Source organism: Synechococcus sp. (assembly GCF_982614295.1).
Map to the genome: position 1 here is coordinate 1 of NZ_CEXBMR010000008.1, position 44,720 is coordinate 44,720.

Here is a 44,720-nt window from a genome sequence, read left to right on the forward strand (position 1 = left end):
TTAGTGAAGGTGGATTACGCAGTTTGATTAGCGCCACCTATCAACTGCTTGGCCTCCGCACTTATTTCACAACAGGTGAAAAGGAAACCCGCGCTTGGACCATTAAATCAGGCATGACAGCACCGCAAGCAGCTGGGGTGATCCACACAGATTTTGAACGGGGTTTTATCCGTGCTCAAACAATTGGCTATGGCCAATTACTAGAAGCAGGTTCCCTTGCAGAAGCCAAGGCCAAGGGTTGGCTGCGAAGTGAAGGTAAAGAATATGTGGTGGCAGAAGGTGATGTAATGGAGTTTTTATTTAATGTTTAATGATTAATGATTAACGCCAAATAAATGGCCGGCCGCTGAGGTGAGCCCCATGGCAACGGCGCCCCAGATCACCATCCGCAGGGCTCCTCTACGCACAGATGCCCCACCTGCCGCTGCGGCCATGCCACCAAATATCAAAAGGCTGCCAAGGGAAAGCAACACCGTGAAGGGCACCACCTTGCTAGCTGGAGCTAGCAATATCGCCAGCAATGGCACCAGTGCACCCAAGCCAAAGGCCAAAGCTGATGCAAAAGCTGCCTGCAAAGGCCTTGCCCTAAGGGTTTCGCTGATGCCTAATTCATCGCGGGCATGGGCTTCTAAGGCCCCTTGAAGGCTTAGTTGTTCAGCTACAGCCCTGGCGAGGCTGGCCTCCAAACCCCGGGATCTGTAAATCGAGCTGAGTTCTTCTAATTCACCCTCTGGATCAGATATCAATTCCGCCGCTTCCTTAGCCAGATCTGCTTTTTCTGTATCTGCCTGGCTTTGCACCGACACATATTCACCAGCTGCCATGGATGCAGCTCCAGCCACCAATCCAGCTAAGGCGGTAATTAGCAGCGTTTCTGGTTTGCTGCTTGCACTGGCAACCCCAACCACCAGGCTGGCCACTGAAATGGTGCCATCATTTGCCCCTAACACCGCCGCCCGCAACCAGCCGGCCCGATGGCTTTTATGGGCTTCCCGGTGGCGGCGTTGCAATTGCATAGGCCATAATCTTATTCAAATATCAGTTTTTTAAAGATATTCTCATGGCCAATACCCCAAACGAAAAGCCATCTGAAACCACTGGCCAGCACGATTTTGAGGTGCAGAAGGAATTGCATCAAAAAATTCGCAACGATCCCGATTACGACGATTGGGAATACGGAACGGAACCTTTACCCCATGAAGGTTGGAGTAACCCCAATGCTGCTAAGCAAAGCCCAGACATCACAAGCCAAAGCCCTAAGCCATGACCTTGAAACTCCATCAGCAAACCAGCTAAAGGTGGCAAGCTGATCCCGCTGATTGCCCAGGTTTGTGAATAGATACCCAAAGCTAGGCCTTGATTTTCGCTGCTAACAGATTCCACCACTGCTTCAGTGATGGTGGGTAAAAAAGCAGCTGTGCCTAATGCCAATAAGGGTTGAGCCAGCAACAGCAACACCAAACCTTTTGGATGCAAAGCTGAAAGGGCCAAAAGAAAGCAGCCGCCGCTAAAGCAGAGCAAGCTCAACCGCAATCCTTTTGCAACCGGTTTGCTGCCGAGCCAATGACCCACCGGCCATTGCAATATCAGCACCAGCAATAGTTGCAACACAATTAATAATCCACCGCCCGCTTCTGGTAAGCCCGCCCGAGCTAAACCGCCATTAGCAAGATCCAATGGCAACGCACTTTGTTGCAGTGTTAACAGCCCGGTTCCTAATAACGACACCGCCAATAACGGCAGTAATGATTGCCCCCACCAGCTTCTTTTTTGGCCTGGCGCTAATTTTGCTGGCGCTGGAGGTAATCCCCGTTTTGGTAATTCCCTGATCAGCCATAACAAAACCAGCATTCCCACTAGATCCACTCCGTAGATCAAACGCAATGCCTGGGCCCCTAGCCCCCAAGCGATGCAACTGCCAATTAGCGCACCTGCAGCTATTCCAAGGGCATCGGCTGTGCGGGCAAGCGCAAATCCTTCACTAGAAGGCAGTGGCGCACTGAATTGGGCGCTGGCCAATTCGGCAGCAGGCCAATAAAGCCCCATCGCTAAACCAAGCAATAGTTCACCCAGCACAAAGGCATGAAAACTATGAGCTCGAAACAGCAGCAGATCTGCGCCGATTGAGCAAATCGCCCCCAGCCGTAGAGGTGTTCCTAACGCAACGCCCCGATCGAGCAGCAGGCCACTGCTTGCCCTTGCCACAAGGCCAACGGCGCTGGAAAGTGCTAACGCCAGCCCTATTTGGCTGCTGCTAAGCCCCAAACGGTTGAATACAAGCGGGCCAAGGAACAAAATTCCCCCAGCCCCTAACGCTGCTACACCTCGAATCTGCGCCACTCGGCGTAAGGTGCGCGGAAATTGCAGCCACCACCTGGCAAGTTGCACCATTGTTTCTGCTTCGTTCGCCAACTCTGATCCATAAACCTTTAGCCAAGGTTGTCTTGGCAGTAGCAGTGTTTTGTTTATGGCATCCACCCCTGTTAGCAGCTGAACGCTTAACCGTGAAGGCAGCTGGTTTGGAGATTCCCTTAGATCTTCAACAATTGGAAGCTTGGGCCCTTCAGCCAAAAGACAACAAGGAGCTGGGCCCCTGGTTAAATCTGTTGGATCCAAATACCCAGCGCAGTATTCGTGAGTTGTTACTGCAACCGCTGCAATTAAAGGGAAGTTCAGTGGCGCCGATAATTAACAGCTGGGCTGGGCAACAGTTGGTGCAACAACTGGGCAGACTTTTGCGTTCTCCCAAAGGAGATGGGGGTGATCTGCTACTCAATTTGTTGCAACAATCAAATTTTGCCAATGTGCTCGCCTTACTTAGGGGCGCCCCTGTAACTGAACTAAGCCTTGATCTCGATGCTCTAACGGAGTTAGCAGAACGGCTCCGGCTTCAATTGCAACAGCAGATAAGCCTGCAAAAACAACTAAGAAGCCTTGCACTAACTCCCCGCACTTTTGCTGCCTTGCCTGTTGAGCCCCTGAATGCAGAAAATTCAATACAAACAACCCTCCCTGTTGCGCACCGGCTTGCTCCCATCCCATTGCAGCTGTGGTGGCCAAAGGGGAAAAGCTCTGCAAGCCATTGGCTTTTGCTTAGCCATGGCTTAGGTGGCTCGATTGATCAGTTGGCCTGGCTGGGGCGGGGCCTTGCAGCCCAGGGTTGGCCAGTGGTTTCAGTGCAGCATCAAGGCAGTGACGCTGAGGCGGTGCGAGGCCTGCTGGAGGGGAGAGCTGCCCTGCCAGGCATTGAAAGCCTGCCTAATCGAATTCAAGATTTTGAGGCAATTAGTGCAGCAATTGCCAGCCAGCAGTTGCGGTTTGGCCCCCATCCCACCCCGCCACGGCTGATGCTGCTTGGACATTCCTTAGGTGGAGTAGCTGGACTGCTATGGGCTGGCGCTGAATTGCAAGCTGGCCTTGAGCAACGTTGCGCAAAAGCAATGTTGAGCATTCCTGTATTAGATAGCTCTTACCTATTGCAATGCCAACTCACAGCATTAAATTTGCCGAAAATAAATACTCCAAGCAATCTTGCAGCAGTGGTAGCAATAAATGGTTTTGGCAGTTTGCTTTGGGGTGATGCAGGTTTACGTTCTTTGGAATTACCTGTATTGATGTTGGGGGGCAGCCTCGATCTTGTTACATCTCCATTGCGGGAGCAGTTGCTGCCTTTTCAGCAATTACCAAATCCCCGCAGCCGATTAGCAGTAATTGAAGGTGCTAGCCATTTTTCTGCAGTGGGCCTTGAAAAAGAACAAGCGTTAATGCATTTGGGTACAGATTTTGTTGGTAAGGATCCGCAACAGGTGCAAACGATGTTGCTGGAAATCCAAATCAGCTTTTTGCGCAGTATCGAGGAGGGGCAGTCAGCGCCGCTGGGTGTATTTAATGAGGGTGAAGTGCAGGCCTATGTGATCGATCGCAAGCTGCTCAAGCAATTGCGGCCTCTGCAGCAGTTTTCAGAAGTTGAGGCGGGGATCCAATAGGGCTACCAACACATCAACCACCAAACTCACCATCACCACTAAAGCTGCCACCACAACCACAATTCCTTGCACTAAGGGGTAATCACGCCGGTTGATTGCTTCTTGTAATTGATTTGCAATACCTGGCCAGGAAAAGATCACCTCTATTAATAGAGCCCCTCCCACTAAAGAAGCCACCGTGATACCAGCAATCGTGAGCATCGGCAGCAGAGCATTGGGAAGGCCATGGCGCAACACAACTTGTGTTTCGCTGATGCCACGGCTGCGGGCCGCTTCCACATAATCGGAACGCAATACACGGCGCAGATTTAGCCGCAAGGCATTATCGAAAATGCCACTTAATAACAGCCCCAGGGTGAAAGCTGGTAAAGCGAGGTGGCGTAATGCGCCACTTACCACCTGCCAATTGCCTTGCAGCACCCCATCAAGTAGATAGAAGCCAGTGCCACTCGGTGGCACCAGTGTTGGCGGGAATCGCCCCCCCACGGGGAACCAACCCAGGCCCACCGCAAATATCAGTTGCAACACCATCGCTGCCCAAAAACTTGGTAACGCATAGGTGCTGATTCCATATAACCGGCCCGCTAAATCAATTTTTCCCTCTGGTTTTGCAATACCGCTAAAGCCAGCGATTAAGCCCAATACAATTGCTATTACTAGGGCTACAAATCCCAATTCAATGCTGGCGGGCAAGGCATCCCGCACAATTGCCCCCACAGACTTTGCACTCACCATTGAGGTGCCGAGATCACCCTTAAGCAGATCACCTAAAAAATCTAAATATTGCATTGGTAGTGGTTGATCTAAGCCCAATTGCTGTCGTAACTGTTCTCTGGCAGCAGCGCTGGCGCGGCTGCCAAGTAGGGCATCTACCGGATCACCCGGTGCCACTCGCAGCAATAGAAATACCAAGCTTGAGATCAGCCAAAGCATCACTGGTGCTAGCAGCAGCCTGCTAGCGAGATAACGCAAGAGCTTTTTGCTGCGATCCATTCCTATCGAGCCCCCTTTTCTATCTGTAATTGGGCAAGGATTAAGCGGCCGCTGCCATCAAAACGTGGTGTACTTACGGGTGGCCGCGCCCAGGCCCTTGAACGCACAAGCCAAATTGGTAAGTAAGGAACTCCAAGGGCTGCGCGCTGCTGCACGGTTTTGAGCATTTCTAAGCGGGCGGGGCCAGTGATTTGCTCAGTTTCTAAAAGTTGTTTCTGCAAACCTGGCGCGGCCCAAAAACTACCGCTTGCGGCGCTTTCACCTTCTAAACACACATAACCCTGGGGGCGTTTGCAGGCCAGTAATGGCACGAGGTAGTTATCAGGATCGGGGTAATCTCCCGACCAATCCAGCATTATCAACTGAAATGCACCATCTCCAAGTTGCCGATAGGCGGTGGTGGATTCCATTCCCGTGATTTTTAGCTGCAAGCAATCACCGAGCTTTGCATTCAACATCTCCTGCCAGGTAAGGGCAAAGAGACGATCGGTTGGCACATTTGAACGATAGGTGAGATTTAAGGCCAAGGTTTTGCCTGCGCAGTATCCCTCTTGCTCAAATAATTTTCGGGCGGCAGCAAGGTTTTGCTCCGGCCAGCCCGCTTTTGCCCCGGCCAAGCTCGGCGGCACAAGGCCATAAAGCGGTGTACGGATGTTGTCGCTCACCCTGGCGCTGATCTGGGGGCGATTGAGGCTGTAGGCCAAGGCTTTTCGTAAGCCAAGCCGATTTAAGGGGGGGCGATCGCTCAACACGCTGAGATAACCGATTTCTAGTGCTGGCCCCACCCCTTCTCGCAATACGCCCCGCTGGGCCTCTTTGCGTAATGTTTTTTGCTGATCCGGTTCGACGCTGCTCGATAGCAATACATCCACATCCCTACCCATCAATGCGCCAAACAGGGTGGTGGAAGTGCCCATGCTCACCATCGCAATTCCGTTGTTGCTTGGTTTTTGCCCCCAATATTTTTTAAACGGCGTCAGCCTTTGCAATTGCGGGCTGGTGAAGCTGAGTTGATAAGGGCCTGTACCAACAAAATTGCCTGTTAAAAAACTGCGTTGATGTTTTTTATAAGCAGTTGGTGAAACAGGGGTGAGGCTGGTGGAACTGAGCAGTGCCGCAAGGGGGCTGAAGGGTCTGCGCAGGGTGAGTTCTAATTCATAGGGGCCGAGCACTTTTACCGCTGTGATGCGATCTCCCACCACATAACTAAGTTTTGCAATCGCTATAAACCGCCGCAAACTAAAAGCCATTGCTTCGGCATTAAATGCGGTGCCGTCATGAAAAATAACCCCCTTGCGCAGCTGGATCACCGCCCTAAGCCCTTGGTTGCTGATCTGCGGTAAGGCAATTGCCAGCCTCGGTTCTATCTGGCCATCAGCGCTAATTCCGTAAAGGGGATCCCCCAATGACGACAGCAGTTGGATGGCAGCAGTAGTAGTGGCTTGGGCTGGATCGATCGTGTCGATAGAGCCAAAGCTGGCCACCACAATTGGGGCCTGTTTCTGCTGCAGTTGCAAATTGCTGCAACCACTCAGCCCAAGCCACAAGCCAAGCAGGGGGAAAATCCAGCTTTTTTTGGAATTAGGCAAGAGTTTCTTTTATGCAACTCCAACTTATTGCCTTGCCTAGAGGGTGCGTAAACAGCTCACAACAGCTTCTACCTCCGAGCGCAAAAGAATCATCTCTAAGGCGTGGCGAAAGTTGCTTTCTTGCACCTCATGGGTGATCACCACAATCTCAGCACCGCTTCCTTGGGATTGGAATTGCACGATAGATTGCAAACTAACTCCAGCGGCACCAAAACAACTGCCGATATGACCAATCACCCCAGGAAGATCCGCCGCCTGGAAACGCACATAGTTGCGATGTTTTGTAATTGCGCTATCTACTAAACAACAACTGCGCCAACTCGTGGCAGCAAGCAATGGATCCAACTTTGCAGCAGGGCCTCCCACTTGTTGGATCGCTGCAATATTGAGAATGTCTGCTACCACAGCACTAGCGGTGGGGCCTGCCCCAGCTCCTGGCCCGTAGAACATCACTTGCCCCACTGGATCTCCCTCCACCAATATGGCGTTATTTACTCCGTTTACCCCAGCCAGCGGATGGGTTTTGGGCACCAAGGTGGGATGCACCCTCACATCAAGCACTTCACTTGTATCAGTAATAGTTTTAACCCGTTCAGCTACCGCTAATAACTTCACTACATAACCCAATTCTCGAGCGTAGTTAATATCTCGCAACTGCAAATTAGCAATCCCTTCTGTGGGGATTTGGCTTCTATCAACAAGGCCGCCGTAGGCAAGGCCCACAATAATGGCGATTTTATCTGCAGCATCCCCGCCTTCTACGTCGGCGGCGGGATCGGCTTCTGCATAACCAAGAGCCTGGGCGTCAGCTAGCACTGCTGCGTAGCTAGCCCCTTCATCGGCCATGCGGCTGAGAATGTAATTTGTGGTGCCATTGATGATGCCGCTTACCCGCTCAATGCGGTTTGCCCCAAGCGACTGTTTCAACGGCTCAAGTATTGGGATGCCGCCACCCACCGCTGCTTCCATCAATACATAAACACCTTTTGCCGCTGCTGCTGCTGCAATTTCAGCTCCGTGGCGGGCGATCACTGCTTTATTGGCAGTTACCACAGGTTTACCTGCTTCGATAGCAGCCAGGATCAAACTGCGAGCCGGTTCAATCCCCCCCATAACTTCCACCACTAAATCCACCGCAGGATTTGCCACCACAGCAGCGGCATCGGTGCAGAGCAATTCTTGGCTAAATCCTTGGGGAAGGGTTCGCGCCAGGCTGCGCACCGCCACTTGGCGCAATTCGAGCTCTGCAACTAAAGGATGACGGCCACTGGGATTAAGCAGGATTTCAGCCACCCCTGCCCCCACCGTGCCAAGCCCCAGCAAACCAATACCAATTGCCATTCAAACGTTTCGGTATGAGTTGATCCTATAAATGCGCTGCCTGAGCCTGCATATGGCGCAGGATATTGAGAAATCCATTAGCCCTTGATGGGGTAAGGCTGCCTTGCAGGCCGGTTTCTGCAATAAAGCAAGGATCAATTGCTTGCACCTCGCTGGCGCTGAGGCCATTAAGCCCTGCAATTAAAAGTGCTAATAAACCTTTTGTGATTTGTGCATCAGCCTCCCCCTGCCATTGCAAGCCGTTAACGCCTGCAGTGGGGGCGACAAAAACCTGGGATACACAACCTTTCACCCGATTGCTTTCGCATTGCAATTCAGCAGGGGCTGGCGGTAATTTTTTTGCTAACCACAACACATATTCATAACGGCGTTTGGGATCACTGCTGCCTTTTAACTTGGCAACAATTTGATCAAGGGCGGCGCTGCCGCTTGCCATGGCGGATGAATCCAATGAATGCAAATGAGCCTAGGGCGCTGATGCCAAGTAGCGGGCGGCTTAATTCCAAATAATCGCGGTGGCCCGGGCCGCCATCTACCACCACCTCCCATTCGCGGTTGGCTTGGGCGGGCACTTTTGCTTTAAAGCTGCCATCACTGCCGGTGCGGCCCAGCTTCAGGCTTTCACTGCCATCGGGGGATTGCAGCCGCACTTCAGCGTTAACTAAAGGCTCACCAGTGGAAAAATAAGTACGAAATTGCAATAAACCAGAGGCTCCTAAGCCACTAAAGTTTGTTTCCACTCCATGGGCTTTCACTGAAGGCTGCAGTGCTGCTCCAATCAATAAACAGGAAATCCCTGTTATAGCTGCAATATTTGCTTTGCTCTTTGCTAGCCCTTTGAACATCGCTCAGAAACCAGGAAAACCGCCAGCTTGATCTAAGCGCCCAACTTGCACCATGCCAACCATTGAGCCGATCATTAGTTCAAGGGCCCGATTAGAGCGTTGCTGCTTGCTTGCAACCGCTGCAGGCTTGTTAGGTAAGGATTTACCGGATTCAAGATTTGGAACAGAATCTGAAGTTGAAATGGGAATAGCCACCAACACCTGCTTCGCGTTGCTTACTTACTCATCCTGGCAAGGGTATGGCGCTTGCTAGGGAAATTGAAACGCTTATTTAAATTTGTAGCCAATGCAACCCCAATTCACTAATCCAGCCAGCAAACGGAATATCCCATGGATCACAAGGTAGTTCTGCTTTTATGCATGCATGGGGTAACACCACCAAGGCGGGCACCTCCCTCCAACAGGCGGCTGCCCGTAGGCGGTCGTACCAGCCACCGCCAGAACCAAGCCGAATGCCCAGTTGATCGATTCCTAAGGCGGGCACCAGCATCAACGCCACTTGCTTTGCAGAAAGTGGATTTTTCCCTGTAGGGGCGGAAATACCACAGCTGTCTTTCGTAAGAGGGGTGCTGCTGCTCCAACTAAAAAACTGCAATCCCCCAACTTCCGCTCGAGGTAAAGCCAGCTCAATATTATTTTCAGCAAGTGCTAAGAGATTTACCTCACCAGCTAAAGGCCAATAGATCGCTACAGCGCCAGGGCGGTTATTGATAAGTTTCGGCACTATTAGTTTGGTTTGTTGAGCTACATCAGCAAATGTTTTGGCGCTGATTTGTGAGCGCAGCAGCCTTAACTCATGGCGTAGGGTTGATTTCACCGTTGAAACCAGGCTGTTAAGGCCACAGCTAATGCGTCAGCGGCATCATCTGGTTTGGGCCGTTCAGTTAGTTCTAATTCACGCATCACGGCATCTTGCACATCACTTTTATCGGCGTGACCGTGGCCGGCTAGGGCAAGTTTTATTTGCATCGGCGGATATTCAACAATCGGTATGCGAAAACGAGCCAGGGTCATAATTAATACCCCGCGCGCTTGCACTACCGCAATTGTGTTGCTGGAGCGGTAGAAGAAAAACTTTTCCACCGAGGCTAAATCCGGCTGCCAGCGGCGGATTAATTGGCGTAGATCATTAGCGATTTCCACCATTCGCTGGCCTTCACTTCTGCCCGCTTCTGTGCTGATAACGCCGCAATCAAGCATTGCCATTGGCGGCCCAGTTTCTACTACGCCGTAGCCCACCCGAGCTAAACCTGGATCTATACCGAGGATGCGCATAGGGCTAATTCAAATTCACTTAAATCTTTTGGCACTGGCCTTGAAAACACCTGGCAAAACATCTTTATTACCCGTTCGCCGGAATCCACCGCTTCAAGTGGATCTTTACGCAAGCGATGCCTTAAACAACAAGCCACCACTCGAGCTACATCTTCATCACTCACTTCAAGTCGCTGTTCATAGGCTGCTAGGGCTCGAGCTGCCCTATTTGTAACAATGTCGCCCCGCAGCCCATCTACATTCAACTGGCCGCAAACCTCGGAGATCTTTAGACGTAGATCAGGATCTAACTGAACTTTTGATAACCGTTGCTGGGCTGCCACCACCAGGCTTTGTAATTGCTGTTGAGCTGCTTCCACCTGCTGAAGATAGGCATCCGGATCGCTATCAAAACTGCTGCGTTGTTCCACCACCTGCACCCGCTGCTGGGCATTGCGCACGGTGCGCACCTCAACGCTCATGCCAAAACGATCAAGCAATTGCGGCCTTAATTCACCTTCTTCTGGATTCCCCGAACCTATTAATACAAAACGGGCCGGATGCCGCACAGAAATACCTTCCCGCTCCACTGTGTTCCAGCCAGATGCTGCTGAATCCAATAAAACATCAACCAAATGATCATCAAGCAGATTTACTTCATCCACATAAAGCAAACCCCTATTTGCCTTTGCCAGTAAGCCAGGTTCAAAGGCCCTGATCCCTTCACTAAGGGCTTTTTCGATATCAATAGTGCCGCAAAGGCGATCTTCCGTAGCGCCAAGCGGTAGATCCACCATTGGCACTTGGCGCGGTTCCACCTGCAGTGTTTCCCCGGCTTCGGCGCGGTTGCGCACTTCAACGCTTTGGAGATCTGGATCGGTGGGGGAGCTGTTGTATGGATCGCCAGCCACCACATCAATTTCCGGCAACAAATCAGCTAGAGCGCGAATTGTTGTGCTTTTGCCCGTGCCCCGATCACCCATGATCATCACGCCACCGATGCGTGGATCGATCACATTGAGCAGTAAAGCCAGCTTCATCTCAGCCTGGCCAACGATGGCGGTGAAGGGATACACCCTGCGCTTGCGAACCTGGCTCACCACTAATTAACGGGCACTGGTTCGGATTGTTTCACAGCTGGGGCTGGCGCCAACGGTGTAACCGTAAGCACCTGCACTGGGGTGATGTCTGCTGGCACGATCAATCGCACCCGCACATTGCGTTGTTCCCCAGGTGCCAGGGTTATGAGGCCAAGGGGTTTGCCCATATCACCCGAACGCAATACCAAATGTTGGTACCTGCGGCCGGGGTTGCCATCTAATCCGCGCAGCTCCACGGTGCCGCGAAAAAAAACTGCAGGGCCGGCTGGATTTTTAAAAAGAAGCCCCCCCTCTTTTCGATCGCGTTTTAGCGGTGATTCCAAACTCAAGGCCAATTGTTGATTTTGTTTGCTGTTGTTGCGAAGGGGGAGATCAAGGTCGTATTCCACTCCGTAGTTACCGTGGGCTTCCCATGCGGTATTGGGGTAGAAAGCCATCAATGGTGCTGATTGCACCTGGCCGGTGCCAAAGGTTCCTTTTTGCAGGCTGGCAATTGGCCAACTCACCGGCTGCTCGCCAATCTGCAACACCTTGCTACCTGGATCGCTCAACAAACCCCTCCAGCGTCGCCCTTGTTGAACTCCGCTTACGCGCGAATAAATCATTGCCCCCGGTGCCCCCTTTGGGGTTGGGGCATGTTCTTTTTCGCTTAAACCGCCATCTAAAAGCTCAAGAAATTGCTCTGGGCTGGGGGGGGTATCACTTATTAAGGCAAGGCTTGCAAGTGCGATAGGGCCATCCGTTTCAAAACGCACCTGCAAATTGCGGCCGTTTAGCAATGGATCCAAACCTTTTACAGGTATAGGCAAGCTAAACAGCATTTGGCTGATGTTTGGCCCCAGGCTGATGCTGGCGGGTAGCCAGGCTGGTCTGGGGGCGTTTCCAGCAACAAGATCTCCCGCCACCCTGGAGCCAGGCCCTGCATATACGCTCAAACCATCGTGTTCCATTTGGCCCGGTAGGGGCAAAAAGGGGGCATCGGGTTGAGATAACCAGCTAGCGCCAGTTGGCATCCTTACGGTTACTGCTTTATTGCTGCGGTTCCCAACCACGATGCCCTGCCAAAGGGTGCTATTTGCTTGCGGCCCTGAACCGGCAAAAATGTGGTGGCTAAATAATTCAAAATTGCCCTCTAGGGGCACATTTAAGTGGGCATTTGGCACCCCACGGCTTTTGCCATCAAAGGTGGAAAGCAGAATCCCAGGGCCCTTAATCACCTCTGGATTGTTGTCGTTAACCATCAAGCTGCGGTCTAATTGACCGGGTAGCGCCCGCACTTGGCCAGGGCGAAACTGTTCCGTTTGGCTTTGGGCCAGCACCGGAAGCAGAAGAGTTTCAAAGAAAAAACTGCTTAAAACCGCCGGCAGTAAAGCAAATCTCATTTCGCCCCCAGAGCAACTGCAGTGGCTGCTGCCATAGCGCGGATTAGATCAGTGCTGCGGGGGTCGTTGAAAGGACCCTTCACCATGAAAGAAGCCACAGCGCGCCGGCCATCGGGTAATTCAATTAGGGCTGAATCCACGTAAGCGATCCCGATATCTCCGGTTTTATTGAAAATCCTCACCCCTTTTGATAGCAAAGCAGTGTTTACGTCGTCGTTGCCGCCCCCTAGGCCCTGCAACCAGCCGCTGGGGATCAAGGTGTCTGTTCTTGAGCTGCCAAGGGTTGAACGAAATAAATCTCGGCTGCGAGGTGATAACTCCTTACCGGTTTCTACTAGGGCAATGGCGCGGGCTTGATCCTTTGCGCTGCTGGTATTTGTGCCATCAAGGTCTGGCAACCAGTTTTTGATGCTGGTATCTAGTAAACCAAGCTCTAAAAATCTTGCATTTAATGCAGTTTTACCGCCCAATCTTTGGATTAATAAATTTGTGGCAGTGTTATCACTAACGCGAATCATTTCAGTTGCTACTTCATTGAAGCTGAAGCGGCTGCCCATCGGTTGGCTGCCCATCCAACCTGAGCCGCCACCAACTACAACTTTGCTAAGGCTTAGTTTTTCGTTTAATTTCGCCTTGCCTTGATCAATTGCTTCAAACGCAACAAGAAGTATTGGTGTTTTGATCGCGCTAGCGGCTGGTAGCGGGGTATCTGGATTTAGCTGCGCGTAATTCCCGTTATCTAGCACCAGTGCAAAGGCACTAACTTTGAGATCCGGATGGCGGGCCGCCAATTTTGCATAGGTTTGGCTCAAAGCACTTAATTCAAGTTTTGGCTTGAATTCCCCCATGCTGCCTCGGGTAATAACCGGGATTGCACTGTTAACGCCAGCGCCGGCATCGCTAAAGCGTGGCGCCAACAGCTTCAAAACGGTGCCTGTAAGCACGCCAAGGCCCACCCCAAGGATTAGCAACCTCAGAAGTAATAAAGCTGGTTGGCTTGCGGAAAAACGTTGGCTCAAAACTTGGCCTATGCGCAGGCCAACTTACCCAGAATCGCGGCCGATAGCCCAGCGCAGTTGCCGCACCATGCCACGCAATAAAGCAACTTCTTCAGCATTTGGTTCAGCCCGCAGCAAGATCTGCCGCAATTTCCCCATTCGTGCCCGAGCGGTGTGGGGATAAAGAAAGCCCACATTCAGTAGTAATGCCTCAGCATCCTGGATGGCTTGCTCCAGCTGTTCATGGCTTGCTAACGGGCTATCGAGTGCTTGAAGGGGCGCACAAGCATCCTTTTGCTGTTCCAATTGTTGCTGAATTTCAGCAAAGCAAATGGCAACCGCATGGGAAAGATTTAAAGATCCGTAGCCAGGGCCAGTGGGGATTCGCAGCAATCTTCCAGCTAAAAGCAACTCCTCCTTACTTAAACCGTGGTCTTCGCGGCCAAATACCAAACCCACCTGGGCTGGACCTGCTTGGGGCTCCAGCAACCAGCCAATTGCTTCTTTGGGATTGTGATGTTGGCGTTCTTGGGCCTCGATGCGGCCAGAACAGGCCACAACCCTGCGGCAATCGGCTAATGCAGCGCTGAGGCTGCTGTGAAATTCCACCTTTTCAAGCCATTCCCCCCCGCGCACTGCCATCAAGCTGGCCAGGGGATCGCCGGGTTCGCAACGGGGATTTACCAGCCGTAATCTGCTTGGTTTGTAATTTGCACATAATCTTGCAACGCTGCCCAGATTTAGGGGCCCTGCGGTTTCCACCAACACCACCACTAAATTTGCAGATATCACTGCAGCGTGTGCAGATGGGCGAGGAGGTCGGCCATTGATTGGGGATCGGGTTGAAACTTAGGCATCGGTGGAGTGTTTCCACTAATTACTTGTTGAATTAATGCCTGATCACGTTTGCGATGGCTTACGCCGTGCAGATTTGGCCCAACTACGCCCTGGCCGGCAATGCCATGGCAACCGGCACAGTTAATTAAAAACAATTTTGAACCCCGATCCTGATCCCCCTGCAAGGCCAAACTGCTTTGCGTATATGGATCTTGGCGGCTGTTGCCATATAAAAAAAATGCCAAAAATACAGCTGCAACCAAAGCAATTGCCACTAACGCCGTGATCAAACCGCGGCGTTGGGGCGCTTCTGAAGCGTTTGCAACCTCATTTACTTGTGTTTGCGTCAATGCAGTTCACTTCATTAGTTGTTGTGGAAGCACAGGTGAGGGTGCTGCAGGTCTTAAATTGAATGAACAAATCCTATCTACAGAAGCTGGTCGATGATTGAACCACTCCTTTGCGGCATCGTTTTAGGCCTGATCCCCGTAACCCTGGTGGGTCTTTTCGTTGCTGCCTGGAATCAATACCGCAGAGGTAGCGCTCTCGGCGGTTGAAAGCTGCCATTGCAACACCAAGGTGCGGCCGTAACGGCGACGGTGTAGCTGCTGCCATGGCTCGATGCATTGTGGGGCCTCATCCCTTGAGCATTCCAGTAATAAAGATGCTTCTGGGGTAAGAAATTGCCCTTGCTTTATGCCGTTGCAAATCACCCCGTATAAGTTTGATTTGTAGGGCGGATCGGCATAAATAAATGAAAACGGTTCTACCGATGCTTTGTTTTGGTGGCGATCAAGCCACCAACTCACCTCAGCTACCGCCAGCTGCCATTTGGCTCGATATTCATCCCCCAACGCCAGCAGATTGCTGCGGGCAACAGCTGCAATACGGCGATTTTCCTCCACCAACTGCACAAAGCTTGCTCCGTGCAGCAAGGCTTCACAGGCCATAGCGCCACTGCCACTACAAAGATCAAGCCAACGGCTTTCCTCTAACTGGGCTCCCAAGGAATTCATCACCGCCTCCCGCACTAGGGCAAGGGTGGGACGCGCCACTATCCCGGGGGGGCTTTGTAATTTTTGACCATTGCTAAGCCTCATGGCAGGGTTTGCAGCCAACGCCGCAGCATCAGTAAGCCTGCATTACCTGATTTTTCAGGATGAAATTGAGTTGCCTGCAGCGCTCCTCTCCCAACTGAAGCCACCACCTTGCTTGTGCCATAAGGGGCATAGGCAGTAATGCAGCTGGGATCAACTGGAATAGCGGCATATGAATGCACGAAATACATCCAATCTGGAGTGCTGCCTGGCACAAATAATGAATTGCTAGCTGTTAATTCCAGCGGTGCCCAACCCATGTGTGGTATTGGCTCCCCCGGTATTTGCGGTAGAGGCGCTACTTTTCCTGCCAATAGTTGCAAGCCTGGCAAGCAACCTTCATCACTACTTTCAAATAACAATTGCAAGCCAAGGCAGATGCCGAGCAGAGGCTTTTGCTGCCCCACCCACTGCTGTAATGGCAACACCCAGCCCCCTTCTGAGAGCCTTTGCATCGCTGGATCAAATGCTCCCACCCCGGGTAAAACCAGTGCCGATAGCTCAGCTAGTTGTGCTGGTTTTTGTATAATTAGGGTTTGGGCATTTAATTTAACTAATGCCTTTTCTACAGAATGCAGATTACCCATTCCGTAATCGATTATGCCAATCATTGCGGGTAATGGCTCAGATCAAGGCCATTTAAATAATCGATCAGTGCGTATAAACCACCTATCTGGCGTTGATCAAAAGAAAGCTCTAAATTGGAGCCGCGTCCAATATTATTTGTGCTGTAAATCTCTCCTTCAAGCAATATGTGGCTAAATTGTTTATTTATTAACTTTAGTTCATTTTCCGGTAGGTAATAGTTCAGGTTTAATTGCAACTTGTTTGCGTTGTAATGGCTGGCCTTGAAAACTTTATAAAACCCATTAATCAAATGCAAAGCTTGCTTGGCTGAATTTGCGCTGCGGTAAATGCAACTGTCTTGAGTTGAAACAAAGCCGCGCTCTAGCAGGCTTGTATCTATGTAATCTTGCCAACTATCCCAATAGTTATCCCCCAATGGAGCAAGTAATACCACTGGCACTGGTGGATTCTTTGCGGTTTGGATCAGGGTAAGGGCTTCAAATAATTCATCTAAAGTGCCAAAGCCACCCGGTAGCACTACAACTGCATCGGTTTCACGCAAAAAAAATAATTTTCTGGTGTGAAAATAACTAAAGCTCAGCAGCCTTGTCGGGCTGTCGATATATTTATTTGTCAAATGTTCAAATGGCAGTTGCACATCTAAACCAAAAGATTTGTCAGTGCCTGCACCGCGATTTGCCGCTTCCATTACACCGCCGCCGGCGCCGGTCATCACTTCAAAGCCGCAATTCACAGCCCCCTCTGCCAACTCCATGGCAAGGAGATAAGCAGGATCGCTTACCTTGCTGCGGGCGGAACCGAAAACCGCCAATTTGCGGATATTGCGATGGGGATGAAACAGAGCAAAAGCTGCTGCAATATCCGCCAATGTGGCTTCGACTAATTGCCAATCGTTTGTATTGGCTGCTGATCTACTGATCTCCAGCAAAGTTTCCAACACCCTTGAAGCAGCTGCTCCATGGGGATGATCTATCAGCGCATCTGCTAATGAGCTGAGCGGCTTGCTGATGGCTAACTCCCTTAAAGATATTTAGAAATCGTGCTGGCCAAGGTGTTTTTGGGTACGGCACCAACCACGGTGTCTACTTTTTGACCACCTTTAAAAACCATCAAGGTAGGAATACTGCGGATCCCGTATTGACTAGCAACATTTGGATTCTCATCGGTATTCAGCTTCATCACCTTGATCCGGCCTTCAAATTCCTTGGCAATTTCATCAACGATTGGGGCCACCATGCGGCATGGCCCGCACCAAGGGGCCCAGAAATCAACCAACACAGGAACATCGCTCTGCAGCACGTCTTGGTCGAAAGAGGCATCAGTAACGGCAGCGGCGCTCGACATTGCTAGTTAGGAAACGATATTCCAATCTAGCAACGCAGTTAGCAAGCGCCACTTGCTGAAGCGTTGTGTAAGAACAAAGCCCGGACGCGCCGGGCGGGTGGTGTGAGGAGTGTGAGGCCGAAGCCACACTCTTCCATGTTACGGCCTCTGTTATCAAACTTTTTCTACTTGCCCATTCCCAATTGCTGCGCTTTTTGATAAACCTTGCCTTCAGTTAGTAAAGAAGGGGCCACCACCACCTCCACCTGCTGCATTTCTTTAATGGTGCGGGCTCCAAGGGTGCCCATTGAAGTGCGGATGCAGCCCAATAAATTCTGGGTGCCATCGTCGAGATTGGCCGGACCTCGCAAAATTCGCTCAAGGCTGCCGGTGGTGCCCACCTTGATGCGGGTCCCCCTTGGTAAAACGGGGCTTGGCGTGGCCATTCCCCAGTGAAACCCCCTACCTGGGGCTTCAGCTGCCCGGGCAATCGGTGAACCGATCATCACGGCATCAGCGCCGCAAGCCAGGCATTTGCAAATATCCCCTCCGGTAATAATTCCGCCATCGGCAACGATTGGAACATAGCGACCACTTTCTTTTTCATAGTCGTTGCGGGCAGCAGCGCAGTCGGCAACGGCAGTGGCTTGGGGAATACCGATCCCGAGCACACCGCGGGAGGTGCAGGCAGCTCCAGGCCCTATTCCCACCATTACTGCTGCAGCACCGGCCCTCATCAGTTGCAGCGTTACCTCATAAGTAACGCAATTGCCGATGATTACAGGGAGCCCCATGGTGCGACACAGGTTTTCCAGATCAAGGGTTTCCTGCCCTTCAGGGCCCTGGTGATCTGTGCTCACAACGGTGGCTTGCACAAAAAATAAATCCGCCCCTGCTTCTGCTACGGCCTTGCCAAATTTCAATGCAGCCATTGGGGTTGCACTCACAGCCGCGATTCCGCCGGCTTGTTTGATTTCAGTAATCCGTTGGCGGATCAGTTCTTCTTGCACCGGTTGGCTGTAGAGCTCCTGCATCAAGGTCACAAAATCCTCCTTACCCACCGCTGCAATGCGATCGAGCACTGGATTCGGATCGCTGTAACGGCATTGAACCCCTTCCAGATTGAGCACTCCGAGGGCGCCTAAGCGGCTTAATTCCGCCACCATCGCCGCATCAACCACTCCATCCATGGCGCTAGCGATTATCGGAATCTCTCGCTTAAAACCGCCTACCTGCCAGCTGCTGTCAACAACCGCTGGATCAACGGTGCGGCCGCCTGGCACCAGAGCAATTTCATCGATCCCATAGGCGCGACGCACGGTGCGGGAACGGCCTAGTTGAATATCCACCGAGTGGCCTCTGCTTAAGTAAGGCTCAAGTTATCAATCAGCCGTCGTTTGGGCTGGTATTCAACGTTATTGGCGCCCTGAAAATGAACTCCAAGCGCTGCTTATGCGGCCAATAAAGAGCTTGCGCTCATCGCTTTTCACTAATTTTGGGCCGGCAAATAGGCCAAGCCAAATCAAACCCACTAGTTCTAAAAGCCTTGGCAGCATCGGTATTGCATCGAGTGTGCCCAGTACTGCGCCCAGCAAACGCAGAAAAATAATCAGCACAATCGCTATGCCCACAGCTTTAAGGGGGCGTTGGCTTTGTTCCCAAATTTGTTTGGCCTTGCCATCACCAAGCCAGGTGTTCAAAAGCCCAAGCAATTCCTGCCACTCGCCACCTTCTGCAGCGCCCTCAGCCGCGCTGCTAGTGGCAGGGGCTGAAATGGTGCTGGCTATTGGGTTAGGCGTTTCAGTTTTGAAATCGCTCAAAGAATCTGGAATTTCCATCAAACTTAAGTTTGCAGGGAGCTGACTTTACCGCTGTAAATCGAATATTTGATCGGGGATGTTTAGCTATCTAAAGGATGCAAGCTGCCTTCTGGCTCTAAGGGGGCATCCCAGGCCCGAATTGGGAAGCTGCCATCTTTTAATTTTTGGCTTAACAACTCGGTGTGGCTATCGCCAAAGTTAAGGCTGCATGCCGGCGCTGCCCGCACTAAACGACCATCCACCTGAATTTTGCCCTTCAGCAGAGCGCCGTAGCTCACAGTGCCAAAACTAGGTTTAATTCGGCGCGGTATTGAGAAATCTAAAACTGGCGCCTCGAGGCTTTCATCGGGCACAGCGGCTTGGCGGGCCTGCTTTTCATTTAGCAGTAGTACCGGCGCTGAAATAGCGATAAGTAGGGCTGCCCCGTGGCCCTCAAACCAGCAGGGTTTGAGCCATTGGCGTTGCAGCCCTTGCAGATTTACAGCTGCGGCCACCGTTGCCCCCGGCGCCCTTGCATGGCCGCTTAATTGGCGCCGGCAGCTGGGTTGATGGCCACTGCCAGGCCCAAGCACCTGGCCAATGGCGCCCGCTATCAGTAGTGGTTGGCCTGGCCCTAACTGGCTCAAGCCGGGCATGCTGAGGCCAATGCTGCGGGCTCCGCTGCAACTGAAAAGAGCATTGCCAAAGGGGCCCAGTAGCCCCCCGATAGGGCCTGGCAGCAACCCCTCTGCGCTACTTACCGCCACCACACCGTTTTCACTGATTGCCCTGCTTAAAAACAGGCGTGCAGTGCCGAGTTGTTTGAGTTGCAAGCGGCTTTGGAATTCGCGGCGGGGGTGCAGCGTGGTGGCTTCCCCCAGTAATTCCAGGGGCAACTCCTCCCCCATTAACAATTTATCCAATATTTGGGCACCGGCGCGGCGACGGGTGCTATCCAAACCACCACCAATCGGCAGGCATAGCTCCCCTGGCCCAAACCCACCGCTTGCTTCCACCCCTCCCAATTTGGCTTGTTTTAAACGCAGCGGGGGATCGCAGGGGCCAAGGCTGAGCCAAATTTGCCCTTGATCGGTGAATTCACAGCTGCCGGCAGCCACCACATGGGTTTTGCTGTAGGCGGCCTCTAGGCCTTGGCTTGCTGCCAGCTCGCGAAATTGCAAGGCCGTGCACACCTGCAGCTTTCCTGCCCGCTGCAGTTGACGCAATTCTTCTGGGATTCGTGGCCGGCAGGCCATAGGGGGCATCTGGGTAGCTAATATTGGCTGTTCGTCTGGCTTAGCGCAGTAGGTAGTTCCATGGCGGATCCCACCGGATCAACGGAAGGTTCCCCAGAAGGTTCCACCGAAAGAATCATCCAAACCGATCTGCGCATTGAAATGTCGCGCTCCTATCTGGAGTACGCGATGAGCGTGATTGTGGGAAGGGCTTTGCCCGATGCCCGAGATGGCCTCAAGCCAGTGCACAGGCGCATTCTTTACGCGATGTATGAGCTGGGTTTAACCAGCGATAGGCCTTATCGCAAATGCGCTCGTGTTGTTGGTGAAGTACTTGGTAAATATCATCCCCACGGCGATACAGCCGTCTACGACGCCCTCGTGCGTATGGCCCAAAATTTCTCAATGCGGGCACCATTAATTGATGGCCACGGCAATTTCGGTTCGGTAGACAACGATCCGCCTGCTGCAATGCGATATACGGAATCTCGTTTGCAGGCACTTACAACAGATAGTTTGCTGGAGGACATAGAGAGCGAAACCGTCGATTTCATCGACAACTTTGACGGTTCGCAACAGGAGCCAACAGTGATGCCGGCCCGGGTGCCCCATCTATTACTTAATGGCTCCAGCGGTATTGCCGTTGGTATGGCAACTAATATTCCCCCCCATAATTTAGGTGAATTAATTGATGGAGTATTAGCACTTATTGCTAATCCAGATCTGGATGATCGTTCATTGATGATGATAATTCCAGGGCCTGATTTCCCAACTGGTGGGCAAATTCTTGGCCGCATGGGCATTCGTGAAACTTATACAACCGGCCGCGGCTCCATAACAATGAGAGGTGTTGCTGCAATCGAAACCCTTGAAGTTAAAGGGCGCCCAGATCGCGATGCAGTTATTATCACTGAACTTCCTTATCAAACTAATAAAGCAGCTTTAATTGAAAGAATTGCTGAATTAGTAAATGATAAAAAGCTAGATGGTATTTCAGACATTCGCGACGAGAGTGACCGCGATGGTATGCGTATCGTAATTGAATTACGCAGAGATGCTTACCCGCAGGTCGTTTTAAATAACTTATACAAAATTACACCGCTCCAAAATAACTTCAGCGCCTATATGCTCGCTTTGGTGAAAGCTGAGCCTTTGGTGTTAACGCTGCGGCGAATGCTTGAGGTATTTATTGAATTCAGAATAGAAACAATCGAGCGCCGCACTCGTTATTTACTGCGTAAAGCTCAAGAAAGAGATCATATTTTACTCGGTTTATTAGTGGCATTAAATGATCTTGATGCGATCATTAAGCTCATTAGGCAGGCGGCAGATGCTGCTACTGCAAGGCAAGAATTAACACTTCAACATGGGCTCACTGATATTCAAGCCGATGCAATTTTGCAAATGCAATTGCGCCGACTCACAGCGCTTGAGGCAGATAAAATAAGACTTGAACACGAAGACCTATTAGCGAAAATTGCTAATTATCAAAATATTTTAGAGCAGCGCGAACGCGTGCTTGAAATAATTGAAACTGAATTAAAGCTACTAAAAGAACGCCACAACACCCCAAGACGTACCGAGATCTTAGATCTTGAAGGTGGGCTTGAAGATATTGATTTAATTGCTAATGAGCGTTCGGTGGTGCTGCTAACCGAAAACGGCTACCTCAAAAGGATGCCTGTTAGCGAATTTGAATCCACCAGCCGCGGCACCCGTGGAAAAGCCGGCACTAAAAGCCAAGGAGAAGAAGCTGTTTGTTTATTTATTAGTTGCAACGACCACGACGCGTTATTGCTCTTTTCTGATCGTGGTGTTGTGTATTCAGTGCCCGCCTATCGGGTGCCGATCGCTAGCCGCGCCGCTAAGGGCACTCCAATAGTGCAGTTGCTGCCGATTCCACGGGAGGAAAAGATCACTTCAATTCTGGCTGTTTCAGCTTTTGAAGATGAGGTGCAGTTGCTGATGCTTACAAGCGGGGGCTACATCAAGCGCACCCCATTATCCGCCTTCTCTAATATCCGCTCCAATGGCTTAATTGCCATCGGTTTGGAGCCATCAGACGCCCTCAGATGGGTGCGTTTAGCCAAAGTTGGCGACAGTATTTTGATTGGCTCCTTAAAAGGAATGGCGATTCATTTCCGGATTTCAGATGAGGAATTAAGACCCCTTGGTCGCTCAGCCCGTGGTGTGCGTGCCATGGCGATGCGGGATGCCGACAAGTTGGTAAGTATGGATGTGTTGCCGATGGAACTAGCTGATCGCATTGCAAATAGCAACATCGAAGTTAGTGAAGCGGCAGGTGAAGTTGATTCAGAGGCAGAGATCCCAGCTGTTAGTGAGGGCCCATGGGTGTTGGTAGCCACCGCATCCGGCCTTGGCAAACGGGTACCGGTTGATCAATTCCGTTTGCAAAAACGTGCTGGTATGGGATTACGAGGCATTAAGTTCCGCCGTGATGGCGATACCTTGGTGGGTTTGCGGGTAATGGGGGAAGACGAGGAGTTGTTACTTGTTAGCGAAAAAGGTGTGATTGTGAGATTGCAATCTGACGCGATTCCCCAACAATCAAGGGCTGCTACTGGTGTGAGGCTTCAGAAGCTTGATTCAGGTGATCGATTAGCTGAGGTGGTTTTGGTGCCACCAGCTTTAGAAGCAGAGGAAGAGGCTGCTGTGTTGGATATTCCCACTGTTTCAGATATCGAAGCCTAATGATGCAGAAGGCTGGGGTTGATTTCTGGATCGCAAACACGATTACAGATTTAATCCAGGGCGATGTAAAAGAACATCTCCCAATGGAATCAATTCCTTTGGATGGTGATGTGTTGGGCATGGGCACCACCACGAGTATCGATAATGGTGAACTCAGCTTTTTACGTAATCAAAGCGGCAACACCACTATCTGGAAATGTGAAGCAGCTGATGCTGCAATTCGTGCCTTGCGGCCCGGCGACGGCAGTGCTCATTTCCCTTATGTTTGCTTTACGGGGGATGCTTCTTCTCTGCGGGTGTTACTCGACCCAGCTGAACTTGGCGACGTGATAGATAAACCTTTGCAGGCAGTGGTAGCAAACGCTATTGAGCTTCTCAAAAGCCAAGGTCGAATTGAAGCAGCACCAATTTATGGCTTTCGCCTGGAATTGGAATGGCAATGCCTTGTGATTACGGTGGCCTCAAAACTTTGCATGGGCCAGCAGCGTCGTAATTCTGGCGTCGCCCGCAGCGAAAGCAGCGATGGCATCGCCGCTAGCAGTATCTACGATCTATTGCAGCACTATCGCCTTGCGCCGAAAGATCCAGCTATCGCAAGCGATCCAGTGCGTTATTTGGGCAATTCGCTGGATTGGGATTGCTGTGGTTTTTTTGATACCAACCCAAGTAGTGGCAGGGTTACGGTGCCAAATCCTGATGCCCATCTCCATATTCATGGTTGCAGCAGCGATTTGCGTTATGGCGGCCATTTGCACCACGAGCATCCAGGTAGCCGTTTAAAAGCAATAAAGCGTTTCGCTATTTATCCACTCCAGCAATTGCATCGCCTCAGTAGTGATCTGGCTATTGAAGCATTGCAATTTACTGCTTCTGTTATCAGCTTCACTGTGGTTAATAGAGGTGCTATGGATGTGAGCGATGTGGGAGTTGCAATTGTTGTAGATGATTGCTACTCGAGCCATCAATATTTACGTTTACCATGGCTTGCAGCTGCTGCAAGTGAGCAATTTGAGCTCACACTTTGCCTAGCAAACGGCCCCCATCGCTTGGAAGTGATTGCTGATCCTGAAGGGGAAATAATTGAACAAGCCAGTCAGCAATGCAATAACCGGGCGCATTTAGATCTTTTGCTCTGATGCAATCCCCTGTTGATGTGCTCGTAATTGGTGCAGGTCCGGCTGCTTTATGTATTGCTGCTGCATTAGTGGAAAGGGGTTTACAGGTGCAGGGTTTGGCACCCCATCATCCCGCTGAACCATGGCCAAACACCTTTGGTATTTGGGGCCCGGAGTTGGATGAATTAAACCTGCAGGATCTGCTTAAGCATCGCTGGAGCAACTGCAACAGCTATTTCCCTGACATTATTAAACATCAATTTAATTATGGCTTATTTAATAAAGATGCACTTCAGAAGTATTGGCTTGATCAATGCTTAGAGGCTGGTGTTCAATGGCAATTGGGCTCAGCAGTAATGGTGGAACATTATGTCAAGGGCTCGACTGTTATCAGCGCTGAAGCCGAACGTTTTACTGCTCGCATTGTGATTGATGCCAGCGGCCACAAATCGCCCTTAGTGCAGCGGCGGCAAGAAACAGTTGTGGCAAGCCAGGCAGCCTACGGAATTGTTGGGCGCTTCTCAGCGGCGCCAGTGCTGCCAGATCAATTCGTGCTAATGGATTACCGTTCTGATCACCTAAGTGCAGCTGAAGTAGATAACGAACCAGCAACTTTTCTCTATGCAATGGATTTAGGAGCTGATTTATTTTTCGTAGAAGAAACCTCTCTTGCCCTCGCCCCTGCTGTGCCCTATGAGCTTTTAAAAGAACGGCTGCTGAGGCGTTTAGCAAAGCGAAATGTAGAACCTGTGGATGTGATACACGAAGAGTTTTGTTTATTTCCTATGAACTTACCGTTGCCTAACTTGCAACAGCAGATATTGGCTTTTGGTTCAGCTGCCAGCATGGTGCATCCAGCTTCTGGTTACCTAATTGGAGCTTTATTACGCCGCGCCCCAAGTTTTGCAGATGCAATTGCTGCAGGTATTGCTGATCCAGAGTTAGCTGCTGCTGTTATTGCGAAATCAGCCTGGAGGGTTTTGTGGCCCTTTGAGTTGAGGGCCAAACGTGCAATTTATTGCTTTGGTTTAAATAAATTAATGCGATTTAAGCAAGAAAAGTTACAACAATTTTTTGTAAGCTTTTTCGCTCTACCTCAGCAGCAGTGGTTGGGATTTCTTACTAATCAACTAACTTTTCTTCAGTTGCTTGCGGCGATGTTGCGTTTATTTATTAGTTCTCCTTTTGGGGTGCGCTGGGGCTTGCTTCTGTAATTGCTCCGCTGCAGCTGCTGCCCTGACCTGCGGTGCAACCATAGCAATGATTGGCAGTATAAATTTCATTTCCTGCTAAATCTTCAAGTATTATATTACTAATATTTGGTAAACTTGTTTTATTTTGCAGCGCCAAAGGTAGATTTAGCATCTGATTAAAATCGCAATCGTATAAAGAGCCATCCGCTGCTACCGATAAGGTTGTGCGGCACATTAAGCCGCATATACTAGCGGGGTTAAAAGCTTCTACTAGAGATTGCATATATATATTTGTGCGTTTTTTTGCTTCTAATCCATCAAGGAATCTAGCAATTGGCATATTGTTAAGCCCGATTAGTTGATCGAAACTTACTCCTTCCTTCTTTAATTGTTCGCGCCAGTGTATTTGATCGCAGCTGCTTAATTGTTGTAGTGCTTCTCCAGGAGGATTGCTCATTAAATTTAAAAGCAGGGCTGGATTGCCTCTGCCGTAGCCCAATTGGTTTAACTGGCGCAGGGCTTGCATTGATGCTTTCCAGGTGCCGTCTCCCCTTTGCGCATCGGTATTGGCTTGATCGCAGCTGGGCAAACTTGCCACGATCTGCACCCGCTGCTCCGCCAACCAAGCGGCTAAACCAGCAAGGGCTGGTATCAGCAGCACCGTGAGATTGCTGCGGTTTATTACTTGGCAGCCCTTGGCACGGGCGGCTAGTACCAAGGTTTTGAAATGGCTGTGCAATTCAGGGGCGCCACCGGTTAGATCAACAATTTCCGGTTGCAATTGGTTTATTGCCTTGATGCATTGGGCCACAACCGCACCCCCCATCTGGCTTGCCCCTTGATGCGGACCGGCCTCCACGTGGCAATGGCTGCAACTCATATTGCAAAGTTTGCCCAGATTTAGCTGCAGCACTTTCAATTGCTGGCTGCGTTTTAAAGGTGAAGCAATTTTTTCTTTAAAGCTGGGCGTTGCCGCCAGGGTTACGGGGTTTGCCAATCGCTTGGATCCACCAAGGGGAATAAAGAATCTTCTTGTTCCAGGGCATCAAGCCAACTTTTTTCTGCGGCACTACTGCGATGGTTTGGTTTCAGTACCTCAATCAAGCGCCAAAATCGATTCAAATGGCGTTGGATTCGTTCTTTTGCTAGTTCTGTTGTGGTGCCAGCCCGCAAAATGAAACTCCAATCAGAAGATTGGGCAAGCAGTAATTCCCTTGCCGCTTGGCGCAAACAACGTAAACGCTGCGGATTTTTTTTGCCTTGTTCGTAGTTGCTAGCTGCCACCATGGCTAGGGAAGCTCGATGCCAATCGGGCACCACCCAGGCATTGCTCTCGCTTAACCAATAGCAGTGATAACCACCCTGCCCCCAGCTTGAGGGCGACGGCCTACACACCTGTAAATCCACCCCACTGCTCAAGCTGCCTTGCAAGCTGATGAAATTAAGGCCTGCTGCAGCGCCTTGCAGAAAAACCTGTTCAAGAAATTGGGGGCCTTCAAACCACCAATGGCCAAACAGTTCCGCATCAAATGGAGCCACCAATAAAGGGGGGCGATCTATTAATTCGTTTAATCCACGCAATTGCTCTAGGCGCGCTGCCACATAGCTGCTGCCATGACGTTTAGCTGTGAGGGCAGCAGCATTCGGCTCGTAAGGCAATTTTTTATTAAGGGGGCAGTCGCCGCCACTTACCCGTCTCAGCTTTAGCCCCAATGGTCTGCTGCTCAAGATGCCGGCGGCTTGCAACTCGCCCTCTTCTAAATCCCAACCGAGATCGCGATGAAATTCGCGATAAGAGCCATCACCTGGGTAGCCATCACTGGCAGACCACACCGGCAAGGTGGCTTCGCTGTCGCGGCCAAAAAAGGCAACCGAGTTTGGCGAACAAATGGGTGCATAAACCCCATAGCGGGGCCTCGGCAGGGCATGGAGCAAACCGTGGGCATCAAGCACGGCGTAGCGCAATCCCGCAGCTGCTAATTGCTGATCTAAGCCTTCGTAGTAGGCACATTCCGGCAACCAGATGCCCTGCGGCTTTACTCCTAAAAGGCGTTCATGCTCCCTTACAGCAGTAAGTAATTGCCCCCGCACCGCCTCCACCGGATCCCGCAGCAAGGGCAAATAACCATGGGTGGCACTACAGGTAAGGAGATCAAGCACCCCCGCTTTTTGTAAGGCTGCAAAGCCACGGATTGGTTCGCCTCCTAAATCGGCAAAAGCCTGGAGTTGAAGCTGGAAATGTTGCAGCAACTGGTTGGCTGCCTCTTCCTCCTCCGCTTTTGCTCGCTGCAATAAGCCAATGCGCTGCTCTAACCAGAGGGGAAAGCGCTCTTGCAACAAAGAATCATTCAGCAGCGACAGCAGGGTGGGGGAAAGGCTCATCGTGAGCCTGGGGTTAAGGCCATTGCGCTGACAGCGCTGCAACATGCCCATAAGGGGCAAATAGCTCTCAACTAAAGCTTGAAAAAACCAATCTTCTTCAAGGGAACCAGGATCCCTGCTACGCACGTAGGGCAGGTGGCCATGAAGCACCAAGGCCAAAGCGCCAGCTGCCATGGTTATCTATAAGTGCTTTCAGTTTACGGCCCCCCCGGCAGTTCATAGAGTTGCAACAGAGCTAAATAAGGAGGACGCGTTTTTCGCGATGCACTGATGGCTAAGGATCCAGGCCGAGTTTTGATTTTTGACACCACCCTTAGGGATGGGGAGCAATCTCCTGGTGCCAGCTTGAATCTGGATGAAAAGCTCGCCATTGCCCAGCAACTGGCCCGCTTGGGGGTTGATGTTATTGAAGCAGGCTTTCCGTTTGCTAGCCCTGGCGATTTTGATGCTGTGCAGCGCATTGCCAGCAATGTTGGCAGCGCAGATGGACCCATAATTTGCGGCTTAGCCAGAGCCACTAAAGGTGATATCAAAGCCTGCGCAGATGCGGTGGCGCCCGCCGCACGCCGCCGCATTCACACTTTTCTTGCCACCAGCGACATCCACCTGGAACATAAGTTGCGTAAAAGCCGAACTGAGGTGCTCGCGATTGTGCCTGAAATGGTTGCTTATGCCCGTTCCTTTGTGGAGGATGTTGAATTCTCGTGTGAAGATGCCGGCCGCAGTGATCCTGAATTTATGTATGAAGTAATTGAAGCAGCAATCTCTGCTGGAGCTGGCACGATCAATATTCCAGATACTGTTGGTTACTCAACCCCAGGTGAATTTGGCGCCTTAATTGATGGCATAAATAAACATGTGCCAAATATTCAAGATGCGGTAATTTCTGTGCACGGTCATAATGATCTTGGTTTAGCGGTAGCTAATTTCCTTGAAGCTGTTAAGTATGGCGCCCGGCAATTAGAGTGCACAATTAACGGAATTGGAGAAAGGGCTGGAAATGCATCTCTAGAAGAATTAGTGATGGCTCTACATGTAAGACGGTCATATTACAATCCATTTCTGGGAAGAGAAGTAACTAGCCAGGAACCCATTACTGCAATTCGCACTGAAGAGATTTATAAAACCTCCCGTTTGGTAAGCAACCTCACTGGCATGGCTGTGCAGCCAAACAAGGCGATTGTTGGGGCGAATGCCTTTGCCCACGAAAGTGGAATTCATCAAGACGGTGTTTTGAAAAATCGCCTCACTTACGAAATTATTGATGCGCGCACCATCGGACTCACCGATAACCGCATCAGTCTTGGCAAATTGAGTGGTCGCAGCGCTGTGCGCGCTCGCCTTGAGGAGCTTGGATATACGTTGCAAGGTGATGATTTGGATGATGCATTTGCGCGGTTTAAAGAATTAGCTGATCGCAAGCGTGAAATTACCGATCGTGATTTAGAAGCCATTGTTAGTGATCACACTCAACAATTAGAGGCCTACTATCAATTACTTGGGGTACAGGTGAGCTGCGGCACTAATTTGCAACCCACCGCCACAGTTACTTTGAGCAGCATCGATGGTGAGCAGCGCACTGTTGCCTCTATTGGCACCGGTCCGGTTGATGCGGTTTGCCAAGCCTTAAACCAATTGGTACAGGTGCCTAATGAACTGGTGGAATTTTCGGTGAAATCAGTTACTGAAGGCATTGATGCCATGGGTGAAGTAACAATTAGGCTGCGCCACGATGGTCGTTTGTATTCAGGCCATGCCGCCGACACCGATGTGGTGGTGGCAGCAGCTCAAGCATTCGTGAATGCCTTAAACCGTTTGGTTAACGGCTTGCAACATCAACCTCTGCACCCTCAGCAGGCCCCCCTTCCGGTTTTATGAGGGTTCGTAATTACTCTCTTATCGGGCGGGCGCTGCAGCTAGGGCTTTTGCTTTTGTTCGCTCTGCTAATGCTTACGCCGCTGTTATGGCTGTTGAGTACTTCGCTCAAAGGTGTTGCTGAAGATATTTTTAGTAGTCCGCCAGGGCTTTTGCCAACTCAGCCGAGCTTGCAGGCCTATGGCACTCTCTTTAACCAGAGCCCTATGGGGCAATACTTGTTAAATAGTGCCATGGTAAGTGGTTTTAGTGTGATAGCAAATTTATTATTTTGTTCCCTCGCTGCATTTCCTCTCGCCCGCATCAAGTTCCGCGGTAGAGGGATGGTTTTAGCCTTGGTTGTGGCAACGATATTAATACCTTTTCAGGTGGTAATGATTCCCTTATATGTATTAATGGTGCAATTGGGTTTGCGTAATACTTTAGTAGCTTTGATCCTGCCTAATGCCGCCACAGCTTTTGGCATATTTCTACTGCGTCAAAGTTTCCTTGCAGTGCCAGTTGAGCTGGAGGAGGCAGCTCGGATGGATGGCTGTAGCCCCGTTGGTGAGTGGTGGAATGTATTAATCCCGGCGGCTCGGGCAGATTTAATTACTTTAGGAATGCTGGTTTTTATTGGAACTTGGAGTGATTTCTTATGGCCGTTGGTAATTTTAGACGATCCCAATCTCTATACTTTGCCATTGGGTTTGCAGCAACTTTCAAGTAGTTTTTCCTTGGATTGGCGCTTGCTCGCTGCCGGCTCAATAGTATCTATCATGCCAGTGCTTGTTGTTTTTGTTGTACTACAACGTTTTATATTGCCTAGCGCTAGCGGCGATGCTGTGAAGGGGTGATGTAGTTAGTAGTTATTTTTTAACTACTAAATGTTTTGCGAGCTGGAATTGGATATGGGATGCGTCTGTGGCGCATCCGTTTCCACACTTGCACAAATGCCTTAACCAGTAACTCGAACTCAGCTATTTCAAGTCCGCTCATGCTTAGCTGGCCGTCATCGCGCCGGGCCTGAATTATTCGCCGCACGGCGGAGTGGGCTTCTCTTTCGTTTGTTTCAGGGGGCATTGAACGCAGGGCTGCTTCGCAACCATCAGCCAGCATCAGCACTGCTGTTTCTTTTGATTGGGGCCTTGGGCCGCGGTAGCGAAACGGCTTTTCGCTGGCATTTGGGTTTTGTTCCCTGGCCTTATGTAAGAAAAACCCCATTCGCAATGTGCCTTGATGTTCTGGAATGAAATTTGAAACTGGTTTTGGCAGCTTGTAACGGTGAGCAAGCTTTAGCCCCTCATCTACATGGGCCTGCAAAATTTCAGCGCTGCGCCAAGGATCGTTTAGGTGCTCGTGGGGATTGGTACCACTTTGGTTTTCAATAAACCATTGGGGCGCGTGCAGTTTCCCAATATCATGATAAAGAGATCCTGTTCTAGCAAGATCTATATCACCGCCAATTGCTCTTACCCCTTCTTCCGCCAGGCTGGAAATCATCAAGGTGTGTTCAAAGGTGCCAGGTGCTTCTGATGCCAGTTTGCGTAGCAGGGGTCTTTGTAGATCGCTCAGCTCTAGTAGCCGAGAACGGGTAACAAGCCCAAATTGGTTTTCCACAAATGGGGCCAGCAATAACCCCAGCAGCAACAGTCCCCCCATCAATATCCCCTCCGCCAGCAGCTCACCTCCCGGGGCCCGCCCCTGAAGTTGCAGCCATAAAGCCTGCGCCAACAGCGCCGCAACTGTTAATAAAACGCTGTTTTGCAGCATTTCCCCCCTGGAGCGCTGGCGGCCCGCCAGCAGCGTTGCCACCACTGCTACCCCAGCTGCCACCAGCATGCGACCTGTCCCAATGCTGCTTAATGGGATTGGCCACAACAGTGTGGCTAAGGCCAGCCAACTAAGCCCGCAGGCGGGTCCGAGGCCCTCCGCCAATAAAACGCTGGGGGGCACCAGAAGTGCAAGGGCGCTTGCCGAGGCGCCAAACCAAAGTTTTGCCCCTTGCACAAGCGCAAGGCTTCCCAGCACCAAAAACGCCTGGGATACCTCCAAGCTTGGTTTCCAGCGGCGGCAGATCAGCAGCAATAAAATTGCACCAAAACTGGCTTCTGCCCAACGCTGTATAAATAATTGTGGGGCAACACGACGGCTGATTAGGCCGAAATTATCGAGAACGTCGTAGGCCCTTTGGCTAATAGCTTCGCCGCGACGGGTAATTACTTCCCCAGCGCGCACTTGAAATTTTGGTATACCTTTTTGCTGAACAAGATCATTAAGCAGGAGTTGGGTGAGGTTGTAGTCGATCCGCAGGTTGGTGTTGCCCTGAAGAGATCTAGTAATTAATTTCGCGCCAAGGCGGCGGTTTGGTTCGGGCAGATTTCCAAGTTGTAGCCAGCTGGCTTGAAGTAGTTGGCCAGGGGCGAGGGTTGCTACTACCCCTTGTGCCAACATTTTTTGTTGGGCTAGCCGTAGCTCCTGGCTCCAATTTTGCAGGGTTTGGGGGGCTGATTCTTTTAGAAAAAGCAGCTCACCAGGGTTGAGATTTACTGGGGGCAGTTGTTTTTCATCCCCCCTGCTGCTGCTCAACAGTTCCTGCAACAGGCGCTCAAGCCTTTCTTGAAGTTGGCGACTGGCAGCGGCATCGCTGATTTGCACCTGTATGCGCGGTCCGAGTTGAGAGCGGCGTTGCTGCATGGCTTCGCTATCAACAACTGTTCTGTTGCTGGGGGCTCGCACTTCAAACGGTGCTGGCACCCCTGGCCGCAATGTGGGCTGCACCAGCCAGGGCCAGGCCGATAACAACCCCACCAACATGCAGCCAAGCAGCAGCAGCAAGCCGTCTTGGCTTGTCCAGCGCACAGGCAAGCGCCATGGCATCTCCTGGCGCAACCAGCGACGCCAAAAACTTTCAGCTTTGAGCCACTGCCTTTGAAGCCACTGCCTTGCGAGCCATTGCCTCTGGAGCCATTGCCTTTGGAGCCACTGCAACAAAACTGGAGCCACCAACGCACTAACCGTCAAACTGACGCTAGCTCCTGCAATTGCCATGGCGGCGCAACGCTTAGATGGACGCCTCCTGGCGGCGCAGCTTGAATCCACTTTGGCGGCTTCTATTGCCGCAGGTTTAAGCAAAGGGATTCGCCCACCTGGGTTGGCTGTATTGCGAGTTGGCAACGACCCAGCCAGTGGCGTCTATGTGGCAAACAAAGAAAAGGCCTGTGCCCGCATTGGCGCCATCAGTTTTGGTTGTCATCTGCCAGCTGATATCAGCCAGACAGAACTGGAAGCAGAACTGCAACGGCTAAATAAAAACCCTGCCGTAGATGGCATTTTGGTGCAACTACCGGTGCCGGCATCAATAAACGACAGGGCTTTATTGCAAGTTTTAGATCCCGCTAAAGATGCCGATGGGTTACATCCGCTCAATTTGGGGCGGTTGCTGCGGGGGGAGCCAGGGCCCCGCAGCTGCACTCCCGCCGGAGTTATGGCCCTTTTGAAAGAAGCTCAAATCCCCCTAGAGGGAGTGAGGGCGTTGGTGGTGGGCCGCAGCATTTTGGTGGGCCAGCCGATGGCTTTGATGCTTCAGCAAGCAAATGCCACCGTTACTGTTGCCCACTCCCGCAGCCTTGATCTTGAGGGGCTCTGCCGTAATGCTGAGTTAGTTGTGGTGGCTGCAGGGCGGCCTGAATTAATCGGAGCAGCTCACATAAGCCCTGGAGCTGTGGTGGTGGATGTGGGTATTCACCGCCGAAAGCAAGGGGGGCTTGTTGGCGATGTGAAATTTGAGGAAGTGGAACCCTTGGCAAAAGCAATTACGCCGGTGCCAGGAGGTGTAGGCCCCATGACCGTAACAATGCTGCTACTGAATACAGTGAGGATGTGGGCGCAGCAGCATGATTTAAGCGAGCCCTGTGCAGGCCTGTGATTGCTTTTCTGCTTCCCCTTTCGATCAACCTTCTTGCGGCAGTGCCTTTGCAATCCGGACGGGTTGTTGCAGTGGAGGACGGCCATGTGTTGCAGGTGCGATTGGCCAACTTGAACCGGCGCGTGCGCTTGGCCTGCGTTGATGCTCCAGATCAAAGCCAGCAACCCTGGGCGCAGCAATCACGGGCAGCTTTAGCGGCGGAATTACCTGTGGGCACTGCGGTAACAGTTGAACTGAGGGCTAGAGATGTATACGGGCGGATCGTTGGGATAGTGCGGCGGGGCGGCTTTGATGTGGCTCCGGAGATGTTAAAAACCGGAATGCTTTTTGTTCATGATGGTTATCTAGGCCGTTGCGACGACCTCCCCTACGCAGCTGCCGAAACCACTGCAAAGGAATTAAATGTGGGGGTGTGGAACGAGCCCGGCGGTATTAAGCGCCCCTGGGATTTGCGCTTAGAGAGAAACAAATCCAACCAGGAGCCATGAATTGCCCCTTGCTGGAGGAGAATCCTTAGATCTCGAGCCCCCACGACCTCCGCCCATGATCGCTGCGGTCTGCGCTGGCTTTGATTTCCAGCAATATCTAAACAAAGGCCGCGAACGGGTAGAAGCAGCCCTTGAGGCTGCTTTAGGCCCGGAACGGCCGGAATCTTTGCGTGAGGCGATGCGTTATTCGCTGCTGGCAGGCGGTAAACGCTTGAGACCAATCCTTTGCCTTGCCAGTTGCGAACTCGCAGGTGGTGATTCAGCCCTGGCGCTGCCAACAGCTACCGCCTTAGAAATGATTCACACCATGTCGTTGATTCACGACGACCTGCCGGCTATGGATAACGATGATTTGCGTAGAGGGCGCCCCACTAGCCACAAGGTTTATGGGGAAGCAACTGCAATCCTTGCCGGTGATGCGCTGTTAACAAGGGCCTTTGAAATGGTGGCCCTACGCAGCCCAGGGGTGGAACCAGAAAGGTTGCTGAAGGTGGTTGGCGAAATGTCGCTGGCGGCTGGTGCCCCGGGCCTAGTGGGCGGGCAAATTGTTGATCTGGCCAGTGAAGGGGTGGAGGTAGATCTAGACACACTTGAATATATTCACCTACATAAAACAGGTGCTCTGCTGCAAGCATCTGTGCTCACAGGAGCGATGATTGCAGGGGCTGAAGAAAATTTATTGCTTGCCCTGCGCCGTTATTCAAGAGCTATTGGGTTGGCATTTCAAATTATCGACGACATTCTCGATGTAACAGCTAGCAGTGAAGTGCTCGGTAAAACCGCGGGTAAAGATCTTGCCGCTGATAAAACGACCTACCCGAAGCTGCTGGGGCTTGAGGCATCCCGTGAACGGGCAGAAAATCTTGTTAAGGAAGCCCGTGAGGTGCTCGAACCCTGGAGTGCAGCTGCCCAACCCCTCCTCTCCCTTGCCGGTTACATCACCGCTCGCGACCGATGACTTTTCTTCAAGCAACTCCCTTAGCGGCCACATTTTTTAATAACGGCGCCCTCACCTGGGGGCTTCTTGCCTGTGGCTTTGCCCAACTCTCAAAATTATTTGTTGAGCTGGTGCAACAGCGCCGTTGGCGCTTAGCGGTGTTGTTTGAAACCGGTGGGATGCCCTCCAGTCATTCCGCCTTTGTAACCGGCACTGCAGCTGGAATCGCTTGGGAGAACGGTTTGGATTCCCCCCTTTTTGCCCTTGCTGTAACGGTGGCTTTTGTGGTGATGTACGACGCCAGCGGTGTGCGCATGGCAGCAGGAAAGATGGCCGAACGGCTTAACCAAATCAGCACAAACCAGGGTTTGGCAGTTTTAAAAACCAGTTTGGGGCATACAAAATTGCAGGTTTTTGTAGGAGCTTTGCTGGGCCCTTTGGTGGCTCTACCAGGTGAGGCCTGGCTCGGTAGCCCCTTAATGCTGGCCCAACGTTTTGGTTTTTTCCAGGGGGTTGGTTGAACTGAGTTATCCCGATGGCTCCGTTTTAACAAGCCAACAAACCATTGCTTTAGAAGCGTTTACGGTATGGCTAAACGAACCTGCCGCCGGCCAACCATTTGTTTTGAGTGGCTATGCGGGCACCGGTAAAACATTTTTATCAGTGCGCTTTCTTGCCCTTGCAGATCAGGCCGGCCTCTGTTGGACCGTGGCAGCCCCCACCCATAAAGCAGTGGGGGTATTGCGTTCGGCCTTAGAAAACCAAGCTTTGCGGCCCACCTGGTATCCCTCCACCATTCATCGTTTATTGCGTCTCAAGCTCAGTCGCCAAGAGGAACGCGAAAGCTGCGAACCCACCGAACAAACAGCCACCGCCCTTGAGCAGATCGGCCTCGTGCTGCTGGATGAGGCTTCGATGGTGGATAGCAGGCTTTTAGAAATCACCCTGCAATGCGCCCATCCCTTTGGCACCAGGCTTGTATTTGTTGGCGATCCAGCCCAGTTACCTCCAGTTGGCGAAAGCAGCAGTGCTGTTTTTGCTTTGCAGCGTGCGGCTCAATACCAGTTAACGGAAGTGGTGCGCCATGGCGGCCCTGTATTGCGTTTAGCCAGTGGCTTACGCACGGGTGCGCTCCCTAGCCGTCAAGCACCACTGATGGCGGCGATCAGTTCAACAGAGGGGCAGGTGGCTGTGGTGTGCCGTGATGAGTGGATTGCAGAAGCTCAGGCAGCCCTGCGGCTCAGTAGCGAACGGCTTGATCCCGACCATGCCCGTTTGCTGTGTTTTACGAATCGCACCTTGGAGCGCTTGGTGCCGATCGCCCGCCGCGCCTTGCATGGCGACATGGCCGATCAGCTTTCGGTGCTGCCAGGGGAGGTTTTGATCACTAGGGCTGCGGTAATGGCGCCCGCCTGCCAAGAGGGTTTAGCCAACAGCGAACAGGCAGATCTGGTGTTGGGCTCCAATCGTGAGTTAGTTGTGCGTGATGTGGCACCGGATCGCTGTGATTTAGCCGATCTTGGTATTGCCGATGCCCCAGTAATTGAAACCCTGAGGGTTGATGTGGAGGCTGGCGAAAGCCAATTGCGATTGCGTTTAGCTCCAGCTCCGGGCAGTGATGGGCGCCAACGTTTAGATCTTGCTCTTAACGATCTGCGCAGCCGCGCCAAAGGGGCAGCTGGAAAGCAAAGAAGCCTTTTATGGCGTCAATATTTCTTGCTGCGGGATGCTTTTGCAGCAGTGGGCCCAGCAGCGGTGTTAACGGTGCATCGCAGCCAAGGCAGCAGTTTTGGCGATGTATTCGTTGCTCCTGATGTTTATTGGCCCAAGGAGGAAGAGGTGCGCCGCCAACTTATTTATGTGGCAGTGAGTAGGGCGCGGCGGCGGGTATGGCTTGTGGGTAGCAGTGATCAACCTTTAAAAGAGCAAGAGCTTTGGCGGGAATGGCTAACTAATGATTTGAAACTGGCCTAAGCCAGCCCAGCCCTGCCAGCTCAAATAGGCAGCCAAAGCCAAACTCAAGCCGCCAAGAATCAAGCTGCTGCGGTCTTCAATTAGTTGCTTTCCTCTTTGCAGCCAAGGTTGCACCCGCCCACGACCAATGAGTAAAACCAAGATCGGCACTAATAAAAATAAACTACTTATTAGGCTGTAGTAAATAATTAGGCCGATTTCAGTGGTCTTTTCATTTACGCCCCCGTGAATAAGAGCAGCGCCTTTGGCAAGTAAAAAAAGATTATCTGGGCTTAATACCAGAGTTACTGGAGCCACAAACATCATTACCAACAAGGGAAATTGGCCAACCTTTTCCAGTTTGTGGATCCAGCCTTCCGAGAGATCTTTATAGCCTTCAGGTTTTGGATCCAGTTCGCGAATACCCAAAGCCAATAGGGCGCCAGCAGCGAAAAGATCAAGCCCCACCTGTTGCACGCTGCCCCGTTCCATCGAAAGAGTGAGGGAGCGCCCAACTGTTAAGAGCAGTGTTATGACGATGCTGTTGGAAAGAAACCAAGCGAAACTAAATAGGCTGGATCGCAGTAATGGTGCAGCCCCCAGCAGCAAAAGAAAAACTAAGGCGATATCCAACGGACTCAATGCCACCGCCAAGCCGCAGGCGGTTAATTCCGTAATAGTTCGGGTTATAGGCACGGTGCGTTCCAGCGCAGTAATACTTGATTCTCTCTCTCGAAGCCCAACACACTGTTGGTGCCGGTGCCAAGGGCCAGTTGCCTGCCGCCAATGGCGCCAAGGCCCATCCAGGTGCCCGCCAGGCTGCGCAAGATATGACCATGGGCGAAAAGAGCTACATCGCCATCTACGGCTAGAGCCGCTGCGATCATCTGGGTGCAGCGGCTGGTAACCGCAGCTGCATCTTCACCATCTGGGCAGCCATGGCTCCACACACTCCAGCCCGGCACTGATTGGCGGATTTCAGGGGTTGTGATGCCTTCGTATATGCCGTAGTTCCATTCGCGCAGTAGTTCATTGATCTCAGCTACAGCGCCTAAGCCTGCCAACTCACATGTGCGCCGTGCCCGTTGCATTGGGCTTACCCATACGTGGCTGAATTGTTGCTGGGCCAATAGGGGCGCAAGGGCTTCTGCTTCAGTTTCCCCCTCCGGTAGCAAGGGAATGTCGCTGGTGCCGGTGTGGCGACCATTGCGACTCCATTCGGTTGCCCCATGGCGCAGTAACCAAATCTCTTTGCCTTTGTTCATTTTTAGCTGGGGTTGGTTCGCGTTGAGCGAATTTAAAACCAATTGATTAATGCTGGCCAAATCTCGCATCAAACCGGTAGCTCGAAGCGGTGTTGCTGATCAAAGATTGTTTGAGCATTTCAGTGCAGCGTCCCGCAGTCGTTTGGGGATTGAGGGGCAGCCACCCCAGTGAAGATGAAGCCAGCTTGCGTGTAAGGCTGCGTTGCACCACCCTTCAAGCCTTGCCGGCACGCCCCAGCCTTCCAATAGCCAGGCAGGGTTAGTTGCAACAGCAGTTGCTTGAGGCCCTATTGCTTGGCATGGCTGCAGCTGCCAGCGATGAAATTCATGGCCCTGCAAGCGTTCTCCCGGTTGAATTACGAGGCCATTTGCTTTTGGGGTTGCCTCCCTATAGCCAAGATTTAAAGCGCCCCGCTCGGCTCGAAAAGGTAATACTCCAGCCATTTGATGGGATTTGCCATTTGAATCTAAAAGCTGCTGCCCCAGCAGCAGCAACCCACCACATTCGGCATAAAGCGGCAAGCCAGCGCGGTAGTGCCTGGCAATTGAGCTCAAGCTGCGCTGGCAATTACTCAATTCTTCGGCTTGCAATTCGGGGTAGCCCCCAGGCAACACCAGTGCCGCTGTTTGGGCTGGTAGAGCTTGATCCTCTAGCGGTGCCCACCAATGCACTTGGCAGCCCAAAGCTTCAAGCCACTCTGGCAATTCTGGATAGCAAAAATGAAAGGCTTTGTCTTTGGCAATTACAAGTAAAGGCTTAGAGATGGGATTTTTGGCAGTGGATCCCAGCGCCAAGTTGATGGGGCTTTGTTTAATTGTTTGCTTTGTTCCTGTTGCCATAAGCGATAGCAAGCTATCGAGCTGCAGCCATTCGGCTGCTAGAAGGGCAAATTGCTCAAGGCGTTTTGGCCATGCTTCCAGTTCGCCGGGGGGTACCAGGCCCAAATGCCTGCTTGGTATTTCCAACGCCTCCTGCCGCGGCATCACGCCCAGCAGCGGCATAGCGATGCCAGCTAGAGCCTCCTGCAGCAACTGCTGGTGGCGACTGGTGGAAACTCCATTCAGCACCACCCCAGCAATGTTTAAGCGCGGTTCGTGATCGCGAAAGCCGCGCACTAAGGCCGCTAGGGATCCCGCCTGGCGGCTTGCTTCCACCACTAATAAAACCGGTAGATCGAGCTCCAGCGCAATTGCGGCGCTGCTGCCTTCACTGCTGGGGCCGCGGCCGTCGTAGAGCCCCATAACCCCTTCCACCAAAGCGAGGGGCACCTGTTCACTCCACCAGGCAAATGTGTTGCGCACCCAGGGGGCGCCGCAGAGGATTAAATCAAGGTTGCGACAAGGACGTCCGCTGGCACTTGCGAGTAATTGAGGATCGAGATAATCGGGACCCACTTTGAAAGTTTGCAAACCAAGGCCCCTACTGCGGGCCACCGCGGCTAGCAGCAAACTGAGCAGGGTTTTGCCGCTGCTGCTGCAGGGGGCCGCAATAAGAAGGGCCAATTAGAGCAGAAATTAGTGTGGCAGCAGCTTGGCAGCTAGAGGGGCTGCGGCATTCAATAGCGGGTTTGTACTGTTGTGACCTCCTCGCAGGGTGCGAGCCACCTCTTTCTGGGCGGATTCCACGGTTGTAGCAACCACTTCTTCCACCAATTCCATGCGGGCCATGCCACCTGCCTCTAGGCGCATGCACCCGCCGGTTTCACCGCAGAGAATCACGCATAGGGGGGTGCGGCCCTCCGGCTCACATACAAGTCGCAAACCCACAAGGCTGCCGGGATGAGTGCTTGGACTACCCACTGGCACTGGCATTTGCCGAAAACGCACCGGCGTTCCATCGGGGCGGCGGAAACTGGCCACAATCCCATCACCCTCTGCCATCGAGGTGTGTTCCAGTTGCCAGCCCAAACGATCAGCGATCCAGGCAGCCATCAATAAACCCTGCACTGGCTGCTGGCCTTGCACATCTATATCGAGCTGCACCACATGGGCAAGAGCATCTCTGCGGCTTGGCATATCGAAGGCCATGGCAAGGCTTTCCCGCCAGCTCACAAGGCGATACCAATTCAAATCACTTATCGACTGGCCGCTAGCAGCCCTTTGGCAAATCACCTCTAGTGCCCTTGCAGCTGAGCCGATGGCGGAATCAACCACGAGCCGCCGTGGCGCTTGGCTTACCGCTTCAAATAGATGGGGTGCTTCATCGAGAGAACCGTGCCACCACACCCAGCAGGGCAATTCAGCTGAAATCAAAGGGTTAATCATCTGCAAACCCTGCTCCAAGGCCCCAAAGCCGCCCCGCATCACCACCACATCCCCGCAAACACTGGTCATTGGCCCTTCCTCTGGTAAAGGGCAATAAGCCGCCACAAGGGTTTCTAGGGGGCGATTGCTATCAAGGGTGGGCGCAAGGGTGATTAAACGGCGTGGCTGGTGGCGGCTGATGGCGGCATCCACCTGCTGGCCGCGTAGATCTTCAGCGGTGGCACCCCCTGGCATCTGCCCCAGTTGCCAGGCTAATTCGGGCGCCAATGGTGAGGTGGAAGGGGGCAAACCGCACACCGGGATGGCTTCCCGGGCTGCCTGCAGCAATTCCGGACGCTCCAAACCATTGATTGGCCCGCTGAGGCGACCTAAGCGCACCAATTGTTGTTCAATCCACGCCGGTTCCCATACCACCAACGAAAAGGTGCTGGCGCCACTGGCTTGTTCATGTTCTCCCTCCCAAAGACGCCCCAAATAATCGGGTACATCTTGGGGGGGTAATTCCAAAGGGGCTTGAAGTGTTAATTGCGGAGCCATGGTTTTGATTAGTTAATTTTGCTAAAAAGAAAACAGGGTTAAAAAGCGAGCCAGAAATTTCTAAGGGCGCCGCCAGAGCAAGCCATCACGGGCGAGCAAACTATCTGCTGCAGCAGGCCCCCAGGTGCGGGCTTCGTAGGGATAAACAGGCAGCTGCCAAGGCTGCTGTTCGATCAGCTCCACCAGTGGGGTGTAAAGCCTCCAGGCCGCTTCCACTTCATCGCTGCGGGTGAAAAGGGTTGGATCCCCGAGCATTGCATCTGCAAGTAAACGCACATAGCCCTCATCAGAGGGTTCGCCAAAGGATTCGTCGTAAGAGAAATCCATATCTACCGGCCGGCTGCGCATGCCGGAGCCAGGGGCTTTCACCTCAAAACGAAAATCAGCACCTTCATTGGGCTGAATTCTCAAAATCAATTGGTTTGCAGTGGGACCAGCGCCCGCGGAGTCGAATAAATGCACAGGTGCTTCGCGGAAGGTGAGCACCACTTCGCTGAGGCGCTTAGGCATGCGTTTGCCAGTGCGTAAATAAAAGGGCACCCCCTGCCAACGCCAATTGTCGATGAATAACTTCATCGACACATAGGTTTCGGTGGTGCTGTTGGGGTCAACGCCAGGCTCCTGGCGATAGCCCGTAAGGGGATCAGCGCTGTTGCCACCGGGGCCGTATTGACCGCGAACGCAACACTTCCAGGGTTCTGCTTCATTTGCTAAGCGAGCTGCCTGCAGCACTTTTGCTTTTTCGTTGCGAATTGATTCCGGCTCGTAACGCCCAGGCGGTTCCATGGCCGTGAGGGCAAGCATCTGGGTGAGATGGTTTTGAACCATATCCCGCAGGGCACCGGCACTTTCGTAATAACCAGCCCGTTCTTCAACCCCAACGGTTTCAGCTGCGGTGATTTGCACGCTGGAGATGTAATTACGATTCCAGATTGGTTCAAAGATTGTGTTTGCAAAGCGCAGCACCAAAATGTTTTGAACTGTTTCCTTGCCGAGGTAGTGATCAATACGGAAGATCTGGTTTTCTTTGGCGCAGTTGTTCACGATCCGGTTTAGGTCTTGAGCGCTAGCAAAATCACGGCCAAAGGGCTTTTCAATTACCACCCGGCTGCGTTTTGAATCTGCAAGTAGGCCAGCAGCAGCCAGGGCTCGGCAACCACTGCCATAAAAATTAGGCGACACCGACATATAGAAGGTGCGATTGCTGCGGGTGGCCCGCAGGCGATCTATCTGCTCAAGCCGTTTGCCAAGCCGCACCAAATCTTCATCAATCTGAAGATCCACCGGCTCATAAAAAAGACCATCACAAAAAGTTTTCCAGGCTTCTGGATCAGCAGCAATTTCTACTGCAAGGGATTTCTCCATTTTGGAGCGAAATTCAGCGTCGCTCCATGGCCTCCTGGCGCAACCCAAGATTGCAAATTCGCTCGGCAAGCGCCGCTGGCGAAATAGCTCAAATAAGGCTGGGATCAATTTGCGGTGGGTGAGATCGCCGCTGGCGCCAAAAATCACCAAACATTGCGGCGAAATTACTCGTTCCTGCCGCAGACCAACGCGGAGGGGGTTAGTGAGAGATGCCGTCATTTGCAGAGGTTTTCGCCATGTCCTTACAGGTTGCCTGTTAGAGGTGAACAGAAGGTGAATGGTCTATCTGTCTGCAGATTTGGAACAGATTTAATAGGTTTCCACATGCCAGCGATCTGCCTTCTTAAGGGCTGGCCTGAGCACACTCCAATCCTGGCCGCGTTTGGCAGCGGCGGCAGTCATGGCCTCATCAATGCCGGGTTCCATGCCCTTCAAGCCGCACATGTAAACGTGGGTTTTTGGATTTTCGATCAGGGAAAAAATTTCATCGGCATACTCTGTTACCCGATCTTGGATATACATGCGGCCGCCGCTGGGATTCTGTTGTTCGCGGCTGATTGCTTTTGTGTAGCGGAAATTTTCGGGATATTCCTTGAGGTAGCGGCTGAAATCATCTTCGTAAAGAAGGTTTGGTGTTTTGGGAACACCCATAAACAACCAAGCTTTTCCTTTGAATTTATAACCTGAATTTTTGTTGTGTTCGCCAGGTTCAAACATCCGGCGTAAGTAGGCCCGCATTGGTGCGATGCCGGTACCTGTTGCAAGCATGATCACGTTTGCATCTTCTTCATCAGGCAAGAGCATTTCTTTTCCCACCGGCCCAGTGATCTTTACCTTGGCGCCGGGTTCAATGTCGCAGAGGAAAGTGGAACAAGTACCGTAGATCTGCTCCCCTGCATCGTTTTTATATTCCAGCTGACGCACGCACAATGAAACTGTGCTCCCCTCGAGGTTGTCGCCGTGGCGAGTGGAGGCGATTGAATAGAGGCGTAATTTATTAGGCTTACCGTTGGCATCTTCGCCATCGGGGATAATTCCGATGCTTTGCCCCTCGATGTAGTGAAGGTTTCCCCCAGATAGATCGAAGGTGATGTGATTTACGCGACCAATAGCTCCTTCAGCTAGCAGTGAATAGTTGTCGGTGACAGTGCCAAGGAAGGGGTCTTTAGGCTTGTAAAGATTTACGGGCACATCAGCATGGGCTTTTGCTTTTGCTGCTGGAGCTGGAGCTGGGGTTTCAGTCACGGTTGCTTTTGGGGAGGATTGTGAATTGGTAATCGGCTGATGGTGAGGGGTGATGCTGAGAATATTGGCGCCGCAATTTTTGATGTTTTGCAATACGGCAGTTAATGAGTTGTAGCTCACGAGCATTTGTTTAACACTGCGGCGCACGCTGCCGCCGGCCAACTGGCTCACCTCGATTGAGAACATGCGGTTGTCGCCAAGGTTGCAGGAAGCTGGAAGGACGCGCATGGTTCGAGGTGTCGCTTTCTAATTATAGGAACTGCCCTGCTCGGCTTCAGTTGTATACCTTTCCTAGGGATCATTCGGTTAGGAAGAAAACACAGTTATTGTATTTAACGTTGCAGCACATGCCAGCAGGCCGCTATTAAACCTTGCAGCCCCCTCCTCTACTTACGCTTCCATCCGAGCCCATCGAGCAGGAAATTGAGCGCCTGCCCTCGGCTACTCGCCGCCTTGCTGCTCAGCTCAGGTTGCCCCTAGCTGAGGAAGCTGTTTGGCAAGTGCTAACTGACTACGAAAGCCTCCCCACATTTATTCCAAATTTGGTTAGTTCCAGGCTGTTGAGCCGCGATGGTTCTGTGGTGAAGGTGGAGCAGGTGGGAAGCCAGAAATTTGTAGGTCTTAGCTTTTCAGCGAGCGTCCGCCTCGAACTGCAGGAGCGCTGCGCTGAAGGAATTCTTGGTTTTAGGATGATTTCCGGCGATTTTCGCCGTTTTGAAGGGGCATGGACAGTGGTTAAAACCTCTGATGGGGTGAGATTGCGCTACGAATTACTTGTTCAGGCTTGCATTGGTATGCCAATTGCCTTGATAGAGCAAAGATTACGGGAAGATTTGGCTACAAATTTGCGATGTGTTGCCCTTGAGGCCTTGCGCAGAGCTCAGGTAGCGAAGCTTGCGGAAATTGTTTAACTGAAGATTTGGTTAAATTTAATGATGCATTAGTTAATCTCAATGCTTATGGAATATTAGTTGTTATCAATATTTACAACGCATTGTTTTATACCAATATTTCTAGTGCTATTTAATATCTCAGCTAATGCTTTGTGGTGCGCAGCGATCTTAATTTTGAGCCAATTAAATGATACCCCCAAGGGGATTCGAACCCCTGTCGC

Annotated in this window: 44 protein-coding genes and 1 pseudogene; 14 read left to right on the forward strand and 31 right to left on the reverse strand. The window is 51.8% G+C overall.

Annotation, left to right across the window (positions count from 1 at the left end):
- On the forward strand, positions 1–311 hold a 311-nt coding region (locus AC2JC8_RS02350; RefSeq protein ID WP_484594144.1), incomplete at its 5' end, for a DUF933 domain-containing protein.
- A gap of 3 nt (positions 312–314) precedes the next feature.
- Here AC2JC8_RS02350 and AC2JC8_RS02355 read toward each other — a convergent pair.
- Positions 315–1,016 (reverse strand): VIT1/CCC1 transporter family protein, encoded by a 702-nt coding sequence (locus AC2JC8_RS02355; protein ID WP_484419807.1) that lies wholly within the window; start codon positions 1,014–1,016, stop codon positions 315–317.
- A gap of 142 nt (positions 1,017–1,158) precedes the next feature.
- On the reverse strand, positions 1,159–2,478 hold the full coding sequence (locus AC2JC8_RS02360) for an MFS transporter (protein WP_484594145.1): 1,320 nt from the start codon (positions 2,476–2,478) through the stop codon (positions 1,159–1,161).
- On the opposite strand from AC2JC8_RS02360, the gene AC2JC8_RS02365 reads away from it, so the two are divergent.
- Entirely contained in the window at positions 2,445–3,986 is a 1,542-nt protein-coding gene (locus tag AC2JC8_RS02365; protein WP_484594146.1) for an alpha/beta hydrolase, read from the forward strand. The genes AC2JC8_RS02360 and AC2JC8_RS02365 overlap by 34 nt on opposite strands.
- Here AC2JC8_RS02365 and AC2JC8_RS02370 read toward each other — a convergent pair.
- The 13 genes from AC2JC8_RS02370 to AC2JC8_RS02430 all read right to left on the reverse strand — a co-directional run bounded on the left by AC2JC8_RS02370 (position 3,960) and on the right by AC2JC8_RS02430 (position 14,675).
- Complete coding sequence (locus tag AC2JC8_RS02370) at positions 3,960–4,979, reverse strand: ABC transporter permease (protein ID WP_484401549.1); 1,020 nt, start codon at positions 4,977–4,979, stop codon at positions 3,960–3,962. The two genes, AC2JC8_RS02365 and AC2JC8_RS02370, sit on opposite strands and share 27 nt — an antisense overlap.
- Positions 4,980–4,981: 2 nt before the next feature.
- Positions 4,982–6,568: an ABC transporter substrate-binding protein gene (locus tag AC2JC8_RS02375; RefSeq protein ID WP_484401548.1), complete on the reverse strand. Its 1,587-nt coding sequence runs from the start codon at positions 6,566–6,568 to the stop codon at positions 4,982–4,984.
- A gap of 36 nt (positions 6,569–6,604) precedes the next feature.
- Entirely contained in the window at positions 6,605–7,909 is a 1,305-nt protein-coding gene (locus AC2JC8_RS02380) for a homoserine dehydrogenase (protein WP_484401547.1), read from the reverse strand.
- Between the two features lie 25 nt (positions 7,910–7,934).
- Complete coding sequence (locus AC2JC8_RS02385) at positions 7,935–8,345, reverse strand: SufE family protein (RefSeq protein ID WP_484401546.1); 411 nt, start codon at positions 8,343–8,345, stop codon at positions 7,935–7,937.
- Complete coding sequence (locus AC2JC8_RS02390) at positions 8,320–8,754, reverse strand: hypothetical protein (protein ID WP_484419803.1); 435 nt, start codon at positions 8,752–8,754, stop codon at positions 8,320–8,322. Before AC2JC8_RS02390 ends, AC2JC8_RS02385 begins: the two co-directional genes overlap by 26 nt.
- 3 nt (positions 8,755–8,757) lie before the next feature.
- Positions 8,758–8,949 (reverse strand): hypothetical protein, encoded by a 192-nt coding sequence (locus AC2JC8_RS02395; RefSeq protein WP_484401543.1) that lies wholly within the window; start codon positions 8,947–8,949, stop codon positions 8,758–8,760.
- Between the two features lie 76 nt (positions 8,950–9,025).
- Positions 9,026–9,571, reverse strand: a complete 546-nt coding sequence (locus AC2JC8_RS02400) for a 5-formyltetrahydrofolate cyclo-ligase (protein WP_484401542.1) — start codon at positions 9,569–9,571, stop codon at positions 9,026–9,028.
- Positions 9,568–10,029 carry a crossover junction endodeoxyribonuclease RuvC gene (gene ruvC, locus AC2JC8_RS02405; RefSeq protein WP_295458927.1) on the reverse strand — a complete coding sequence of 154 codons (462 nt, stop codon included), beginning with the start codon at positions 10,027–10,029 and terminating at the stop codon, positions 9,568–9,570. Before ruvC ends, AC2JC8_RS02400 begins: the two co-directional genes overlap by 4 nt.
- A complete protein-coding gene (gene bchI / locus AC2JC8_RS02410) occupies positions 10,011–11,108 on the reverse strand; it encodes a magnesium chelatase ATPase subunit I (protein ID WP_484399641.1) in 1,098 nt (365 codons plus the stop codon). The genes ruvC and bchI overlap by 19 nt, the downstream gene beginning before the upstream one ends.
- 2 nt (positions 11,109–11,110) lie before the next feature.
- A complete protein-coding gene (locus AC2JC8_RS02415; RefSeq protein WP_484594147.1) occupies positions 11,111–12,490 on the reverse strand; it encodes a DUF3370 domain-containing protein in 1,380 nt (459 codons plus the stop codon).
- On the reverse strand, positions 12,487–13,509 hold the full coding sequence (locus AC2JC8_RS02420) for a serine hydrolase (RefSeq protein WP_484399643.1): 1,023 nt from the start codon (positions 13,507–13,509) through the stop codon (positions 12,487–12,489). The genes AC2JC8_RS02415 and AC2JC8_RS02420 overlap by 4 nt, the downstream gene beginning before the upstream one ends.
- Positions 13,510–13,533: 24 nt before the next feature.
- Positions 13,534–14,280, reverse strand: a complete 747-nt coding sequence (locus AC2JC8_RS02425) for an RNA methyltransferase (protein WP_484399645.1) — start codon at positions 14,278–14,280, stop codon at positions 13,534–13,536.
- A complete protein-coding gene (locus AC2JC8_RS02430) occupies positions 14,277–14,675 on the reverse strand; it encodes a c-type cytochrome (protein ID WP_484399646.1) in 399 nt (132 codons plus the stop codon). The genes AC2JC8_RS02425 and AC2JC8_RS02430 overlap by 4 nt, the downstream gene beginning before the upstream one ends.
- A gap of 93 nt (positions 14,676–14,768) precedes the next feature.
- On the opposite strand from AC2JC8_RS02430, the gene petG reads away from it, so the two are divergent.
- Entirely contained in the window at positions 14,769–14,882 is a 114-nt protein-coding gene (gene petG / locus AC2JC8_RS02435) for a cytochrome b6-f complex subunit V (RefSeq protein WP_015110794.1), read from the forward strand.
- A 24-nt stretch (positions 14,883–14,906) separates the two neighbouring features.
- Here the strand turns inward: petG and AC2JC8_RS02440 are convergent.
- The 7 genes and pseudogenes from AC2JC8_RS02440 to AC2JC8_RS02470 form a co-directional block, all read right to left on the reverse strand.
- Positions 14,907–15,425: pseudogene (locus AC2JC8_RS02440) on the reverse strand (RsmD family RNA methyltransferase); the annotation flags it as partial.
- Entirely contained in the window at positions 15,422–16,033 is a 612-nt protein-coding gene (gene hisH / locus AC2JC8_RS02445; protein WP_484399647.1) for an imidazole glycerol phosphate synthase subunit HisH, read from the reverse strand. The gene hisH and the pseudogene AC2JC8_RS02440, both read right to left, overlap by 4 nt.
- The gene (locus AC2JC8_RS02450; protein ID WP_484594148.1) at positions 16,030–16,950 is read right to left on the reverse strand and encodes an LOG family protein; all 921 of its coding nucleotides are present in this window, start codon (positions 16,948–16,950) and stop codon (positions 16,030–16,032) included. Before AC2JC8_RS02450 ends, hisH begins: the two co-directional genes overlap by 4 nt.
- 80 nt (positions 16,951–17,030) lie before the next feature.
- Entirely contained in the window at positions 17,031–17,354 is a 324-nt protein-coding gene (gene trxA / locus AC2JC8_RS02455; RefSeq protein ID WP_106500694.1) for a thioredoxin, read from the reverse strand.
- A gap of 164 nt (positions 17,355–17,518) precedes the next feature.
- A complete protein-coding gene (locus AC2JC8_RS02460; RefSeq protein WP_295473601.1) occupies positions 17,519–18,682 on the reverse strand; it encodes a GuaB3 family IMP dehydrogenase-related protein in 1,164 nt (387 codons plus the stop codon).
- 66 nt (positions 18,683–18,748) lie between these two features.
- The gene (locus AC2JC8_RS02465) at positions 18,749–19,171 is read right to left on the reverse strand and encodes a CAAD domain-containing protein (protein WP_484399650.1); all 423 of its coding nucleotides are present in this window, start codon (positions 19,169–19,171) and stop codon (positions 18,749–18,751) included.
- A gap of 62 nt (positions 19,172–19,233) precedes the next feature.
- Positions 19,234–20,388, reverse strand: a complete 1,155-nt coding sequence (locus AC2JC8_RS02470) for a homocysteine biosynthesis protein (protein WP_484419798.1) — start codon at positions 20,386–20,388, stop codon at positions 19,234–19,236.
- A gap of 60 nt (positions 20,389–20,448) precedes the next feature.
- Here AC2JC8_RS02470 and gyrA point away from each other — a divergent pair, with 60 nt between their 5' ends.
- The 3 genes from gyrA to crtL are packed head-to-tail and all read left to right on the forward strand — an operon-like array spanning position 20,449 to position 25,408.
- Positions 20,449–23,079 (forward strand): DNA gyrase subunit A, encoded by a 2,631-nt coding sequence (gene gyrA / locus AC2JC8_RS02475; protein ID WP_484399653.1) that lies wholly within the window; start codon positions 20,449–20,451, stop codon positions 23,077–23,079.
- Complete coding sequence (locus tag AC2JC8_RS02480) at positions 23,079–24,215, forward strand: CARDB domain-containing protein (protein WP_484399654.1); 1,137 nt, start codon at positions 23,079–23,081, stop codon at positions 24,213–24,215. The genes gyrA and AC2JC8_RS02480 overlap by 1 nt, the downstream gene beginning before the upstream one ends.
- Positions 24,215–25,408 carry a lycopene beta cyclase gene (gene crtL, locus AC2JC8_RS02485; RefSeq protein WP_484399655.1) on the forward strand — a complete coding sequence of 398 codons (1,194 nt, stop codon included), beginning with the start codon at positions 24,215–24,217 and terminating at the stop codon, positions 25,406–25,408. Before AC2JC8_RS02480 ends, crtL begins: the two co-directional genes overlap by 1 nt.
- On the opposite strand, the gene arsS is transcribed toward crtL, so the two are convergent.
- Together arsS and AC2JC8_RS02495 are read right to left on the reverse strand one after the other, a co-directional pair.
- The gene (arsS, locus tag AC2JC8_RS02490) at positions 25,368–26,384 is read right to left on the reverse strand and encodes an arsenosugar biosynthesis radical SAM (seleno)protein ArsS (RefSeq protein ID WP_484594149.1); all 1,017 of its coding nucleotides are present in this window, start codon (positions 26,382–26,384) and stop codon (positions 25,368–25,370) included. The two genes, crtL and arsS, sit on opposite strands and share 41 nt — an antisense overlap.
- Positions 26,369–27,943 carry a glycoside hydrolase family 57 protein gene (locus tag AC2JC8_RS02495; RefSeq protein ID WP_484594150.1) on the reverse strand — a complete coding sequence of 525 codons (1,575 nt, stop codon included), beginning with the start codon at positions 27,941–27,943 and terminating at the stop codon, positions 26,369–26,371. The genes arsS and AC2JC8_RS02495 overlap by 16 nt, the downstream gene beginning before the upstream one ends.
- 96 nt (positions 27,944–28,039) lie before the next feature.
- Between AC2JC8_RS02495 and AC2JC8_RS02500 the strand changes: the two genes are divergently transcribed.
- Positions 28,040–29,647 carry a 2-isopropylmalate synthase gene (locus tag AC2JC8_RS02500; protein ID WP_484399659.1) on the forward strand — a complete coding sequence of 536 codons (1,608 nt, stop codon included), beginning with the start codon at positions 28,040–28,042 and terminating at the stop codon, positions 29,645–29,647.
- A complete protein-coding gene (locus AC2JC8_RS02505; RefSeq protein ID WP_484594151.1) occupies positions 29,644–30,480 on the forward strand; it encodes a carbohydrate ABC transporter permease in 837 nt (278 codons plus the stop codon). Before AC2JC8_RS02500 ends, AC2JC8_RS02505 begins: the two co-directional genes overlap by 4 nt.
- 19 nt (positions 30,481–30,499) lie before the next feature.
- On the opposite strand, the gene AC2JC8_RS02510 is transcribed toward AC2JC8_RS02505, so the two are convergent.
- Positions 30,500–32,503, reverse strand: coding sequence for an HDIG domain-containing metalloprotein (locus AC2JC8_RS02510; RefSeq protein ID WP_484419812.1), 2,004 nt, complete (start codon positions 32,501–32,503; stop codon positions 30,500–30,502).
- A 169-nt stretch (positions 32,504–32,672) separates the two neighbouring features.
- Here AC2JC8_RS02510 and folD point away from each other — a divergent pair, with 169 nt between their 5' ends.
- Genes folD through AC2JC8_RS02535 form a run of 5 tightly spaced genes read left to right on the forward strand, consistent with a single transcriptional unit; the run spans position 32,673 to position 36,950 of the window.
- Positions 32,673–33,551, forward strand: coding sequence for a bifunctional methylenetetrahydrofolate dehydrogenase/methenyltetrahydrofolate cyclohydrolase FolD (gene folD / locus AC2JC8_RS02515; protein ID WP_461556344.1), 879 nt, complete (start codon positions 32,673–32,675; stop codon positions 33,549–33,551).
- Positions 33,548–34,039 carry a thermonuclease family protein gene (locus tag AC2JC8_RS02520; RefSeq protein ID WP_484399663.1) on the forward strand — a complete coding sequence of 164 codons (492 nt, stop codon included), beginning with the start codon at positions 33,548–33,550 and terminating at the stop codon, positions 34,037–34,039. The genes folD and AC2JC8_RS02520 overlap by 4 nt, the downstream gene beginning before the upstream one ends.
- A 55-nt stretch (positions 34,040–34,094) precedes the next feature.
- Positions 34,095–34,997, forward strand: a complete 903-nt coding sequence (gene crtE / locus AC2JC8_RS02525) for a geranylgeranyl diphosphate synthase CrtE (RefSeq protein ID WP_484399664.1) — start codon at positions 34,095–34,097, stop codon at positions 34,995–34,997.
- The gene (locus AC2JC8_RS02530; protein ID WP_484399665.1) at positions 34,994–35,497 is read left to right on the forward strand and encodes a divergent PAP2 family protein; all 504 of its coding nucleotides are present in this window, start codon (positions 34,994–34,996) and stop codon (positions 35,495–35,497) included. Before crtE ends, AC2JC8_RS02530 begins: the two co-directional genes overlap by 4 nt.
- A 1-nt stretch (position 35,498) precedes the next feature.
- Positions 35,499–36,950 (forward strand): ATP-dependent DNA helicase, encoded by a 1,452-nt coding sequence (locus tag AC2JC8_RS02535; RefSeq protein ID WP_484594155.1) that lies wholly within the window; start codon positions 35,499–35,501, stop codon positions 36,948–36,950.
- Here AC2JC8_RS02535 and AC2JC8_RS02540 read toward each other — a convergent pair.
- The 6 genes from AC2JC8_RS02540 to petH all read right to left on the reverse strand — a co-directional run bounded on the left by AC2JC8_RS02540 (position 36,924) and on the right by petH (position 43,834).
- Complete coding sequence (locus tag AC2JC8_RS02540) at positions 36,924–37,625, reverse strand: GAP family protein (RefSeq protein ID WP_484399666.1); 702 nt, start codon at positions 37,623–37,625, stop codon at positions 36,924–36,926. The genes AC2JC8_RS02535 and AC2JC8_RS02540 overlap by 27 nt on opposite strands.
- Positions 37,616–38,194 (reverse strand): histidine phosphatase family protein, encoded by a 579-nt coding sequence (locus AC2JC8_RS02545; RefSeq protein WP_484399667.1) that lies wholly within the window; start codon positions 38,192–38,194, stop codon positions 37,616–37,618. Before AC2JC8_RS02545 ends, AC2JC8_RS02540 begins: the two co-directional genes overlap by 10 nt.
- 99 nt (positions 38,195–38,293) lie before the next feature.
- Positions 38,294–39,697, reverse strand: coding sequence for a cobyrinic acid a,c-diamide synthase CobB (locus AC2JC8_RS02550; RefSeq protein WP_484594152.1), 1,404 nt, complete (start codon positions 39,695–39,697; stop codon positions 38,294–38,296).
- 12 nt (positions 39,698–39,709) lie between these two features.
- Entirely contained in the window at positions 39,710–40,996 is a 1,287-nt protein-coding gene (locus AC2JC8_RS02555) for a glucose-6-phosphate dehydrogenase assembly protein OpcA (RefSeq protein ID WP_484594153.1), read from the reverse strand.
- A 60-nt stretch (positions 40,997–41,056) separates the two neighbouring features.
- A complete protein-coding gene (gene zwf, locus AC2JC8_RS02560; RefSeq protein WP_484399671.1) occupies positions 41,057–42,580 on the reverse strand; it encodes a glucose-6-phosphate dehydrogenase in 1,524 nt (507 codons plus the stop codon).
- 90 nt (positions 42,581–42,670) lie between these two features.
- Complete coding sequence (gene petH, locus AC2JC8_RS02565; protein ID WP_484594154.1) at positions 42,671–43,834, reverse strand: ferredoxin--NADP reductase; 1,164 nt, start codon at positions 43,832–43,834, stop codon at positions 42,671–42,673.
- Between the two features lie 143 nt (positions 43,835–43,977).
- Between petH and AC2JC8_RS02570 the strand changes: the two genes are divergently transcribed.
- Positions 43,978–44,517, forward strand: coding sequence for an SRPBCC family protein (locus AC2JC8_RS02570; protein WP_484399674.1), 540 nt, complete (start codon positions 43,978–43,980; stop codon positions 44,515–44,517).
- Positions 44,518–44,720: the final 203 nt, after the last annotated feature.

Bases quoted from the DNA above. Each gene is read 5' to 3' on its own strand.
- AC2JC8_RS02355 (WP_484419807.1), bottom strand. From the start codon at position 1,016: ATGCAATTGCAACGCCGCCACCGGGAAGCCCATAAAAGCCATCGGGCC.
- AC2JC8_RS02370 (WP_484401549.1), bottom strand. From the start codon at position 4,979: ATGGATCGCAGCAAAAAGCTCTTGCGTTATCTCGCTAGCAGGCTGCTG.
- AC2JC8_RS02380 (WP_484401547.1), bottom strand. From the start codon at position 7,909: ATGGCAATTGGTATTGGTTTGCTGGGGCTTGGCACGGTGGGGGCAGGG.
- AC2JC8_RS02385 (WP_484401546.1), bottom strand. From the start codon at position 8,345: ATGGCAAGCGGCAGCGCCGCCCTTGATCAAATTGTTGCCAAGTTAAAA.
- AC2JC8_RS02390 (WP_484419803.1), bottom strand. From the start codon at position 8,754: ATGTTCAAAGGGCTAGCAAAGAGCAAAGCAAATATTGCAGCTATAACA.
- ruvC (WP_295458927.1), bottom strand. From the start codon at position 10,029: ATGCGCATCCTCGGTATAGATCCAGGTTTAGCTCGGGTGGGCTACGGC.
- AC2JC8_RS02415 (WP_484594147.1), bottom strand. From the start codon at position 12,490: ATGAGATTTGCTTTACTGCCGGCGGTTTTAAGCAGTTTTTTCTTTGAA.
- petG (WP_015110794.1), top strand. From the start codon at position 14,769: ATGATTGAACCACTCCTTTGCGGCATCGTTTTAGGCCTGATCCCCGTA.
- hisH (WP_484399647.1), bottom strand. From the start codon at position 16,033: ATGATTGGCATAATCGATTACGGAATGGGTAATCTGCATTCTGTAGAA.
- trxA (WP_106500694.1), bottom strand. From the start codon at position 17,354: ATGTCGAGCGCCGCTGCCGTTACTGATGCCTCTTTCGACCAAGACGTG.
- AC2JC8_RS02465 (WP_484399650.1), bottom strand. From the start codon at position 19,171: ATGGAAATTCCAGATTCTTTGAGCGATTTCAAAACTGAAACGCCTAAC.
- AC2JC8_RS02470 (WP_484419798.1), bottom strand. From the start codon at position 20,388: ATGGCCTGCCGGCCACGAATCCCAGAAGAATTGCGTCAACTGCAGCGG.
- gyrA (WP_484399653.1), top strand. From the start codon at position 20,449: ATGGCGGATCCCACCGGATCAACGGAAGGTTCCCCAGAAGGTTCCACC.
- AC2JC8_RS02480 (WP_484399654.1), top strand. From the start codon at position 23,079: ATGATGCAGAAGGCTGGGGTTGATTTCTGGATCGCAAACACGATTACA.
- crtL (WP_484399655.1), top strand. From the start codon at position 24,215: ATGCAATCCCCTGTTGATGTGCTCGTAATTGGTGCAGGTCCGGCTGCT.
- AC2JC8_RS02495 (WP_484594150.1), bottom strand. From the start codon at position 27,943: ATGGCAGCTGGCGCTTTGGCCTTGGTGCTTCATGGCCACCTGCCCTAC.
- AC2JC8_RS02500 (WP_484399659.1), top strand. From the start codon at position 28,040: ATGGCTAAGGATCCAGGCCGAGTTTTGATTTTTGACACCACCCTTAGG.
- AC2JC8_RS02505 (WP_484594151.1), top strand. From the start codon at position 29,644: ATGAGGGTTCGTAATTACTCTCTTATCGGGCGGGCGCTGCAGCTAGGG.
- AC2JC8_RS02510 (WP_484419812.1), bottom strand. From the start codon at position 32,503: ATGCCATGGCGCTTGCCTGTGCGCTGGACAAGCCAAGACGGCTTGCTG.
- folD (WP_461556344.1), top strand. From the start codon at position 32,673: ATGGCGGCGCAACGCTTAGATGGACGCCTCCTGGCGGCGCAGCTTGAA.
- crtE (WP_484399664.1), top strand. From the start codon at position 34,095: ATGATCGCTGCGGTCTGCGCTGGCTTTGATTTCCAGCAATATCTAAAC.
- AC2JC8_RS02530 (WP_484399665.1), top strand. From the start codon at position 34,994: ATGACTTTTCTTCAAGCAACTCCCTTAGCGGCCACATTTTTTAATAAC.
- AC2JC8_RS02545 (WP_484399667.1), bottom strand. From the start codon at position 38,194: ATGAACAAAGGCAAAGAGATTTGGTTACTGCGCCATGGGGCAACCGAA.
- AC2JC8_RS02555 (WP_484594153.1), bottom strand. From the start codon at position 40,996: ATGGCTCCGCAATTAACACTTCAAGCCCCTTTGGAATTACCCCCCCAA.
- zwf (WP_484399671.1), bottom strand. From the start codon at position 42,580: ATGACGGCATCTCTCACTAACCCCCTCCGCGTTGGTCTGCGGCAGGAA.
- petH (WP_484594154.1), bottom strand. From the start codon at position 43,834: ATGCGCGTCCTTCCAGCTTCCTGCAACCTTGGCGACAACCGCATGTTC.